This is a genomic window from Pseudomonas sp. S36 (genome assembly GCF_016647875.1).
Taxonomy (GTDB): Bacteria; Pseudomonadota; Gammaproteobacteria; order Pseudomonadales; family Pseudomonadaceae; genus Aquipseudomonas; species Aquipseudomonas parafulva.
In genome coordinates this window covers 110,975-166,222 of the sequence record NZ_JACVVG010000005.1, presented here as the reverse complement: position 1 = coordinate 166,222, position 55,248 = coordinate 110,975, and the positions used below count along the sequence as shown (strand labels likewise).

The following is a 55,248-nucleotide window of genomic DNA, read 5'->3' as shown; positions in this document are numbered from 1 at the left end:
ACCACCGAGTTGGGGATCAGGTCCATGAAGAAGGCGGTGGCACCATGGATGTGCTGACCGCGCTCCGCCAGGCTGCTGGCGTCGGCGCTGGACAGCTGGTCCAGATGAATGTTGGCACCGGTACCGATACCGCTGGTGAAGGCGAACACCAGGCCGATAACCAGGGCCAGTGTGGTCAACACCTCGAAATAGATCACCGATTTCAGGCCGATGCGGCCGACCTTCTTCAGGTCACCTGCGCCGGAGATGCCACTCACTACCACGCAGAAGACGATCAGGCCGATGAGCATCTTGATCAGCTTGATAAAGCCGTCACCCAAGGGTTTGAGTTGCAGGGAAAGGTCGGGGAAGCTGAGTCCGCAGACGACGCCGAGGGCGAGGCCTAACACGACTTGAAGAAAGATCGAACGCGAGCACCATTTGAGCATGGAAGTGATCTCTGATCGGTGTCCTTGCTTCGATGGCCGCACGGGGCGAAAGAGCGCAGGACTTAATTATTGTGGTCTTACCGGTTTGTTCAGCGCGTGGTCATAAAACCCCGAAATATCCTGCAATGCAAGGGTTTTTGGCCTTACCGGTCTGACCAGTTGTGGTGCACTTCAGTGGGCCGGGCTCTACTACGGTGCGTATAGCGGTTTTTGCCGAACCGCATGCCGGAGTGACTGCACAGTGCAACGTATCGGGTTGCAATCTGCTTGCCAGCTACCCGGCAGCTTGGCTGCTGCTCAAATGCAAGGCAAAAAAAACGGCACCTGCATGAGGTGCCGTCGTGGGTGGCCAACAGTATCAGCCGTGCAGCTCTTCTGCTGCATACAAGGTGTTTTCCAGCAGGCAGGCCCGGGTCATGGGCCCGACGCCGCCTGGCACCGGGGTGATCCAGCCGGCGCGGGGCAGGGCGGTCTCGTAGACCACATCGCCGACCAGCTTGCCGTCTTCCTGGCGGTTGATGCCCACATCAATCACGATGGCACCTTCCTTGATCCATTCACCCTTGACCAGCCCCGGCTTGCCGGCAGCCACGACCACCAGGTCAGCACGGCCAACGTGGCCAGCCAGGTCCTGGGTGAAGCGGTGGCAGACGGTCACGGTGCAGCCGCCAAGCAACAGCTCCATGGCCATCGGCCGGCCAACGATGTTGGAGGCGCCGACGATCACGGCATTCATGCCGTACAGGTCCTGACCGGTGCTCTCGAGCAGGGTCATGATGCCCTTGGGTGTGCACGGGCGCAGCAGCGGGATACGCTGGGCCAGGCGACCGATGTTGTAAGGGTGGAAACCGTCCACGTCCTTGTCCGGGCGAATGCGCTCGAGCAGCAGTGAGGCGTCCAGGTGCGCCGGCAGTGGCAACTGCAGCAGAATGCCATCGACGGCTGGGTCATCGTTGAGGCGGTCGATGAGTTCGGTCAGTGCTTGTTGGGTGGTCTGGCTAGGCAGGTCGAACGCCTGGGAGATAAAGCCGACTTCTTCGCAGTCCTTGCGCTTGTGCGAGACATAGACTTGGGAGGCAGGGTCGGTGCCGACCAGGATCACTGCCAGCCCCGGTGTACGCAGGCCCTGCTGGCGCCGCTCCACGACACGTTGAGCGATCTGCTGGCGCAGCTTGGCGGCGATCGCCTTGCCATCGATTAGGTGTGCAGTCATAGACGCGTGATTAACCATCGAGAAGGAAACAATAAAGAGGGCGCATTCTCGCACGACATCGGCCAAGGGCAAAGGCGGGTGGTCGGGCAAATGCCCTAACCCCTTCAATAATTTATATTTTTTTGAAAAAGGTGTTGACGACCTACAGGGTCGCCTATAAGATTCGCCGCACTTGTCGGGCACAGCCTAGCACTGGTTGGCGAAGTCGGGCAGAATGAGCCGTTTGGCAGCAGCCTGCAAAACTTCTCGTTCGGTTAGGCTTCATGCTTAAGCGCCCGTAGCTCAGCTGGATAGAGCATCCGCCTTCTAAGCGGATGGTCGCAGGTTCGAGTCCTGCCGGGTGCGCCACTTAGGCAGCTTTGGCAAGCAAGTAGGCTGTAATGCAATATGGTGGGCGTAGCTCAGTTGGTAGAGCGCTGGATTGTGATTCCAGTTGTCGTGGGTTCGATTCCCATCGTCCACCCCATATTCTTCAAAGGCGCCGCGATAGCATCTGGCGCCTTTGTTTTAAGCGTTACGCGGACGTGGTGAAATTGGTAGACACACTGGATTTAGGTTCCAGCGGCGCAAGCTGTAAGAGTTCGAGTCTCTTCGTCCGCACCATGCTTCTGTAAGGCAGTACCGCAACACCGCAACATGGTGGGCGTAGCTCAGTTGGTAGAGCGCTGGATTGTGATTCCAGTTGTCGTGGGTTCGATTCCCATCGTCCACCCCATTTTTCGAAAGGCGCCTTGGTCATGGACCAGGCGCCTTTTTTGTTGCGCGTCGCGCGCAGCCCATGGCAAGTATTTTCGGGGCAAATCACTGCCCGGCCCTTGCAATCCGCTGGTGAGGGCCCAATAAAAGCTGTTAGATTTCAGCCAGTTGAAATCCCGGCCCGTTGAGTCGGCAGAGGAGCAGCCCGATGATTGCAAAAGAAGCCCGTCAGGCCCTTGCGCTGCAGCGCTTTGCCCAGGCCCATCCACAACTGCTGGAAGAGGTCCGTCAGCTTGATGCGCATGAGCAGGCGCAGCAAATCGAGTGGGCGTTCGAAGATGCCGCTCATGAGCAAGGCCTTCAGCCTTGGGAGTTGGCGCTGCAGTTGATTGCCGAAAGCCCCGAGCAACTGCAGGCGATGCGCCTGGAAACCCACCGGGAGGTGGCAGAGGCGCTGGGCATGGGTTGGGAGGAGTACTGCCATTTCAACGAAATCGACCCTGTATAAAGGTAGCGATGTCGTTGAAGGTAGTTATTGAACAAGATATTTCGGCCGCAGACCGTCCTGGGCGTCCTGCGGCCCCTATTGAGACAGGTTCGGCGGCTTGCCGCCTGAGCCTTTAAAGCCAATCGACCGGCGTCGTCCAGGGGGCATCCCGGGTGGGGTGACTTCTGCTGCGTGACTCACTAGAATGCTTGCCCTTGATTCTGGAGTCGGGCAAACGCCGGCTAACGTCTGTGCAACGAGGAATATCCATGCAAGTTTCTGTTGAAAACACTTCCGCTCTCGAGCGCCGCATGACCATCGCCGTTCCGGCCGAGCGCGTCGAGAACGAAGTCAACAAGCGTCTGCAGCAGACTGCCAAGCGCGCCAAGGTTGCCGGTTTCCGTCCAGGCAAGGTGCCGATGAGCGTGATCCGCCAGCGTTTCGAAGCCGATGCCCGTCAAGAGGCGTTCGGTGACCTGGTCCAGGCTTCCTTCTATGAAGCGATCGTCGAGCAGAAGCTGAACCCGGCTGGCGCCCCTGCCGTCGAGCCCAAGTCCTTCGAAAAAGGCAAGGACCTGGAGTTCGTCGCTATCTTCGAAGTGTTCCCCGAGTTCACCGTAGCTGGCCTCGAAACCATCAAGGTCGAGCGCCTGAGCGCCGAAGTGGCTGATTCCGACCTGGACAGCATGCTGGAAGTGCTGCGCAAGCAGAACACGCGTTTCGAGGCCGTCGAGCGTGCCGCCCAGAACGACGACCAGGTCAACATCGACTTCGTAGGCAAGGTAGATGGTGAGGCCTTCCCAGGTGGTTCGGCCAAAGGCACCCCGCTGGTTCTGGGTTCGGGCCGCATGATCCCTGGCTTCGAAGAAGGCCTGGTAGGCGCCAAGGCGGGCGAAGAGCGCGTCGTGAACGTAACCTTCCCTGAGGACTATCAGAACCTGGACCTGGCTGGCAAAGCCGCCGAGTTCACCATCACCGTCAACAGCGTTGCGGCACCTGTGCTGCCAGAACTGAACGAAGAGTTCTTCGCTCAATTCGGCATCAAGGAATCGACCCTGGAAGGCTTCCGCACCGAAGTTCGCAAGAACATGGAGCGTGAACTGCGCCAGGCGATCAAGACCAAGGTCAAGAACCAGGTCATGGACGGTCTGTTGGCCGCCAACCCGATCGAAGTGCCAAAGGCGCTGCTGGAAAACGAAGTCAACCGTCTGCGCGTGCAGGCTGTTCAGCAGTTCGGTGGCAACATCAAGCCTGACCAACTGCCGGCCGAGCTGTTCGACGAGCAGGCCAAGCGCCGCGTCGTACTGGGCCTGATCGTGGCCGAAGTGGTCAAGCAGAACGAGCTGAAGCCAGACGAAGCCAAGGTTCGCGAGATGATCGAAGAAATGGCCTCGGCCTATCAGGAGCCTGAGCAGGTCATCGCCTGGTACTACAAGAACGACGAGCAGATGAACGAGGTTCGTTCGGTTGTGCTGGAAGAACAAGTTGTAGATACTGTTCTGCAGAAAGCGACTGTGACCGACAAGTCGGTCTCGTACGAAGAAGCCGTTAAACCTGCCGAGGCACCCGCCGAAGCCGAGTAACGGGCCCTTCTCGTAGGAAACCCCCACAAGCCAGCCTTCGCGCTGGCTTGTGCGTATTCAAGCCATGACTATTTGGGAGTGAGCGCAGGACATGTCCCGCAATTCTTTTATTCAGCAGAGCTCTGACATCCAGGCTGCAGGCGGCCTGGTCCCGATGGTTATCGAGCAGTCCGCCCGTGGCGAGCGTGCTTACGACATTTACTCGCGCCTGTTGAAGGAGCGTGTGATTTTCCTGGTTGGCCCGGTAGAAGACTACATGGCGAACCTGGTCGTTGCGCAAATGCTCTTCCTTGAGGCGGAAAACCCGGACAAGGATATCCATCTGTACATCAACTCGCCGGGCGGTTCGGTGACCGCAGGTATGTCAATCTACGACACCATGCAGTTCATCAAGCCGGACGTTTCCACCATCTGCATTGGCCAAGCCTGCAGCATGGGTGCGTTCCTGCTGGCTGCCGGTGCCAAGGGCAAGCGTCACTGCCTGCCTAACTCGCGCGTGATGATTCACCAGCCACTGGGCGGCTTCCAGGGCCAGGCTACCGATATCGAGATCCATGCCCAGGAAATCCTCAATATCAAGGCCCGCCTGAACGAGCTGCTGGCGTACCACACAGGCCAGGACCTGGAAACCATCAAGCGTGACACCGAGCGCGACAATTTCATGAGCGCCTCGCGCGCGGCCGAGTACGGCCTGATCGACTCGGTATACGACAAGCGGCAACTGGCTTCCTGACCCCGGCAGCCAGAGCAGGTGGGCGCACATGGCGCCTGCCTGCGGACTTGAAAAAGCCCGCAATTGCCTTCATCTTGTGTTGCAAGCCTACCGGATTGGATCGATCGAATGACTGACACCCGTAACGGCGAGGACAGCGGCAAATTGCTTTATTGCTCCTTCTGCGGCAAAAGCCAGCACGAAGTGCGCAAACTGATTGCCGGGCCCTCGGTATTTATCTGCGACGAGTGCGTCGACCTGTGCAACGACATCATCCGTGAGGAGGTGCAGGAAGCCCAGGCCGAGAGCAGCGCGCACAAATTGCCTTCGCCGAAAGAAATCAGCGGCATCCTTGACCAGTACGTCATTGGTCAGGAGCGCGCAAAAAAGGTGCTTGCCGTAGCGGTGTACAACCACTACAAACGCCTGAATCAGCGTGACAAAAAGGGCGACGAAGTCGAACTGGGCAAGAGCAACATTCTGCTCATCGGGCCTACCGGCTCGGGTAAGACATTGCTTGCAGAAACCCTCGCTCGCCTGTTGAACGTACCGTTCACCATTGCAGACGCCACCACCCTGACCGAAGCCGGTTATGTGGGTGAGGACGTCGAAAACATCATCCAGAAGCTGCTGCAGAAGTGTGACTACGACGTGGAGAAGGCCCAGATGGGCATTGTCTACATCGACGAAATCGACAAGATCTCGCGCAAGTCTGATAACCCGTCGATTACCCGTGATGTTTCGGGTGAAGGCGTGCAGCAGGCGCTGCTCAAGCTCATCGAGGGTACCGTTGCCTCGGTGCCGCCGCAGGGCGGCCGCAAGCATCCGCAGCAGGAATTTTTGCAGGTTGATACCCGCAATATCCTGTTCATTTGCGGTGGCGCGTTCTCCGGCCTGGAAAAGGTCATCCAGAACCGCTCTACCAAGGGTGGTATGGGCTTTGGCGCTGAAGTGCGCAGCAAGGAAGAAGGCAAGAAGGTTGGCGAGTCGCTGCGTGAAGTCGAACCGGATGACTTGGTCAAGTTTGGCCTGATTCCGGAATTTGTCGGCCGTCTGCCCGTATTGGCGACGCTTGACGAACTGGACGAAGCTGCACTGATCCAGATTCTGACCGAGCCGAAGAACGCCTTGACCAAGCAGTATGCCAAGCTGTTCGAAATGGAAAGCGTCGACCTTGAGTTCCGCTCTGATGCGCTCAAGGCCGTGGCACGCAAGGCCCTTGAGCGCAAAACGGGTGCTCGTGGTCTGCGCTCCATTCTCGAGGGCGTTCTGCTCGACACCATGTACGAGATCCCTTCCTCGAAGGATGTCAGCAAGGTGGTCATTGATGAGAGCGTCATCGAAGGCACTTCGCAGCCGCTGATGATCTACGAAAACAGCGAGCCGCAAGCCAAGGCCGCACCCGACGCCTGATACGGGCATGGTCGGTTGAAGTACCTGCATAAGGGGCCCACGGGCCCCTTTTTGCTTTTCCTGCGCTAGCGCTTGTAATTTCGCAGGCATGCCCCCACATTAGGTCCAAGCATAATTTCCAACGTTTTCCGGCCATAGGGCCGCTGTAGAGGCGAAATCATGAAGACCACCCTCGACTTGCCTCTTTTGCCATTGCGCGATGTCGTTGTTTACCCGCACATGGTCATCCCGCTGTTCGTGGGGCGTGAAAAGTCCATCGAAGCCCTAGAGGCGGCGATGACGGGCGAAAAGCAGATTCTACTGCTGGCCCAGAAAAACCCGGCCGATGACGATCCGGGCGAGGACGCGCTGTACCGCGTCGGCACCGTAGCCACTGTACTTCAACTGCTCAAGCTGCCGGATGGCACCGTCAAGGTGCTGGTCGAGGGTGAGCAGCGCGGTGCAGTCGAGCGTTTCAGCGAAGTCGATGGCCATGTGCGTGCCGAAGTGTCGTTGATCGATGAAACCGACGCTGCGGAGCGTGAGTCGGAAGTGTTCGTGCGCACGCTGCTTTCGCAATTCGAGCAGTACGTGCAGCTGGGCAAAAAAGTCCCCGCCGAAGTCCTGTCATCGCTTAACAGCATCGATGAGCCTGGCCGCCTGGTTGATACCATGGCTGCGCATATGGCGCTGAAAATCGAGCAGAAGCAGGAGATCCTGGAGATTGTCGACCTGTCGGCGCGTGTCGAACACGTACTGGCGCTGCTGGACGCCGAAATCGACCTGTTGCAGGTCGAGAAGCGCATCCGCGGTCGGGTCAAGAAGCAGATGGAGCGCAGCCAGCGCGAGTACTACCTGAATGAGCAGATGAAAGCCATTCAGAAAGAGCTCGGTGATGGTGACGAGGGCCACAACGAGGTCGAAGAGCTTAAAAAGCGCATCGAAGCCGCCGGCCTGCCGAAAGATGCCATGACCAAGGCTCAGGCCGAGCTGAACAAGCTCAAGCAGATGTCACCGATGTCGGCCGAGGCCACGGTGGTGCGCTCGTACCTCGACTGGCTTGTGCAGGTGCCGTGGAAGGCCCAGAGCAAGGTGCGCCTGGACTTGACCAAGGCCGAGGAAATCCTCGATGCCGACCACTATGGCCTTGAAGAGGTCAAAGAACGCATTCTTGAGTACCTTGCCGTACAGAAACGCGTCAAGAAAATCCGTGGCCCTGTACTGTGCCTGGTTGGCCCACCCGGCGTCGGCAAGACCTCGCTGGCAGAGTCCATCGCTGCAGCAACCAACCGCAAGTTCGTGCGCATGGCCCTTGGCGGCGTGCGTGACGAGGCAGAAATCCGCGGTCACCGCCGCACTTACATCGGCTCCATGCCGGGCCGTCTGATCCAGAAGATGACCAAGGTGGGCGTGCGCAACCCGCTGTTCCTGCTCGATGAAATCGACAAGATGGGCAGCGACATGCGTGGCGACCCGGCCTCGGCGCTGCTCGAGGTGCTTGACCCCGAGCAGAACCACAATTTCAACGACCATTACCTGGAGGTCGACTACGACCTTTCGGACGTGATGTTCCTGTGCACCTCCAACTCGATGAACATTCCGCCAGCGCTGCTGGACCGTATGGAGATCATCCGCCTGCCGGGTTACACCGAGGACGAAAAGATCAACATCGCGGTCAAGTACCTGGTACCCAAGCAGGTCAAGGCCAACGGGTTGAAGAAGGACGAGCTGGAGGTCGACGTATCGGCGATCCGTGACATCATCCGTTACTACACCCGCGAGGCTGGCGTGCGTGGCCTGGAGCGGCAGATTGCCAAGGTCTGCCGCAAGGTGGTCAAGGAACATACTGGCCAGAAGCAGGTAAAGGTCAAGGTGGCTGGCGAACAGCTTGAGCACCTGCTGGGTGTCCGCAAGTTCCGCTACGGGCTGGCGGAGCAGAAGGACCAGATCGGCCAGGTCACAGGCCTTGCCTGGACGCAGGTTGGCGGTGAACTGCTCACCATCGAAGCCGTGGTCATCCCTGGCAAGGGCCAGTTGATCAAGACCGGTTCGCTGGGTGACGTCATGGTCGAGTCGATCACGGCCGCGCAGACGGTTGTGCGTAGCCGGGCGCGTAGCCTGGGGATCGCTGCTGATTTCCATGAAAAGCATGACGTTCACATCCATATGCCCGAGGGTGCTACACCCAAGGATGGCCCGAGTGCTGGCATTGGCATGTGCACGGCGCTGGTATCGGCACTGACCCAGATACCCGTACGCGCCGACGTCGCCATGACCGGCGAAATTACCCTGCGCGGGCAGGTACTGGCGATCGGCGGCTTGAAGGAAAAACTGCTGGCGGCTCACCGTGGCGGCATCAAGACGGTGATCATCCCGGAGGAGAATGTGCGCGATTTGAAGGAGATTCCTGAAAACATCAAACAGGATCTTCAGATCAAACCGGTCAAATGGATTGACGAAGTCCTGCAAATTGCGCTGCAATACGCCCCGGAGCCCTTGCCAGATGTGGCTTCCGAGATTGTCGCCAAGGACGAAAAGCGCGACAGCGATGCTAAGGAAAGAATCAGCACGCACTAGCAGTTTTAGGCTGGGGGGCTTTTCTTGACAGTATTTTCGGGGCCTTGCTATAAAGCGGCACGCTATTGTCATCAGGCCACCCAGCGTACGTTTCAAACGTTTTTGATTACATACTTAGAAACATACTCATTAGAGAGATAAGGGGACTTAGAGTGAACAAGTCGGAACTGATTGACGCTATCGCCGCATCCGCTGACATCCCGAAAGCTGTTGCTGGTCGCGCCTTGGACGCAGTCATCGAGTCTGTGACCGGTGCCCTGAAAGCAGGCGACGATGTGGTACTGGTGGGCTTCGGTACTTTCACTGTAAAAGACCGCGCTGAGCGCACTGGCCGCAACCCGCAAACCGGCAAGGCGATCAAGATTGCCGCTGCCAAGGTGCCGGGCTTCAAGGCTGGCAAGGGTCTGAAAGACGCCGTTAACTAACAAGTCGTCTCTTTCAGCCGAACCTGGCAATGCCCGGTTCGAGCACGCCGAAGGCGAGGCGCAAACGTTCTCGCCTGACACGTTTGCTAAGAAAAGGCGCATCCTCGGATGCGCCTTTCTTTTATCAGGACTCTACCCACGCTCCGCGGTTGTCGACGCAGTGGTACAGCCGTCTCTGGGGGACGCATGCTGCAAAATATCAGGGACAATTCACAAGGTTGGATTGCCAAGACCATCATCGGCCTCATCGTCGTTCTGATGGCATTGACCGGTTTCGAAGCCATCTTCCAAGCCGCCACCCATAGCCAGGACGCCGCCAAGGTCAACGGCGAAACCATCAGCCAGAACGAACTGAGCCAGGCAGCCGACATGCAGCGCCGCCAGCTGGTGCAACAGCTGGGCAAGGACTTCGACCCTGCGCTGCTGGATGACAAGCTGCTGCGCGAAGAGGCACTCAAGGGCCTGATCGCCCGCAAGCTGCTGCTCGAGGGCGCCAAGGATGCCAAGTTCGCCTTCTCCGATGCTGCCCTCGACCAGGTAATCTTGCAGACGCCGGAATTTCAGGTCGATGGCAAGTTCAGTGCCGACCGCTTCGATCAGGTCATCCGCCAGATGGGCTATGGCCGCATGCAGTTCCGCGACATGCTCGGCGAAGAAATGCTCATCGGGCAACTGCGTACCGGCCTGGCCGGCAGCAGCTTCGTGACCGACCAGCAGGTAGATGCATTCGCCCGCCTGGAAAAGCAGACCCGCGATTTTGCCTCCCTCACCTTCAAGGTCGACCCGGCCTCGGTGAAGGTCAGCGATGAAGAGGTCAAGCAGCACTATGACCAGCACGCCAAGGAATTCATGTCACCCGACCAGGTGGTGATTGATTATGTCGAGCTGAAGAAGTCGGCATTCTTCGACCAGGCCAAGGTTACTGACGAGCAACTCAAGGCGCAGTACGAGAAGGAAATCGCCAACCTTGCCGAACAGCGTCGTGCCGCCCACATTCTGATCGAGGTCAACGACAAGGTCACCGACGCCCAGGCCAAGGCCCGCGCTGAAGAGATCGAGAAGCGCCTGGCCAAAGGTGAGGACTTCGCCGCGCTGGCCAAGGAGTATTCCCAGGACCCTGGCTCGGCCAGCAACGGCGGCGACCTCGGTTTCGCGGGCCCTGGGGTCTACGACCCGGCATTCGAGCAGGCGCTGTACAAGCTGCACGATGGCCAGGTCTCTACTCCGGTGCGTACCGAGTACGGCTACCACCTGATCAAGCTGCTGGGTGTGGAGGCGCCTGAGGTGCCGAGCTTCGCCAGCCTGAAAGACAAGCTGACCCGTGACCTGAAAACGCCAATGGTAGAGCAGCGTTACGTGGATGCCAGCAAGCAGTTGCAGGACGCGGCCTACGAGGCTTCCGACCTTGGGCAACCTGCCCAGGACCTGAACCTCAAGGTACATACCTCCGCGCCGTTCGGTCGTGAAGGCGGCGAGGGCATCACCGCCAACCGTTCCGTGGTGCAGGCTGCATTCTCCGAAGAAGTGCTGGAGGAGGGTGCCAACAGCACCGCCATCGAGCTGGACCCGGAAACCACCGTGGTGCTGCGCGTCAAGGAGCACCGCAAGCCTGAGCAATTGCCGCTGGAGGCAGTCGCCAAGAGTATCCGCGACCACCTGGCCAAGGAAAAGGCAACTGCCGAACTCAAAGCCAAGGCGGACAAGCTGATCGCCGGCCTGCGTGACGGTTCCATCGCTGCTGGCAGCGTGCACGAAGGCCAGGGCTGGAAGGCCTATGAGGCGGTGACCCGTGGCGAGGACGGGATCGACCCGGCTGAACTGCAGGCGCTCTTCCGTCTGGGCAAGCCTCAGGCCAAGGACAAGCCAGTCTATGGCAGCGTGGTGCTGCGTGACGGAAGCCTGGTGGTGCTGCAACTCAAGGGCGTGAACGAAGGCACTGCAGCGACTGACGAAGAGAAGCAGCAGATCCGCCGCTACCTTGCCTCCCGCGCCGGCCAGCAGGACTTCGCTGCGTACCGCAAGCAGCTGGAAGCCAACGCTGACATCACCCGCTACTGAGGTGATCACCTGGGGCTGCACAGCAGCCCCAGTATTCAATTCCCACCCCCCCGCCTTGCGCTAGCGCTTGGCCCCCTCGTAATTGTCCAGCGTGTCTCGCGCAATCTCCCGCCCCAGCGCAATCAGCTCTGGCGCTTTGTAGAACTCGAAGAACCGACAAACACGTTTGGGCACGTTGATCAGGACGTCTGGCGGATAACCGGCGATCTTGTACTGCGCCAGCGAGGTTTGCATCACCTCGAAGCTCTGGTTGATGAGGTCCAGCAGGGAAGCAGGGCCCACGTTATCGATGATGAACGAACCTGTTGCCGACTTCGGCGCCCCCTCGCGCTCGGGCGCGGCGGTGGGTTGCTGGGCCTGCGGGTTAGCTGCATCGGCCAGCCAGGGGTTTGGCGGCACCAGGCCCTCGGTACCCATGCCCTGAGCGATGCGCACTAGCTGCTCGGCTGGCTTACGGCGGAACGGCAAGTGTGAACCCAATGAATTCAACAGCGCGTCGAAACGCATCTTGAAAGCAGCCGGCCGCTCGATCACCGGCAGTTGGTAGTGCTTCTGGTTGGTGGCATTGAGGTTGACCGCAATAATCAGGTCGCAGTGGCTGGATACCACAGGCACGATCGGCAACGGGTTGAGGATGCCCCCATCGACCAGCATGCGGTTGCCCTGCATCACTGGGGTGAACAGGCTGGGGATGGCGGCCGAGGCGCGCATGGCCTGATGCAGGCAACCCTCCTGGAACCAGATTTCCTGCTGGTTGGTGAGGTCTGCGGCGACTGCCGTGTAGGGGATGCGCAACTGCTCGATGTTGATTTCGCCAACGATCTTGCGAATTTGGCCAAATACCTTGTCGCCTCGGATCGCGCCAAGGCGGAAGCTGACATCCACCAGGCGCAGCACATCCAGATAGTCCAGGCTTTCGATCCAGTGGCGGTACTCGCCCAGCTTGCCTGCAGCATAGATGCCGCCCACCACCGCCCCCATGGAGCAGCCGGCAACACAGGCGATCTCATAGCCGCGGCGTTCGATTTCCTCGATCACGCCGATGTGCGCATACCCCCGGGCGCCGCCCGATCCCAGTACCAGTGCCACGCGTTTGCTCATGTACAGTCCCCAGCCCGTGTAACCCTGCGCCTACAATGCACTGAACCCACCCCGGGCTTCAATGCGCATTGTGCGGGGCTACCCGCGTGGTGCAGCAAGCCGGGGCCAGGGGGCACTTTTCAGATGCCCGAGCGTCCAAACGCCACTGTTTTCCTATCTTCGAGGTCTTAACGATGAAAGCCTGGATCTGCCTTCCCCTGATTGCCCTCGCCCTTGGCGGCTGCGCAGGCAAAACCGCGTACCGCGACAGCTGTGCCACCCAACTGGATGCGGCCTGGAAAGAGCTGGACCTGGCCAAGGCTGAAGGCTTCGCAGGCGCAGTGAGTTACTCCAAGGCGCTGTCGCTGCTCACCGGTGCCAAGACCCAGCAACAGTTCGAAGGGTATGAGAGCTGCACCCGAAAAGCCGAAAAGGCCCGTTTCTACATTCGTGAGTCGCGTGCCGGTCGCTGACCAAGGAGCGCCACATGTCTGACATGCTCGATCATCTGGTCGCACAGGTACTCACCGTACAGGTACGGCTGTTGGCCTGCCGCGAGCGACTTGCTGCCGACACCGACAGCGAGGCCTTGCACGATCTGCGAACCACCTTGCGCCGCTTGCGCAGCCTGCTGCGGCCGCTGCGTGGGTTGCCCGGTGTCGAGCAGCTCGAAGAAGCTGCAAAGTCGCTGGGCACGCTGACGACACCGCTGCGCGACAATGAGGTACTGGCTGCAGAGCTGGTGACGCGGGGGCATGCGCAGCCCGGGCAAAAACGCCTGGAAGGCCGCGCCAGCAGCTACGCCAGCGTCGCCGCCAGCCCGCAGCTGACACGCGTGCTGGCCATTGTCGATGCGTGCCCGTTGTTCCTGCGGGCTGCCGGGCGCGAAGGCCTTACCAGGTCCCTGGACAAGCGCATTGACAAGGGCCTGATCAAGCAGTGGCGAAAACTCGAAGCTGCCCTGAAGGACCCTGCGCACGACCGCCACCGCCTGCGTCTGCTGATCAAGCGCGCACGTTACGGTGATGAGGCGTACCCGCAGCTCGACCACGCCGGCAAGCGCCTGCAGCAGGTGCTCAAGCGTGCACAAGGTGACCTTGGCGACTGGCATGACCGCCTGCAGTGGCTGCTGCAGGTGCGTGAACATCCAGACTTGCTGGTTTGCCAAGGTGGGTGGGAGCAGGAGCTGCATCAGGCTGAACGCAGGTCTGACAAGACGCTGGAGGCCCTGCGCAAGGCGTTGGTGCGTCGCAAGCCTGGACATTGACCGATATGAAGGCTGTGATGTGAGCAGTTGGTGGCTAGGATGGGCAGACACGTCGCTTGCGACCTGCTCAGGAATTGCTCGATGAATTTCACTCAGATGCTCGAGGCCGCCAGGGCCAACCCCGACAACATCACCGTGCCGGTCAGCTGGGGCCAGGGGCGGGCGGTGTTCGGGGGGCTGATGGCAGCGATGGTATTCGAGGCCATGCGCCAGCGGGTGGAGGGTGATCGCCCCGTGCGCTCGCTGGCTATCAGCTTTGTTGCGCCGGCGGCGCCCGAGGTACCGCTTCGGCTCGAAATCGAGGTATTGCGCGAGGGGAAGGGGGTCAGCACCTTGTTGGGCCGCGCCGTGCAGGACGGCCAGGTGGTCACGTTGGTCCAGGGCAACTTCGGTGCCTCGCGCGCTTCGGTGGTGCAGGTGCCTGCCTTGCCGCCAGAACCCATGAAAGCCCTGGGTGATTCAGCGGAGGAGTTGCCCTTCATGCCGGGGATTACGCCCGAGTTCATGCGCCACGTGGCCTTGCGCTGGGGTGTGGGTGACTTGCCGTTCACAGGCAGCAGCGCACGCAAGATGGGTGGCTGGGTGCGCCTGCTCGACATCGCGGTGCAGCCGCTCAGTGAAGCTCACCTGCTGGCATTGGTGGATGCCTGGCCGCCCAGCCTGCTTCCGTTCTTGAAGCATCCTGCTGCGGGCAGCACGTTGACCTGGACCATTGAGTTCGTCCAGCCGATGGCGCAGGCGTCTGCGACTGACTGGTACCGCTACTGCGTGGAAACCGAACATGCGCGTGACGGTTATGGCCATGCGGCGGCCGCGTTGTGGGCCGCCGACGGGGCTTTACTGGCATTGAGCCGGCAGACTGTCACCGTATTCGCCTGATCTAGCCCGGATGCCGATGGCTGTGTCGCTGCAGGCTCGCGCCTGCAACCAGGGCAATGGCGCCGACGGCGGTTTGCGTCAGGTCGATGCCAAACAGGCCTGACAGCACCAGTAATCCACCCAGTATGCACAGAGGCACGGCAATGAAGTGTGGCGCAGGGTTGCCCGAGTGGCGGTGATTGTGGGCGTGGCGTCGCCATTGCCAGGCGGGCAGGTGGGGCAGGTATTTGTTCATGGGCAGTTCCTCTCGGTCATGCCCAAAGCTTAGTGCGGCACCATGCAGTGGGCCAATCGAGGCTGGCTATGGCGACTATAGCTTCAGCTGGCCTATGGCCTTGTTCAGCGCGCCGGCCAGGGTGGCCAGCTCGGTGCTCGTATTGGCCGAGCCCACGGTCTGTTGCACCGTCTGCTCGGTGACATCGCGGATACTCACCACGGCGCGGTTCATCTCTTCGGCAACCTGGCTTTGCTGCTCGGCCGCCACGGCAATCTGGGTATTGCTTTCACGCATCTGCGCCACAGCCCCGGTGATTTCCGCCAGTGCGGCCCCGGCTTCCTGGGCCTGCCTGACGCAGTCGTCGGCCTTGTAGGAGCTTTCTTGCATGAAGTCCACAGCGTCGCGGGTGCCTGACTGCAAGGCGGACACCATGGTGGTGATCTCGTCGGTGGAGGTCTGCACGCGCTTTGCCAGGTTGCGCACTTCATCTGCCACCACTGCAAACCCACGGCCCAGGTCACCTGCACGCGCCGCCTCGATGGCGGCATTGAGTGCCAGCAGGTTGGTCTGCTCTGCGATGCTGTGAATCACGCTGACCACGCCATTGATCTTCTGGCTGTCTTCTGCCAGCTGGCGAATCATCTCGGCGGTCTGCTGCACGCCGCTGGACAAGCCCGAAATGGACGTCTGGACGCGGCTCACCACTTCCTTGCCACTGCCTGCCAGGGTGTCGGCCGTCTGCGACAGGTCACGGGTCGCCCCTGCGTGCTGGGCGATGTGGTGCACCGTGGCCGACATTTCATTGATGGCCGTGGCCGCCTGGTCAGTCTCACTCTGCTGGCCCAGCATGCCGTGACGCACGTCGCTCATGCTGGCAGCCAGGCGTACGGCGCCGGAGTCCAGTTGCGCTGCCGTGTGGGCGACGGTACTGACCACCCGGTGATAGGTTGCCTGCATGGCGTTGAACGCACCGGCCATCTGGCCAACCTCGTCACCGCAGGCCAGCGGTACCCGGGCGGCCAGGTCGCCGGTCTTTTCCACGTGCAGCATCACATCCTTCAGGGTGTTCAGCTGGCTGAGCAAGAAGCGGATCAGCAACTGCGAGGCACCTAGCATGGCCAGCATCAGGATCAATACGCACACCGCGTAGTTGGTGAACCGCTCCACGAACACCTGACGCAGGCTGGGCGCCTGTGCGATCACGGCGACCTGGCGGTCGCCCAGGCTCAGTACCTGCGCACCCTCGATGGGATCTTCACCCAGCAGGTGATCACCAGGCAGGTTTACCCAGCCTTGAGCGTTACGCAGATCGTCGAGGGGCTCGCCGGCAAAGGTTGGCGTTTGCCCGGCCGACCAGCTGACGATGGCGGCAGCGCGAGGCAGTGCCTGGCCTGCCGGCCAGGCCGCAAGCACTTCAGCCTGCGCCACGGCCTGGCGCTGCGCTGCCTCAGCGCGCGCACGCTGCTCCAGGTGCACGGCATACAGCACCAGCAGCAGGGTCGTGACAAAGGCCACCGCGTTGACAGCCCAGAACTTGTATTTCAGTGAAACATTGCTAAGCCAGGCACCCATGGGTAGGTCTTCTCTGAGTTGAGCGGAAACAGTATTGGCAAGGTGCCATCATTGTGCCGCTGGCTGCCAGCGAGGGTGTTGATATGTATCAAGAAACAACGGGCACTGAAGGCAGACCGAAGAAGGTACGTGCAGTGTCGGTGGTATGCGCAGCGGTTGTCTCGATACGCTCGGATCGGTGCAGCGCAACCTCCCTTAGCACCTCGCCCAGGTAGGCCGGTTCGTTGCGACCGCTTTTGGGCTTGGGCCGCAGGCTGCGCGGTAACAGGTAGGGCGCATCGGTTTCGAGCATCAGCCGGCCTGCAGGCACATTGCCCACCAGCGCATGCAGGTGAGTGCCGCGCCGTTCGTCGCAAATCCAACCCGTAATGCCTATATGCAGATCCAGGTCCAGGTACGCATACAGCGCCTCACGTTCACCGGTGAAGCAGTGCACCACTGCGCCTACCAGGTGGTCGCGGTACTCCTTGAGAATCGCGACCAGGCGCTCGCTGGCATCGCGTTCGTGCAGAAAAACCGGCATCTGCGTTTCCACCGCCAGCGCCAGTTGCGCATGCAGGGCGGCTTCCTGCTGTGGGCGAGGGGAAAAATCGCGGTTGAAGTCCAGCCCGCATTCACCCACTGCTCGCACCCGAGATTCTTTAAGCAACTGGCGTAAACGCTGCTCGCTCAAGCTGTCCCAGCCTTGGGCATCATGGGGGTGTACGCCCGCCGTGGCAAACAGGTGCGCGCCTGTTTCGTCAAGCTGATGACACAGCTCCAGCGCTTGTTCGCTGACGGGCAGGCTGGTGCCGGTCAGTACCAGTTGCGCCACATTCGCCTGCAGGGCGCGTTGGAGTACCTCGGCCTCTCGGCCCTGGAAACTGCTGTTGGTCAGGTTGACGCCGATATCGATCAGTTGCATGGTGCTACCTCGTGCCGCGGGGCGGCCAGCATAGCAAAAGCTTGCGTTTTACTGAAAATCCAAGAACTTCATGTGCTTGTAGAGGTCTTTTGCCGTCAAACCTCATGTGGCGATGGCCTGGTTGACCGGCCCCCACACCCCACGGATACGCTGCCCATGCCGCGATACTGGCTTGTTTTCCTGCTAACGCTCTGCCTGCCCATGGCTGCGCATGCACAGGCGCGGGCGCCAGGCCCGCAGCACATTCCTGCGGCCAAGGCCCGCGACCTGCAGCAGATACGCAGCAGCAAGGTGTTGCGCGTGCTGGTCAACCAGAGCCGCAACAGTTCGGGCGAAGTGAAAGGCGAACCGGTGGGCATCGAATATTACCGGCTACGGGCCCTGGAGCATTTTCTCAACGCGCGTGTCGAGGACGGCCAGCGGTTACAGCTCAAGCTGATCCCGCGGGCCAAGGAGCAGTTACTGGGCGCCCTGGCGCGGGGCGAGGGTGACCTGGCAGCACCGGGCGAACTGTTCGACCCTGGGGTAGTGCGTGGCGTCACGGCCACTGCGCCCATACGCGACCACGTAGCGCTGACGCTGGTCGGGCGCAAGGGTGAGCGCGGCTTCACCCAGGTGGAGCAGTTGTCTGGGCGTACCATCGCCCTGACCAGTGCCAGTGCCGCCGGCCCGCTCATCCAGCAGGTCAACCAGCGGCTGGCCTTGCGCAAGCGGCCACCCATCAAGGTGGAATGGGTGGATTCAACGCTGGCGGTGGAGGATGTACTGGAAATGGTGCAGGCCGGCATCTATCACCTCACGGTGGTCGAGCAGCCGATTGCCCAGCGTTGGTCCAGGGTAATGCCACGCCTGCGCCTCAACCCGGGCGTGCACCTTGGGCCGCCGCAGGCCATGCGCTGGTATGTGGGGCGCGATACGCCCGAGCTGCAGGCCGCGGTCGACCGGTTTCTTCAGGGCTACCGTGCACCGGGCAACCAGGACGCTGCTTTCGAGCGTATCTACCGCCGCCAGTACCGTGTGCATGACCCCCTGGCAAGCAAGGCCCGCCAGCGCCTGGCCTCCGTGCGCTCGGTCTTGCAGAAGCATGGTGATGCGCAGCAGATCGACTGGCTGAACCTGGCGGCGCTGGCGTTCAAGGAATCGACCCTGAACCCGGCGGCGCGCGGCGCGGGTGGGGCGCATGGGTTGATGCAGATCACCCCTTCGGCGGCTCAACGGGTAGGGGTGAGCAATACGTCAACGGTGGATGGCAATGTGCAAGCGAGTGCCCGCTACCTGGCGCTGATCCGCCGCAAGTTCTTCTCCAGCCCGCGCATCAACGAGCGTGAGCGCATGGCCTTCGTTCTGGCGGCCTACAATCTGGGCCCGGAGCGGGTGCAGGCCATGCGCGCAGAAGCCCGCAAACGCGGCCTCAACGGTAACCAGTGGTTTTTCCAGACCGAACGGATTGCCATGGAGCAGGTGGGCATGGGGCCGGTCAACTTCGTCAACAGTGTGAACAAGTACTACGTGGCGTTCAACCGCCAGCGTGGGCTGCTCGAGCGCGTGGTGAAGCGCTGAGCGGCCGGGCTGGCGGGGGCTGTAGCCGAGCCGCTTGCAAGTTGTGGCACATCGCTCTAGCATACCGCTTGCGCCGATTTAAACAGCTACTTGCGGGGCGCAAAAACGCCCCAGGGGTGTTTTCAAATACCGCTAAAGCGCTGGTTCGGTGATGCCTCCCACCGCTGCCCAGCGGGATTTGCGAGGCAGAGAAAGCGCCATGAGTTGCCCACGTACCAGTGTCTGTTTAAGCCCATTGCCTGCCAGCCAGGCGGCCCGTACACCGCGCATTCTGCTCGGTGGTCAGCATCAGCCCACCCTGTTGCGCCATCTCGAAGGCCTGTCTCGCCGCCGAGGCCAGGCGCGCGCCTTTCTGATCCAGTTTGCCGAAACGGGGCAGCACCTTGCCCAGTACGCCAATGATCGCTTTGACCTGGCGGTTATCCAGGCGCCCGCGCCGGAAGACGCTGCCGACATCATCGGCAACCTGGTGCGCATTGCCCGCCAAGGCCTGATCACCGGCCGCTGAGGAGCGCTCAGTTGAGTACCAACATCATCACTGTTCAGGGCCATGAGGCGCTGAAGAAAGAGCTGGATCATCTCTGGCGGGTCTATCGCCCGGAGATCACCCAGAAAGTGACCTGGGCGGCATCGTTGGGTGATCGCAGTGAAAATGCCGATTACCAGTACAACAAGAAACTTCTGCGCGAAATCGACCGGCGGGTGCGCTACCTGCGCAAACGCCTGGAGGACGTGAAAGTGGTGAGCTATGCGCCCGAGCAGGAAGGCCGTGTGTTCTTCGGCGCCTGGGTGGAAATCGAGAATGACGACGGCGCATCGCTGCGCTTTCGCATCGTTGGTTACGACGAAATCCATGGGCGCAATGATTACATCTCGATCGATTCACCCATGGCGCGTGCCTTGCTGAAAAAACAGCAGGGCGATGAGGTGGTGGTGCACACCCCTACCGGCGAGGCAAGCTGGTACATCAACACCATCAGTTACACCCAGTAGGCGCACAGCTTTCCTGTGGCGCCTTAGCCATCGCGCAGCACGGCCAGTGGGCTTGCATTCAGCGCCCTGCGGGTGCCCAACACGCCGGCGCCGCCCACCAGCAGTGCGCCAGCCACCGGCATCACCAACAGCCAGGGGTGCGGCCCCCAGGGCAGGTCGAACGCGTAGCGGTACAGTACCCAGGTGATCAGCTCGCAGCCCGCGGCTGCCAGCAACCCGCTGACTGCGCCCAGCAGGCCAAACTCGATACGGCGTGCTTTTACCAACAACGGTCGCGCCGCCCCCAGCGCCCGCAGCAGTGCCCCTTGGCGGATACGCTCATCCAGCGTGGCTTGCAGGCCTGCGAACAGCACGGCCAGCCCCGCACCCAGCACAAACAACAGGACGTACTCCACAGCCAGCGTCACCTGCGCGAGGATGCTGCGCAGTTGATCCAGCAGGGCGTCAACCTGCAACAGCGTCACCGCAGGGAAGGCACGCGACAGCGCGACGACGTCCAGGTCATGCCCCGCCGCCAGGTAAAAGCTGGTCAGGTAGGTGGTAGGCAGGCCCTGCAACGTGCCAGGCTGGAAGATCATGTAGAAGTTGGGTTGAAAGCTGTCCCAGTGCACGCTGCGCAAGTTGATCACCCGGGCCTGACGTTGCTGCCCGCCGATATCGAACGCCAGCAGGTCACCCAACTTCAACCCCAGGCTGACAGCGAGTTCCGCCTCTACCGACACGCCGGGCACTTCGTCGCCTGCCGGCAGGCCCTGCCACCAGCGGCCCGCAGTCAGGGCGTTGCCCGTAGGCAGGTCCTGAGCCCAGGTCAGGCTCAGGTCACGTTGCACGGCGCGCTCGCCCGCCGAGTCCTTGCTGACGATCTGCTGCACCGGCTCGCCGTTCACTTGCACCAGCCGGCCCGGGGTGACCGGGTACAGCGGGGCTGCGGCTGCATTGATCTGTTTCAGGTGCGCCGCGAAGGGTTCGCGATCGTCTGGCAGAATGTTGAGTGCAAAGTAATTCGGGGCATCCTTGGGCAGTTGCGCCTGCCAGGTGTCCAGCAGTTCTGCGCGCAGCAGGGCGACAAGGCCCATCGCCAGGAGAATCAGGCCAAATGCCAGTGCTTGCCCCGCCGCCGCCATGGGGGCGCGCAGCAGCTGGCCGAGCCCCAGGCGCCAGGCCAGGGGCGCGTTCGCCAGCAAGCGCCTCAGGCTGCGCAGGCTCAGCAACAGCAGGCCGGCAAGTGCCAGCGCTGCCACCAGGCCGCCGGCCAGTAATGCGAAGGTCAGCAGCAGGTCCAGGCTCAGGCGCCACATGATCAGGCCAAGCGCGAGCAAGGCCGCGCCGTACACGAACCAGCTGCCTGGCGGCACGGGAAGCAGGTCGCGGCGCAGCACCCGCAGCGGCGGTACCCGGCCAAGGGCTGCGATGGGCGGGAGGGCAAAACCGGCCAGGGCCACCAACCCGGTGGCGACCCCCGCGAGGGCGGGGGCGGCGTCACCCGCTGGCACGGTGCTGGGCAGCAGGCCTTGCAGCAGCCGGAACAGGCCCAACTGGGCAAGCCAGCCAAGCACGGCACCGGCGGCTGCCGCTGCGATGCCCAGCATGGCCAACTGCAGGCTGTAGAGGGTCAGCGCCTGGCGGCGCGATAGCCCCAGGCAGCGCAGTAGCGCGCTGGCATCCAGCCGCCGGGAGGCATAGCGGCTCGCCGACATGGCGACGGCAACGCCCGCCAGCAGCACCGCCACCAGGCTCGCCATGTTCAGGTAGCGCTCGGCTTTACCCAGCGCGCCGCCAATCTGCTGGTTGCCATCACGGGTATCGCGCAGGCGCTGGCTGGCTGCCAGGTGCGGCTCTACAGCCTGGCGGTACTGCGCCAGCCCCTCGGGAGTGCCGCTCCACAGTTCGCGATAGGTAACCCGGCTGCCTGGCTGGACCACGCCTGTGGCGGGCAAGTCCGCCAGGTTCATCAGTACCCGCGGCGTTAGGCTATAGAAGTTGTTGGCGCGGTCTGGCTCATACGTCAGCACCCGGCTCAGGCGCAGGGTTTTCATGCCCACGTCGATACTGTCACCTACCTTCAGCCCCAGTGCCGCCAGCAGTCGGGGCTCCACCCACGCCTCGCCGGGGGCGGGGAGGCCGCCAGGGGTTTCTTCGGCATAGGGCTGGGCGGCGCTGCGCAGTTGCCCGCGCAGTGGGTAAGCGTTGTCGGCGGCCTTGACGCTGGACAGCTCGATGCCGCTGTCGCCGCCCACCACGCTGGTGAACTCCACCACTTGTGCGTGGCGCAAACCCTGGGCGGTCCCCGCGGTGATCTGCGGTTCAGCAGCCGGCGCGCTCCCTTGCAGCACCAGGTCGGCCCCCAGGAACTCGCTGGCACGCAATTGCATGGCGCCGTTCAGGCGGGCGCCGAAATAGCCGATGGCAGTGCTTGCCGCCACCGCCACCAGCAACGAGAAGAACAACACGCGCACTTCGCTGGCGCGCAAGTCCCTTAGCAGCTGGCGCGCAGCCAGCCCCAGCAGCCGTGCCAGTGGCATCCGTGTCATCCTGCCTCCAATGGCGCAACCAGGTGGCCGGCATCCAGGCGGATCTGCCGGCGGCAGCGGCGCGCCAGGCGTTCGTCATGGGTGACCAGCACCAGGGTGGTGCCCCGTTCCTGGTTCAGTTCGAACAACAGGTCACTGATGCGCTCGCCGGTGTGGCTGTCGAGGTTGCCGGTGGGTTCGTCGGCGAACAGCACGGCGGGTTGTGCGGCGAATGCGCGTGCGATGGCCACCCGCTGCTGCTCGCCACCGGACAACTGCCTGGGTGTGTGGCTCAACCGCTGGCCCAGGCCAACGCGTTCCAGCAGGGTGCGGGCATGTTCCCTGGCATCGCGGCGGCCATCCAGCTCCAGGGGCAGCATGACATTTTCCAGGGCGTTGAGGCTGTCGAGCAGTTGAAACGACTGGAATACGAAACCCACGTGTTCGGCGCGCACCCTGGCGCGCTGGTCTTCATCCAGCGGGCCGAGGTCGTGGCCTGCCAGCAGCACGCGACCGGCGCTGGGTTGGTCAAGGCCTGCCAGCAGGCCGAGGAGGGTGGATTTGCCGGAGCCGGAGGCGCCGACGATTGCCAGCGAATCGCCGGCGGCAAGATCCAGTGACAACGCGTGCAGAATCACCAGTTCGCCTTCCGCGCTGGGGACCACTTTGCTAAGGTTCTGCGCAACGAGAATGCTGGGGCCCATGGAGAATCCAATGCGAAGAAGGTGGTTGAGTGCCGTGCTGGTCCTGTGTTGCCTGGCCCAGAGCGCCACGGCGGGGACACTGCTGATCGTTGGCGATAGTATCAGCGCCGGTTTCGGGCTGGATACCCGCCAGGGTTGGGTCTCCCTGTTGCAGACCCGCCTTCAGCAGGAAGGTTTCGACGACAAGGTGGTCAATGCCTCGATCAGCGGTGACACCAGCGCGGGGGGCCAGGCGCGGCTGCCGGCGCTGCTTGCGGCGCACAAGCCTGGGGTGGTAGTGCTGGAACTGGGGGGCAATGACGGGCTTCGTGGGCAGCCGCCCGGGCAATTGCAACAAAATCTTGCTTCGATGATCGAGCAGTCGCACAAGGCCGGCGCCAAGGTGCTGTTGCTGGGCATGCGACTGCCGCCAAATTATGGCGTGCGTTACACCGAGGCATTTGCACAGGTCTACCAGCAATTGGCAGCGGACAAACACGTCGCGTTGGTGCCGTTCTTCCTCGACGGGGTAGGGGGTGTGCCGGAATTGATGCAGGCCGATGGTATCCACCCTGCGCAAGGTGCTCAGCAACGCCTGCTGGAAAATGCCTGGCCGGCGCTAAAACCGTTGCTATGACGCTTTAAACGGGGCCGGCTTTCGGCTAATGTTGCGCCCCCCGTTTCGAGTGCCCCCGATGCCGCGCCCCGCCTGGTCCCTGTATGCCTATCAACTGATCGAGCCCGACGAGCAGCTTGACCTGTTCGCCTGCCAGGAGGTGCGTGTCCACCTGGTCGCCCGCCAGCTCGAGTTGGGCGTGCCGGTCGACAGGACATTGTGCGGGGGGTTGCTGCCGGCTCACCCTCGCTGGTCCGGGGTGCCGCAGTCGATCTATCGCGATGGCCGCCTGTGTGACCTGTGCCGTGCCATACTCGATGCACAACGGCGTGGCATGCGGCCCATCTGGCCCGAGCTGCAGGCCAGTTGAAGCCGGGCCCTTTCATCATCTGCAAAGGCTTGCAACGCGCCAATGCCTCCCGCTGGCCCGGGGGCGGGTGTACAATCGAACCTCTTGACTCACCTTTCGAAGGATTTACCGGATGTTGCCGCGCTTTCCTGCCGTCACCCGTAGCCTGTCCCTGGCCGCCCTGCTGGTAGCGGGCCCCGCCGCCGCGCTGGAGCTGCCGCTGCCACCGCCCGGTGATGACCTGGTCGGTCAGGTGCACGTCATCAAGGCAAAGTACGAGGACACCTTCGCCGACATCGGCACCGCCAACGACCTGGGCTACCTTGAAATGATCGCGGCCAACCCCGGTGTCGATCCCTGGCTGCCTGGCGCCGGTACGGAAATCATCCTGCCTACGCGCTACATCCTGCCGCCGGGCCCGCGTGAAGGCATCGTCATCAACCTGGCGGAGTACCGGTTGTACTACTACCCCAAGGGGCAGAATGTGGTGCACACCTTCCCGCTGGGTATCGGTCGCGAGGGGTGGGGGTCGCCGGTCGCCAACACCAAGATCACTGCCAAAACGCCGAACCCCACCTGGACCCCGCCTGCTTCCATTCGTGCCGAGCATGCTGCGGACGGTGACATCCTGCCGGCCGTCGTCCCTGCAGGGCCCGACAACCCGTTGGGGCCCTTCAAGTTCACGCTGGGTGTGCCTGGTTACCTGATCCACGGCTCCAACAAAAAGTTCGGTATCGGTATGCGCACCAGTCACGGTTGCTTCCGCATGCTCAACAACAATGTGCTGGAGCTCTCGGGTATGGTGCCGGTGGGCACGCCGGTACGCATCATCAACGAGCCCTACAAGTTCGGGGTCAGTCAGGGCAAGGTATACCTGGAGGCCCACACGCCGCTGGATGACCAAGGCAACCCTTCGGTCGTGGACAAGCATACGGCTGTTATCAACGCCCTGCTCAAGCGCGAAGACCTGGCCAATAACGTGCGCATGAACTGGGACATGGTGCGTGACGTGGTGGCTGCCGAGGATGGCATGCCGGTCGAAATTGCCGTGCCGGCCAATGGCCCTGGCGATGCGCCGATGGCATCCACTATTCCGGCTGAGCTGCAGTAGCCTCGCCTACTGTGTGACAGGGCCTGCCATCGTGCAGGCCTTTTTGTATGAGCTCGACTGCTTTATTGCGGGCAACAAAAAAGCCGACCCACAGGTGGATCGGCTCGATAACAATCCGTGAGGATTATTACTTGCGGCTGGCTTTGTCCAGCATACGCAGTGCGCGCTCGTTGGCTTCGTCAGCGGTCTGCTGAGCCTTCTGAGCGGCTGCCAGTGCGTCGTCAGCCTTACGGTAGGCTTCATCGGCACGAGCTTGAGCACGAGCTGCTGCGTCTTCAGTCGCAGTCAGACGAGCTTCGGTTTCTTTGGAGACGCTGCTGCAACCGGTAGCCAGAACTGCGGCCAGAGCCAGAGCAGAGAATTTCAGAACGTTGTTCATCGTGTTCCCCTTCAAGGACTTTCTATTAAATAGCCATCTCTCAGAAAAGAGAAACTGGCCGGCGTACATAGTACCCATTACTTGTAGTAAGTAAACTGACAGAGCGCAAGAACTGCAAAAAAAAACAGCCCGCTGCTGCGCGCTAGAAAGAGGCGCAAGGTAGGCGTGAAACAAAAAGGTGCAGTAATCGCAAGCGGTTGTAGTACCTGTACTTTTTTGTGGAACCAATAGTGACTTGCACTGTCATGGGACGTCTTAGTCCTACAACATCCGACAGCAATTGCTTGCAGCCACCCACAGTTGCGACAGCAGAGTTTGCCCTTTCATGGCTGCGCACCTTGAGCAACCCCTAGTAGGGCGCCTACTATCTTGTGAGTGCTACAGATCCGAACGAACGCACTGCTGTGCGGATCGGTCGAAAGCCAAGAGGCGGCGTACTGCATAGTGCGCCGGATGAACCACCCGCTGTAAGGCGAAAAGGTCTGCCAGGAAGACCTGCGAGGAGTAGTGATGAGTGAAGCGCTGACCATCCACCATGACCAGGCCGGTCATCAGTTCGAGACCAGTGTGGACGGTCATCGTGCCTACCTGACGTACATGGACCTGGGCAAGCAGACCCTCGACATCTACCGCACCTTTGTGCCCAACGCTCTGCGGGGCCGGGGTATCGCTGCAGCCTTGACCGAGCAGGCCCTGGCGTACGCCGAGCAGATGGGGTACACGGTCATCCCGTCCTGCTCGTATGTAGAGCGGTACATGGAACGCCAGCAGCGTCATTCCAGCAAAGCCTGACATTCATACCGACCTGTCAGGCTGAGCGAGGTGCTGATCAGCCGCGCTTGCGCTGTGGCAGCACATCCTTGAGCTTGGCGCGCATGCTGCGCAGTGTTTTCTCGGTTGCCGACCAGTCGATGCAGGCGTCGGTGACCGACACCCCGTATTGCAACTGGGCCAGATTCTTCGGAATGGACTGGCAGCCCCAGTTCAAATGGCTTTCAACCATCAGCCCGATGATGGACTGGTTGCCCTCGAGAATCTGGTTGGCCACGTTCTCCATCACCAGCGGTTGCAGTGCCGGGTCTTTGTTGGAGTTGGCGTGGCTGCAATCAACCATGATGTTGGGCTTGATCTTGGCCTTGGCCAGGTCCTGTTCGCAAAGCGCGACGCTGACCGAATCATAGTTGGGCTTGCCGTTACCGCCCCGCAGCACCACATGACCGTACGGGTTCCCCTTGGTGGTGACGATGGACACGCCGCCTTCCTGGTTGATGCCAAGAAAGCGGTGAGGCTTGGACACCGATTGCAAGGCATTGATGGCCACGGTAAGGCCGCCATCGGTACCGTTCTTGAAGCCAACGGCCGAGGACAGGCCCGACGCCATTTCACGGTGGGTTTGAGATTCCGTGGTGCGGGCGCCGATGGCGGACCAGCTGATCAGGTCTTGCAGGTACTGCGGCGAAATCGGGTCCAGTGCCTCGGTAGCGGTAGGCAGCCCCATCTCCGCCAGGTCCAGCAGCAATTTGCGACCAATGTGCAGGCCATCCTGAATCTTGAATGAGTCATCCAGGTAGGGGTCGTTGATCAGGCCTTTCCAGCCGACCGTTGTGCGCGGCTTCTCGAAATACACACGCATGACCAGGTACAGCGTGTCGGACACTTCCTCGGCCAGCACCTTGAGGCGCTCGGCGTATTCGTGGGCTGCCTTGATGTCGTGAATGGAGCACGGCCCAACCACAACGAACAGGCGGTGGTCCTTGCCATCCAGAATATTGCGCACCACTTCGCGACCTGCTGTAACGGTCTGCAGGGCCTTGGTGCTGAGGGGGATTTCCTTCTTGAGCTGATCAGGGGTGATCAGCGTGTCGTTGGAGGCAACGTTCAAGTCATCGATTGGTAAATCAGCCATCGTGTTACTCGTCAGGTCACGGGTGCCGGCCGCCAACAGTCCCCGTGCGGCCCAGCAGCAAGAATAATCGCAGCGGGGAGCCGAACCTTAGCGCGTTAGCGTTGGCGCCACAATGGGGATTACCCCACCTGAATGGGTCAATCCGGTGTACAAAGTAGCCTCACATCCACAAGGAGGGCGGCATGCGCACAACCAACCCACGCATCGGCATCATCGGCAGTGGCGCGATTGGCGGCTTTTACGGGCTGATGCTGGCCCGGGCAGGCTTTGATGTGCACTTCCTGCTGCGCAGCGAGTACGAGGCGGTGCGCGAGCGCGGGCTTGCCGTGGAAAGCGCCGTTCACGGTGCCTTGCATCTGAACGCCCAATGCTATGCCTCGGTCACCCAGATGCCTGCGTGCGACTGGTTGCTGATTGGCGCCAAGGCTACCAGCAACCACCAACTGGCACCGTTGATCGTGCAGGCCGCAGTGCCAGGCGCAAAGGTCGTGCTGCTGCAGAACGGCCTGGGGGTCGAGGAGCAACTGCGCCCGGCATTACGCCCCGACATGCACCTGCTGGGCGGGCTGTGCTTCATCTGCGTGAATCGCCAGGCGCCCGGGGTGATTTGCCATCAGGCGCTGGGTACCGTCAACCTCGGTTATCACAGCGGCCCGGCCGCCGACGGCGGGGCGCAACTGGTCGAGCAGGGCGCGGGTTTGTTCAGGGCTGCAGGCGTGGCCTCGCAGGCCATGCCCGACCTGGCGCAAGCGCGTTGGCAGAAACTGGTGTGGAACGTGCCCTACAACGGGCTTTCCGTGCTGCTGGGTGCCAGTACCGGGTTGTTGATGGCCGACAGTAGCAGCCGTGCGCTGGTGTGGGCGCTGATGGATGAGGTGGTGCAGGGCGCGGCGGCCTGTGGCCATGTGCTGCCTGAAGGCTACGCCCAGCAGTTGTTCGAAGTGACGGAAGGCATGCCCGATTACTGGCCCAGCATGTACCACGACCACACCCACGGCCGCCCCCTCGAACTGCAGGCCATCTATGCCGAGCCCCTGGCCCGCGCTCAAGCGGCCGGCTGCAGCTTGCCCCGCATGCAGACGCTCCACCAGGCGCTGGCCTTCCTGGGTGCCCGCGCCAGCCGCTGAGGCCTGGGCGGATGCGGGCGCGTCGGATGGCCAGGCGGGTGTGCGGCGCGCTGCTAAGCTCTAGCTTGCTCTGCCGCCGCGGCAGTCGAGGAGGTCGAATGATCCGTTCCATGCTGTATGCCACCGACCTCGGTGTTTATGCGCCTTTCGTGATGCAGCATGCGCTGGCCCTGGCGCGCACATTTTCGGCCGAGTTGTATGTGATACACGCCGTCGAGCCCATGGGCCAGTTCGCCGAATCCCTGTTGCAGAGCTACCTGGACGAGCAGACTCTCGATCAATTGCACAGTCAGGGGGTAAGCACGGTGATGGCCAACATCGAACAGCGTGTGCTGGAAAACCTGCGTGATGAGCTGGGTGAAGACGCCGACCTTGCCGTGCTCAAGGCGGTGCGCGTTCGCCAGGGGGACCCTGCGCAGGTCATCCTCGACCAGGCGCAGCGGCTTAGCGTCGACCTGCTGATATTTGGCAGCCATAGCGCCGGCGCGGGGGTTGACGTGCCCCTGGGCAGAACAGCGGTGAGGCTGTTGCAGCTGTCCCCGGTGCCGGTCTACATGGTGCCGCTGTCGCAGCATCTAGGTCGTAGGAAAGCGTGAAGCTGTGTGTAAGGCGCTTCCCTCGGCATGTAACAAAATAGTTCTAGATTTATTTCAATAACCACTAATATAGTTATATATCGTCGCTGCCCGCTGCCGCTGACTCATCGCTGAACCGAGGGAAACCTATGAAGCTTCAACAACTGCGCTACATCTGGGAAGTGGCGCACCATGACCTCAACGTCTCCGCGACAGCCCAGAGCCTGTACACCTCCCAGCCAGGTATCAGCAAGCAGATCCGCCTGCTCGAAGATGAGCTGGGCGTCGAAGTGTTCGCACGCAGCGGCAAGCACCTTACCCGCGTCACCCCTGCAGGTGAGCGCATCATCAACACCGCCGGGGAGATCCTGCGCAAGGTTGAAAGCATCAAGCAGATTGCCCAGGAATTCTCCAACGAGAAGAAGGGCACGCTGTCTATCGCCACCACCCACACTCAGGCCCGCTATGCGTTGCCGCCCGTAATCAGCAGCTTCATCAAGCAATACCCGGAAGTTTCGCTGCACATGCACCAGGGCTCGCCGATGCAGATTGCCGAAATGGCGGCTGACGGCACGGTCGATTTTGCCATCGCCACCGAAGCGTTGGAGCTGTTCGGCGACCTGATCATGATGCCGTGCTACAAGTGGAACCGCTGTGTAGTGGTGCCCCAGGGCCACCCGTTGGCCAAGCTGCCTAAGCTCACCCTAGAGGCCGTGGCCGAGTACCCGATCGTTACCTACGTGTTCGGCTTCACTGGGCGTTCCAAGCTGGACGAGGCCTTCAACCACCGCGGCCTCACCCCGAAAGTGGTTTTCACCGCGGCGGATGCCGACGTGATAAAGACCTATGTGCGCCTTGGCCTGGGTGTGGGCATCGTCGCCGGCATGGCGGTGGACGCCAAGCTCGACAGTGACCTGGTCGCCCTGGATGCCAGTGAGCTGTTCGAAGCTAGCATCACCAAGATCGGCTTCCGCCGAGGCACGTTCCTGCGCGGCTTCATGTGCGATTTCATCGAGAAATTCGCCCCGCACCTCACCCGTGAAGTGATGGCCAAGGCTATTCAGTGCCACAACAAGCAGGAGCTCGAAGCCCTGTTCGAAGGCGTCGAACTGCCTGTGCACTGAGTGCCACGGGTAGCGGCCAGCTGCCGGCCAGCGCCGTGCAGCTGGCCGTGATGGGTTTCAGGCCTTGGTGATCAGATTGCCAGCGTGCAGGCCGCATTCCTTCTGGGTGGACTCCTCCCACCACCAGCGCCCTTCGCGCTCATGCTGGTTAGGCAGCACCGGGCGTGTGCAGGGCTCGCAGCCGATGCTGATGAAGCCGCGCTCGTGCAAGCTGTTGTAGGGCAGTTCCAGCATGCGGATGTAGCCCCACACTTCCTCGCTGGTCATCTGCGCCAGTGGGTTGAATTTGTACAGGGTGCGTTCCGGGGTCGAAAAGCCGCTGTCGATTTCCAGGGCTGCCACCTGGCTGCGGGTGCCGGGGCTCTGGTCACGTCGCTGGCCAGTGGCCCAGGCGCTGACCGTGGCCAGCTTGCGGCGCAGCGGCTCGATCTTGCGGATGCCGCAGCACTCACCGTGCCCGTCGCGGTAGAAGCTGAACAGGCCTTTGTCTTTGACGAAAGGGTCGAGCGTGTTGCGGTCCGGGCTGAGGATTTCGATCGGCAGCTTGTACTGCTCGCGCACCTGGTCGATAAAGCGGTAGGTTTCCGGGTGCAGGCGGCCGGTGTCCAGGCTGAACACCCTGACCTGCTTGTTCAGCTTCCAGGCCATGTCTACCAGCACCACGTCCTCGGCGCCGCTGAACGAAATCCACAGGTCATCACCGAAATGCTCGAAGGCAAGCTTGAGGATGTCCTGCGGGGACTTGTTGGCATAGGCCGCGGCCAGGGCAGCGACGTCGAAGGGTTGGCTCATCAGGCGGTTTCCATCTTGGCTGTGGCGCTGTGCGCTCGTAATGGGGTGATGGTAACAAAAAAATACGGGGCAGACGGCTCTACAGCGCCTGCAAGGCCTGCATCAGCACGCGTACCTTGGCGATCGACTCTTCGTATTCAGCTTGCCATTGCGAATCGGCGACCACGGCACCGCCGCCCCAGCAGCTGACGTGCCCGTCCTTGACCAGCAGGCTGCGGATGGCGATGGAGCTGTCCATTTCGCCGCGCACATCTACATACAGCAAAGACCCGCAGTACAGGGCGCGGCGGGTGGGCTCCAGCTCGTCGATGATCTGCATGGCGCGGATTTTGGGTGCGCCGGTAATGGACCCGCCCGGGAAGCTGTCGCCGATCAGGTCCAGTGCATCCCTGCCGTCAGCCAGTGTGCCGATGACGCTGCTGACCAGGTGATGCACGTTCGGGTAGCTTTCCAGGCTGAACAGCTCCGGCACGCTGACCGAGCCGATCTGGCAGGTGCGCCCGAGGTCATTGCGCAGCAGGTCGACGATCATCAGGTTCTCGGAGCGGTCCTTGAGGCTGTGCAGCAGTTCTTCGGCATTGCGCGCGTCTTCTGCCGGGTTGCTGCCGCGTGGCCGGGTGCCCTTGATGGGCCGGGTTTCTACCTGGCCCTGGCTGACCCGGACGAACCGCTCTGGCGAAAAGCTCAGCAGGGCACTGCCGTCGGCCAGTTGCTGGTAGCCGGAAAACGGTGTGGGGCAGGCCCGACGCAGTGCCTGGTAGGCGTGCCAGGGGTCGCCCTGGCAAGGTGCGCGAAAGCGTTGGGTGAGGTTGATCTGGTAGCAGTCACCGGCCTGAATGTAGCGCTGCACCTGGTCGAATGCGGCCTGGTACTGTGCCGGCTGCAGGTCGCCGGCCATGGGCGCGAGCAGTTTGAAAGGGCCTGATGCACCAGGCGCTGAGCTGCTGAACAGGCTCACCAGGCGGTCACGCTCGTCAGCAGCCAGGCTTGGGTGAAACACCAACTGGGTGGTGCCCTGCACATGGTCGGTGACCATTGCCCAGGCATACAGCCCCAACTGTGCATCCGGCAGGCCGAGGTCATCCACCGCCTGGCTGGGCAGTTGCTCCAGCCGGCGACCGAAGTCGTAGCTCAGGTAGCCGATCAGGCCGCCGGCGAACGGCAGCTCGCTGCCTGCTGGCAACTGTGCAGTGCCAAGCTGCGCCAGGCTGTCGCGCAAACGGTGCAGAAACGCGCGGCCGTCTTCGCCAGGCCGTGCGTGAAGCTGCTGCACAGGCCAGGCGCTGAGCAGGTCGAACCGGCCACGGTCGGCGGCAGGGCGTGCGCTGTCCAGCAGAATCGCCCCGGGCGCCTGGCGCAGGCGGGCAAAAAAAGTGGCGGGGTCGGCTTGGTAGGGCAGGGGGTAAAGCGTACAGGTCGGCATCAGTGTGGACGGCGATGTAAAAGCGAGGGGGCAATTGTAGACCGCTGCAGGAACTGCGCCTAGCACCGGGCTTTACATTCCCCCGCACCCAATGCCACGTGAAGGAAGGGGCTGCAGGGCAGCCCCACCCGATCAATGGCCGGGCACGTGCCCGAACAGCCCCTGTGCGACCCGGACGCGTTGCTCGGCATCTTCAGTGATACCTTCCTTGGCCAGCGCTTCCAGGTGGGCTTCGATGGCATGGGTACGCTGGGTCAGGCCGCAGTCGTTGGCGATCTGGATGTTCAGCCCCGGGCGGGCGTTCAGTTCCAGAATCAGCGGCCCCTTTTCCTGGTCCAGCACCATGTCCACGCCGATGTAGCCCAGCCCGCACAGCTCGTAGCAGCCTGCTGCAAGCTTCATGAAGCCGTCCCAGGTGGGCAGTTGCACGCCATCCACCGAGTTGGTGGTGTCCGGGTGCTTGCTGATGATGTTGTTCAACCAGGTACCGCGCAGGGTCACGCCGGTGGCCAGGTCTACACCCACGCCGATGGCGCCTTGGTGCAGGTTGGCCTTGCCGCCCGACTGGCGGGTGGGCAGGCGCAACATGGCCATGACCGGGTAGCCCATCAGCACGATGATGCGGATGTCCGGTACACCTTCGTAGCTGATGCTTTTGAAGATCTGGTCGGGCGTGACCCGGTATTCGATCAGTGCCCGGTCACGGTGCCCGCCCAGCGAGTACAGGCCGGTGAGGATGCTGGAAATCTGGTGTTCGATTTCCTCGTGGCTGATGATCTTGCCCGACACTGTGCGGTAGCGGTCCTCGAAGCGGTCGGCGATCACCATGATGCCGTCACCGCCAGCGCCTTGCGCCGGCTTGATGACGAAGTCATTGCGCCCGCCAATGATCTGGTCGAGCTTTTCGATCTCTTTTTCCGTCTCGATCACGCCGTACATTTCCGGCACATGAATGCCGGCAGCCAGTGCGCGCTCCTTGGTGATGATCTTGTCGTCGACGATCGGGTACAGGTGGCGCTTGTTGTACTTCAACACGTAGTCCGCGTTGCGCCGGTTGATACCCATGATGCCCCGGGCCTCCAGGGCTTTCCACGTCTTGATCAGGCCAAACATCAGGCGTCAGCCTTCTTCAAAAATGCCTTGAAGCGCACCAGCTCGGTCAGGCGGTAGCCGCGGTAGCGGCCCATCGCGAGCATGAAGCCCACCAGAATCAGCAGCACTGCCGGGAAGGTGAAGACGAAGTACACCAGCTCCGGCACCATCATCAGCAGGTGTGCGAGGGAGGCTGCGAACAGCGTGCCGATGGCCACCTTCATGGCATGGCCGCCCCCACGTTCCTCCCAGGTGATGGACAGGCGCTCGATGGTCATGGTCAGGATCACCATGGGGAACAGTGCTACCGACAGGCCACGCTCCAGGCCCAGCTTGTGGCTGAACAGGCTGATGGCGGCAATCAGTACCACCACGAAGGTAAGCACCACCGACAACCGCGGCAGCATCTGCAGCTTCAGGTGTTCCAGGTAGGAGCGCAGTGACAGGCCAAGCGCGGTAATCACCGTGAACAGCACGATACCGAAGCCCAGCTGGGTCTCGCGGAAGGCCAGGGCGATCAGCACGGGGGTGAAGGTGCCCAGGGTCTGGATGCCGATCAGGTTGCGCAGGATCAGGATCACCAGCACGCCAATCGGGATCATCACCATGATCATGAAGGTTTGCTGGGTCTGCAGCGGCAAGCCGTACAGCGAGTACTCGAGGAAGTCGGCGTCGGTGTTCTCGTCGGTCAGCTTGGCCAGGCGGATGGCGTTCATCTCGCTGTTGTTCATGCTGAAGGTGACGTTGGCTTTCTTGCCGCCATCGACGGTGATCAGGTTGTCGTCACCGGTCCACCACAGCAGGCGGTCGCTTGGCAGGCCCTGTTCGCCGGTATCGGGGTTGAAGTACAGCCAGTCGTTGCCATTGAAGCTGCGCAGCCACAGCTCAGGGGTTTGCGGGGTGTCTGCCACCAGGCGGATGGTGTGCACTCTTTCCATCGGCACGTGGGCGATGGACAGCAGCAGGTCGATCACCTGGGCCTTTTTCAGGGACGAGGTATCGCCGGCCAGCAGCAGCTTGACGTTGTCGTCGTTGAGGTTGTTGACCCGCTTGATGGTCTCGCCGACAAAGGTTTCCACATCGGCCGAATGCTGGCGAATCGGCGCCATCAGCGCTTCTGCGGCGATCTTCTCGGGGCCGTCCACCGCCAGGCTGTCACGGAAGGTCGGGCCCTTGATCTTGGCTTTTTCGGTGCTGTAGCGCTTGGTCAGCACCAGGCGGTAGTACAGTGTCTGGTTGCCGCTGGCGCGGCGGGCCGACCAGGTGACCTTGCGGTTACCGTCGGCGCGGTTGACGCTGACCCCATAGTTGTTGGAGATGAAGCTCTCGTTGAGGCTAACGTAGTCGCGGTTCAGTGGCGGTACGAACATCTGCACCTTGACCGGGTCCTTGGTGCTGGCGACGAATTCGATCTTGGCGTCGATGTTCCACAGGTCGTCGGTTTCATCCTCGGTGACCGGGATGCCGAGCACCAGGATCTGATAGGCCGTGACGGCTACGCCCAGAAGCACCAGTACGGTGATCAGGACTTTCAGGTGGAGGGTAAGAGAGCGCATCGGGGTTACTCTGCTTTGGGAGCGTCGGTGGCACAGGCAGGTTTGCCGGCCGCATATTTAAGGCTGGGGTCGACCAGTGCGTCGAAGTGTTTCAGTGCTTCAGAGCCGATCAGCAGCGGGAACTGGAAGGCGCTGCGGTCAGTGAGGTTGACTTCGATGGTGCGCCGGGCCTGGCCCATGCAGATATCGAGCTCGATGACCGGCCGCGCGGTATAGGCCTTGCCGGAGTCAGCGTCGTAGTCGCTGGCACGGCGCTTGATCTTGCTCACCCGCGCCAACGGGCGTTCGATGGGGTGAGAGTGGGCGGCGTCGATGGCCAGGTAGAAGCGCACCCAGCTTTCGCCGTTGCGTTTGAAGCGTTTGATGTCGCGGGCGCTGAGCGAGGCGGTCTTGGCACCGGTGTCGAGCTTGGCCGCCACCTCCAGGTCAAGGTCACCCAGGCGTGCGTACTCATTGAGCCCATACACGGTCTTGCCCGCCGCCTGGCCAAGGGCCGGCAGCAGGGTGAGGCAAAGCAGTAATAAAGCAGGTGTAAGTCTCATAGTCCTGGCGCGGTATTGTGCAAGTTTCGGGGTAAGGCGACTGGCAACTGCTGCACAAGCTTCCTCGTTTAACTGTCAACACGCGTACGGCGTTGGCAGTCAGGCTATCCATACTCCATCGGAGGCGCGGCATTCTATCACGCCGACGTATTGACGCCAGCGGTGCGCGATCTGACAGCAACAGGGCAGGAGAAGTTCTGGTCAGCATAATTGTCAACAATCCATATTTAGCCTTTGACTGAACATGCCTTTTTGGCTAATTTCATCGTATGGATTAAACAAGGTGTCGACAATATGCAGGACCTCTCCGCCGTTGGCCCGGCCCTAATGGACGAATCGGAAACCCTGTCCGAGCATGTGTTTCGGCGCATACAGGCAGCCATCGTCAAAGGCGACATTGCCCCTGGCAGCAAGATTTCCGAGCCTGAGCTGGCCCGCACCTATGGCATCAGCCGTGGGCCCCTGCGCGAGGCCATCCACCGCCTCGAGGGGCAGCGCCTGCTGGTGCGCATACCCCATGTGGGCGCGCGGGTGGTGTCGCTCAACCATGCCGAACTGATCGAGCTGTACGAGATCCGTGAGTCGCTCGAAGGCATGGCGTGCCGGCTGGCGGCGGAGCGCATGAGTGTGGCCGACATCGAAGAACTGCGCCGGGTGCTGGACACCCATGAGCGAGATGCAGCCTTCCAGGCGGGTGTGGGGTATTACCAGCAGGAGGGTGATTACGATTTCCACTACCGAATCATTCAGGGCAGCGGCAACCAGACCTTGGTCAAGATGCTGTGTGGCGAGCTGTACCAGCTGGTGCGCATGTACCGCATCCAGTTCTCCGCCACGCCTAACCGCCCGCGCCAGGCATTTGCCGAGCACCACCGTATTCTCGATGCCATTGCCGAGCGTGATGGCGAGCTGGCCGAACTCCTGATGCGCCGCCACATCGGCGCCTCCAAGCGCAACATCGAGCGCCACTACCTGGACGCCCGCACTGACAGCCCAAGAGGTGAGAAATGACCGTGAAGAGCACACCCGGCCAGCGTTTCCGCGAAGCCGTTGCCGCCGAGCAGCCGCTGCAGGTGGTCGGCACCATAAATGCCAACCACGCACTGCTGGCCAAACGCGCCGGTTTCAAGGCCATCTACCTGTCCGGTGGTGGCGTGGCTGCCGGGTCGCTCGGCCTGCCGGACCTGGGCATCAGCAACCTCGATGACGTGCTCACGGATGTACGCCGCATCACCGACGTGTGCGACCTGCCCTTGCTGGTAGACGTGGACACCGGGTTCGGCGCATCGGCCTTCAATGTGGCCCGCACCGTGCGCTCGATGAGCAAGTTTGGCGCTGCCGCCATTCACATCGAAGACCAGGTGGGTGCCAAGCGCTGCGGGCATCGGCCCAACAAGGAAATCGTCAGCCAGCAGGAAATGGTCGACCGCATCAAGGCGGCCGTCGATGCCCGCACCGATGACAGTTTTGTGATCATGGCGCGCACCGACGCGCTGGCTGTCGAGGGCCTGAACGCCGCGCTGGACCGGGCTGCCGCCTGTGTCGAAGCCGGCGCCGACATGGTGTTCCCCGAGGCCATCACCGAGTTGTCGATGTACCGGACGTTCGCCGACCGGGTAAAGGCGCCGATCCTGGCCAACATCACCGAATTCGGCGCCACGCCGTTGTACACCACCGATGAACTGGGTTCGGTCGGCGTGTCGCTGGTGCTCTACCCGCTGTCGGCATTCCGCGCCATGAACAAGGCGGCTGAAAACGTCTACACGGCCCTGCGCCGCGACGGCACGCAAAAGAACGTGGTCGACACCATGCAGACCCGCATGGAGCTTTACGATGCCATCGGCTACCACGCGTTCGAGCAAAGCCTGGACGCCCTGTTTGCCCAGAAAAAGGCCTGACCCCCCGTCCTTGTAGGAGCGAGCAAAGCTCGCGATAAAGGCCTCAGCCAAACCCATTAGCCAAACAGCATTCCCATAACAAATTCAAGAAAGGAGAAACACCATGGCCGAAGCAAAAGTACTCAGTGGCGCTGGCCTGCGCGGGCAGGTGGCCGGCCAGACCGCGCTGTCGACCGTGGGCCAGGCCGGTGCCGGGCTGACCTACCGTGGGTACGACGTGCGCGAACTGGCTGCCGGTGCCGAGTTCGAGGAAGTTGCCTACCTGCTGCTGTACGGCGAGCTGCCCAGCCAGGCCGAACTTGCCGACTACAAGCACAAGCTGAAAGGGCTGCGTGAGCTGCCCCAGGTCTTGAAGGAGGTGCTCGAGCGCATCCCGCGTGACACTCACCCCATGGATGTGATGCGTACGGGCTGTTCGATGCTCGGCACGCTGGAGCCCGAGCTCACCTTCGACGCCCAGGTCGAGAAGACCGACCGCCTGCTGGCGCTGTTCCCTGCGGTGATGTGCTACTGGTACCGCTACAGCCACCATGGCGTGCGCATCGACTGCCACAGTGACGAAGACACCCTGGGTGGCCATTTCCTGCACCTGCTGCACGGCAAGAAACCCAGTGCGCTGCATGTGAAGGTGATGAACGTTTCACTCATCCTTTACGCGGAACACGAGTTCAACGCCTCCACCTTCACCGCCCGGGTATGCGCCTCGACGCTGTCCGACCTGTATTCGTGCATCACGGCCGCCATCGGCGCATTGCGCGGCCCGCTGCACGGTGGTGCCAACGAGGCGGCCATGGAGCTCATCGAGCGCTTCCAGAGCCCGCAGGAGGCCACGACCGAGTTGCTGCGCATGCTTGAGCGCAAGGACAAGATCATGGGCTTTGGCCATGCCATCTACAAGGAGTCCGACCCGCGCAACGAGGTGATCAAGGGCTGGGCGAAGCAGCTGGCCGATGAAGTGGGGGATACGGTGCTGTACCCGGTTTCCGAGGCCATCGACAAGACCATGTGGGAGCAGAAGCGCCTGTTCCCCAACGCCGACTTTTACCATGCGTCGGCGTACCACTTCATGGGCATTCCGACCAAGCTGTTCACGCCCATCTTCGTCTGCTCACGCCTCACAGGTTGGGCCGCGCATGTATTCGAGCAGCGCGCCAACAACCGCATCATCCGCCCAAGCGCCGAGTACGTGGGCGTGGAGCAGCGGCCATTTATGGCGATTGAGCAGCGGTGATGGAGCCTGGCCTGTAGAGCCGCACATAACCTGTTGATTCAGCAGGGGCCTGTGGGAGCGGCTTCAGCCGCGAACACCGGCGAAGCCGGTGCCATCACCGGGTTGCCTGCTTCGCGGGTGAACCTGCTCCCACAAGGAGCGTGGGTTGCTTGCACAATCAGTTTGAACGCTATCCGTGAGCGAGCCTGATAACGATATGAACACTGCCTACCGCAAAGCCCTGCCAGGTACCGACCTGGATTATTTCGATGCCCGCGCAGCCGTCGAGGCGATCAAGCCCGGCGCCTACGACGGCCTGCCCTATACCTCCCGCGTGCTGGCCGAAAACCTGGTGCGCCGCTGTGACCCTGCCCACCTGGACGCCTCGCTGGGGCAGCTGATCGAGCGTCAGCGCGACCTGGATTTCCCGTGGTTCCCCGCACGCGTGGTGTGCCACGACATCCTCGGCCAGACGGCGCTGGTCGACCTGGCCGGCCTGCGCGACGCCATTGCCGACAAAGGCGGCGACCCGGCGCAGGTCAACCCGGTGGTGCCGGTGCAACTGATCGTCGACCACTCCCTGGCCGTGGAGTGCGGCGGCTACGACCCCCAGGCCTTCGACAAGAACCGCGCCATCGAGGACCGGCGCAACGAGGACCGCTTCCATTTCATCAACTGGACCAAGAAAGCGTTCAAGAACGTAGACGTTATCCAGCCCGGCAACGGCATCATGCACCAGATCAACCTGGAGAAGATGTCGCCGGTGGTACACAGTGACCATGGCGTCGCCTACCCGGATACCTGCGTCGGTACCGACAGCCACACCCCCCATGTCGACGCCTTGGGTGTGATCGCCATCGGTGTGGGTGGCCTCGAGGCGGAAAACGTGATGCTGGGCCGCGCCTCGTGGATGCGCCTGCCGGAGATCGTGGGTGTGCAGCTCACCGGCAAGCTGGCCCCGGGCATTACCGCCACTGACCTGGTGCTGGCCCTGACCGAGTTTCTGCGCAAGCAGAAAGTAGTAGGTGCCTACCTCGAATTTCACGGGGAGGGCGCCAGCGCCCTGACATTGGGCGACCGCGCCACCATCTCCAACATGGCCCCCGAATACGGCGCCACGGCGGCGATGTTTGCCATTGACCAGCAGACCATCGACTACCTGCGCCTGACCGGGCGGGACGACCAGCAGGTTCGCCTGGTGGAAACCTACGCCAAGGTCACCGGCCTATGGGCAGACAGGCTGGCAGGGGCCGAGTATGAGCGTACGTTGACCTTCGACTTGTCCAGCGTGGAGCGCAACATGGCCGGCCCTTCCAACCCCCATGCCAGGGTCGCTACCCGCGATCTCGCGGCCAAGGGTATCGCGGGCGCGTGGGAGCAGGTGCCGGGGCAGATGCCTGATGGCGCTGTGATTATCGCGGCCATTACCAGCTGCACCAACACCAGCAACCCGCGCAACGTGATCGCTGCCGGCCTGCTGGCGCGCAATGCCAACAGGCTGGGCCTGTCTCGCAAGCCGTGGGTCAAGTCCTCGCTCGCACCGGGCTCCAAGGCTGTGCAGTTGTACCTGGAGGAGGCTGGGTTGGAGAAGGAGCTGGAGCAGCTCGGCTTTGGCATCGTGGCGTTTGCCTGCACCACCTGCAACGGCATGTCTGGCGCGCTGGACCCGGTGATCCAGCAAGAGATCATCGACCGCGATCTGTACGCCACTGCCGTGCTGTCGGGTAACCGCAACTTCGACGGGCGCATCCACCCCTATGCCAAACAGGCGTTTCTGGCGTCGCCGCCGCTGGTGGTGGCCTACGCCATTGCCGGTACCATCCGCTTCGACATCGAAAAGGATGTACTCGGCGTGGTCGACGGGCAAGAGATCCGCCTCAAGGACATCTGGCCAAGCGATGAAGAAATCGATGCCGTGGTCCGCGCTGCGGTCAAGCCAGAGCAGTTCCGCAAGGTCTACATTCCGATGTTCGCCATCGAGGAGGATCGCGGGCCGAAGGTGGCGCCGCTGTATGAATGGCGCCCGATGAGCACCTACATCCGCCGCCCCCCCTACTGGGAAGGCGCCCTGGCGGGTGAGCGGACCCTGCGGGGCATGCGCCCGCTGGCTGTGCTGCCGGACAACATCACCACCGATCACCTGTCGCCCTCCAACGCCATCATGCTGGACAGCGCAGCAGGCGAGTACCTGGCCAAAATGGGCCTGCCGGAAGAGGACTTCAACTCCTACGCCACCCACCGTGGTGACCACCTGACAGCCCAGCGTGCCACGTTCGCCAACCCCAAACTGTTCAACGAGATGGTGCGCAACGACGATGGCAGCGTAAGGCAGGGCTCGCTGGCGCGGCTGGAGCCGGAAGGCAAAGTGACCCGCATGTGGGAGGCCATCGAGGCCTACATGCAGCGCAAGCAGCCGCTGATCATCGTCGCCGGTGCCGATTACGGGCAGGGCTCTTCCCGTGACTGGGCCGCCAAGGGCGTGCGCCTGGCCGGCGTCGAGGCGATCGCCGCCGAAGGCTTCGAGCGCATCCACCGCACCAACCTGGTGGGCATGGGGGTACTGCCGCTGGAATTCAAACCAGGCACCGACCGCAACACCCTGGGCCTGGATGGCAGCGAAACCTACGACGTCGTGGGGGCACGTACACCGCGGGCCACGCTGACGCTGGTGATCACTCGCGCCAACGGCGAGCGCCTGGAGGTGCCTGTCACCTGCCGCCTGGACACTGCGGAGGAAGTGTCGATCTACGAGGCAGGCGGGGTGCTTCAGCGTTTTGCCCAGGACTTCCTCGAAGCCACCGCCTGAATGAAACGGGGCCGCCTGGCGGCCCTTGGACCCGAATCACCAGGATGCCTCAGACCATGGCACACGCTCCCCAGATCAAGATACCGGCTACCTATATGCGTGGCGGCACCAGCAAAGGCGTGTTCTTCCGCCTGCAAGACCTGCCCGAACGGGCGCAGGCCCCGGGCCCTGCCCGTGACGCGTTTCTGCTGCGGGTGATCGGCAGCCCAGACCCCTACGCCAAGCAGATCGACGGCATGGGCGGCGCGACGTCGAGCACCAGCAAGGCCGTTATTGTCTCGCCGAGCACCCGGCCCGCGCACGACGTGGACTACCTGTTCGGCCAGGTCAGTATCGATAGACCCTTCGTCGACTGGAGCGGCAACTGCGGCAACCTGTCGGCTGCGGTCGGCTCGTTCGCCATCGCAAGCGGCCTGGTCGACCCGAGCCGTATCCCGCGCAGCGGCGTTGCCACAGTGCGCATCTGGCAGGCCAACATCGGCAAGACCATCATCGCCCACGTGCCGATCAGCGAGGGTGAGGTGCAGGAAACCGGCGACTTCGAACTGGACGGGGTTACCTTCCCTGCCGCCGAAGTGCAACTGGAGTTCCTGGACCCGGCGGCCGACGAGGAGGGCGCAGGCGGCGCCATGTTTCCCACCGGTAACCTGGTGGACGACCTCGATGTACCGGGTGTTGGCACGTTCAAGGCTACCTTGATCAACGCGGGCATCCCGACCATTTTCCTTGAGGCTGGCGAAATCGGTTACACCGGCACCGAGTTGCAGGACGCGATCAATGGCGACCCCCACGCCTTGCAACGTTTCGAAACCATCCGTGCCTGGGGCGCTGTGCGCATGGGGCTGATCGAGCACGTTGACCAGGCGGCCGGGCGCCAACACACCCCCAAGGTGGCGTTCGTGGCCCCGTCAGCCTCTTACACGGCGTCCAGCGGCAAGGTGGTCGGTGCCGCGGACATCGACGTGCTGGTGCGGGCCTTGTCGATGGGCAAGCTGCACCACGCCATGATGGGCACCGCCGCCGTGGCCATCGGTACGGCGGCCGCCATCCCCGGCACGTTGGTCAACCTGGCTGCAGGCGGCGGCGAGCGCACCGCTGTACGCTTCGGACACCCCTCCGGTACCCTGCGGGTGGGCGCTGAAGCACGCCAGGTGGATGGGCAGTGGACGGTGACCAAGGCCATCATGAGCCGCAGTGCGCGTATTCTGATGGAGGGCAGTGTGCGGGTGCCGGCAGACAGCTTCTAACTTCGCAGAACCGACCTGTCGCACACAAAAAAGCCCCGGCATTTCTGCCGGGGCTCTCTTATACAGCAAGCGGCCTATGGCAGGCCGCTGGCTATTGGCCTTATGCCTGGACCACCGGGATCTTGGCGTTGGCGGCCGCTTCACGGAACTCGGCGATCTGGTCGAAGCTCAGGTAGCGGTAGACGTCGGCAGACATGCTGTCGATGTCCTTCGCGTACTGCATGTATTCTTCGACGGTCGGCAGCTTGCCGATGATCGAAGCCACAGCAGCCAGCTCGGCCGATGCCAGGTACACGTTGGTCGCGTCGCCCAGGCGGTTCGGGAAGTTACGGGTCGAGGTGGACACCACGGTCGAACCGGTCTGCACGCGTGCCTGGTTACCCATGCACAGCGAGCAGCCTGGCATTTCCATGCGCGCGCCAGCTTTGCCGTAGATGCCGTAGTAGCCTTCTTCGGTCAGCTGGTGGGCGTCCATCTTGGTTGGCGGGGCCAGCCACAGACGGGTAGGGATGCCACCCTTGACCTTCTCCAGCAGCTTGCCGGCGGCGCGGAAGTGGCCGATGTTGGTCATGCACGAACCGATGAACACTTCGTCGATCTTCTCGCCCTGAACCTGCGACAGCAGGCGGGCATCGTCCGGGTCGTTTGGTGCGCAGAGCACAGGCTCTTTCACGTCGGCCAGGTCGATTTCGATGATTTCGGCGTACTCGGCATCGGCGTCGGCCGACAGCAGGTCAGGCTTGGCCAGCCACGCTTCCATGGCCTGGGCACGACGCTCCAGGGTACGGGCATCGCCGTAGCCTTCGCCGATCATCCAGCGCAGCAGGGTGATGTTGGACTGCAGGTATTCGGCGATGGCCTTTTCCGGCAGCTTGATGGTGCAGCCCGCAGCGGAGCGCTCGGCCGAGGCGTCGGACAGCTCGAACGCCTGTTCGACGGTCAGTTCGTCCAGGCCTTCGATTTCCAGGATGCGGCCGGAGAAGGCGTTTTTCTTGCCTTTCTTCTCGACGGTCAGCAGGCCCTTCTGGATGGCGTAGTAAGGGATGGCATGCACCAGGTCACGCAGGGTGATGCCCGGTTGCAGTTTGCCCTTGAAGCGCACCAGGATCGACTCTGGCATGTCCAGCGGCATCACGCCGGTGGCGGCAGCAAACGCCACCAGGCCAGAACCGGCCGGGAACGAAATGCCGATCGGGAAGCGGGTGTGCGAGTCACCACCGGTGCCGACGGTGTCCGGCATCAGCATGCGGTTCAGCCAGCTGTGGATGATGCCGTCACCTGGGCGCAGCGACACGCCGCCACGCGTGCGGATGAAGTCGGGCAGGGTGTGGTGGGTGGTGACGTCGATCGGCTTCGGATACGCCGCGGTGTGGCAGAACGACTGCATCACCAGGTCAGCGGAGAAGCCCAGGCACGCCAGGTCTTTCAGCTCGTCGCGGGTCATCGGGCCCGTGGTGTCCTGGGAACCGACGGTGGTCATCTTCGGCTCGCAGTAGGCGCCTGGGCGCACGCCCTGGCCTTCTGGCAGGCCACAGGCACGGCCGACCATTTTCTGCGCCAGGGTGAAGCCTTTGCCGGAATCGGCAGGCTGCTCAGGCTTCTTGAACAGGTCCGAAGCCCCCAGGCCCAATTCGGCGCGGGCTTTCTCGGTCAGGCCACGGCCGACGATCAGCGGGATACGGCCCCCAGCGCGGACTTCATCCAGCAGCACTTCGGTTTTCAGTGCGAAACTGGTGACCAGTTCATCGCTGTCGTGGCGGCGCACTTCACCTTTGTACGGGTACACGTCGATGACGTCGCCCATGCCCAGGTTGGTGCAGTCGAATTCGATCGGCAGGGCGCCGGCGTCTTCCATGGTGTTGTAGAAGATCGGGGCGATCTTGGTGCCGAAGCAGAAGCCACCGGCGCGCTTGTTCGGCACGTACGGGATGTCGTCGCCGAAGAACCACAGCACCGAGTTGGTGGCGGATTTACGCGACGAGCCGGTACCGACCACGTCACCCACGTAGGCGACCGGGAAGCCTTTGGCACGTACCGCTTCGATCTGCTTCAGCGGGCCGACCGAACCGGGTTGCTCTGGCTCGATGCCGTCACGGGCCATTTTCAGCATGGCCAGGGCGTGCAGCGGGATGTCAGGGCGCGACCAGGCATCAGGTGCTGGGGACAGGTCGTCGGTGTTGGTTTCGCCAGGCACCTTGAACACGGTCAGGGTGTACTTGTCGGCGATGGCAGGGCGCGAGGTGAACCACTCGCCAGCAGCCCAGGATTCAAGCACGGCCTTGGCGTGAACGTTGCCCGCCTTGGCTTTTTCGGCCACGTCGTGGAAGGCATCGAACATCAGCAAGGTGTGCTTGAGCTTTTCGGCCGCGACGGCGCCCAGTTCGGCGTCATCCAGCAGCGCGACCAGCGTTTCGATGTTGTAGCCGCCCTGCATGGTGCCCAGCAGCTCGGTGGCGAGCTTGCGGTCGATCAGCGGGGACTTGGCTTCGCCCTTGGCCACGGCGGAGAGGAAAGCGGCCTTGACGTAGGCAGCTTCGTCTACCCCTGGCGGTACGCGGTTGGTGATCAGGTCTACGAGGAAGGCTTCTTCGCCGGCCGGCGGGTTTTTCAGCAGCTCAACCAGGCCTGCAGTTTGTTCGGCGTTCAGCGGCTGGGGCACGATACCCAGAGCGGCGCGCTCTTCGATGTGTTTGCGGTAGGCTTCAAGCACAGTTATTTCCCTCATCAGTGGTCCCTAAAGGGGGTCCGGGACGCTCATCCAGCATTCCGTGCACCCGTGCGCAATGACGGCTTCTTGGGCCGCCCAGCCAGGGTCGCAAGGAATCCTTACAGAAGCTGCTTTCAAAGTTTTACGCCTGCAGAACGGGAAACTGATGAGGGCTGGCCAGGGGCTGCTGAGGGTGCAGGGCCCGGGCCAACGCCGTTCTGCCGGATCAACTGTGCTCGTGACGCTTTGAAAACAGCTTCCAACGGACATTGTTGCCTTCGAAAAGGCCGAATGATTCTACGGTAAAAAATGCCCGAAGGTAAGGCGGCGAACATGACTTTAACGGGTGACCCCGGTTAGACAAAGGGCTAACATGGCCCGGTATTCCTCCTTCAAGCCGTTGTTTTTCATGTCCAACAAGTCCATCAAGACCCCTTGCGTCGGCCTGTGTTCCACGGTGTATGGAGACACCGTCTGCCGTGGCTGCAAGCGCTTCCATCACGAGGTCATCAACTGGAACGGTTATGACGACGAGCAAAAGCGCGCCGTGTGGCTGCGGCTGGAGCAACTGCTGGTTCAGGTGATGATGGCCAAACTGGAGGTGTTCGACAAAGCATTGCTGCGCCAGCAACTGGAGCAGCGCGCCATCCGTTTTGTCGAGCAGCAGTCGGAGTACTGCTGGGCTTACCAGCTGATCGCCCGGGGGGCGCGCATGATCCGGGATGTTGAGGCCTACGGCATGGCCCTGCTGCCCGAGTTCAGGGACTGGGAGTTGCCACAGCTGCGTGACGCCATCGACCGTGAGTTCTTCCTGCTGTCCGAAGCGCATTACCAGCGCTACATCGCCCCGGCATTTCTTGCCGACGCCTTGAAGTAGGCTATTTCCATCTGCCGAAGCGGGCAGTGCTGCGGCACGCTTCCGGGCTTTGATGCCTGGGATGAACCGACATGAGCTACTACCAGTTCCAACCTTACCTGTGTTTCAACGCGCGCTGCTGGTGGCACCCGGCGCGGGTGGCTGCGGCGGCGCAGGTCGACCCTGATACGTCGAAAACCTTCGTTCCGGTGTGGACCACCGTGGACAGCGGCGACCGTGATGACGGGTGGGTCAGGTGCGGGCGCCTGCCGGCATACCCCGAAGCTGACGGCGTGCTGTGTGAGCGGTTCTGGTTTGGGGTGTATCGTATCGGCGAGCAGTACGTCTACGACATCCGCCCGGCGTATTCCGGCAGAACCCTGGGTTTATGGCCGCAGCTTGAACGCGTTCTTGACAGCAACATCGATGGCTACCTGGGGCTGTACGGCGTGCCCGCAGACCCTTACCCCTGGGATCAGCCCACCGCGCCGTTGTGGCAACTGGACGGGCTGGACCCTGAGCGCCTGGCCCCTGGGCTGCGCCGCTTCAACCTCACCCTGTGCAACCCTTCCGGCAAGACCGTGAGGCGGATCGAGGATTTCACCCGAGCCTACCTCAACGACTGGAAAGGCGTCAGGGGCCTGGTGACCCTGGAGATAACGGAAGTGCCGGTGCCCCCGCATCCCCGCCCGCAGGCCTGACGTCAGTCGCCGGTATATTCGCAGCCACTGGTGCAGGTTTCGTGAATGCGCACCTTGGACAGCTCCGGGAGCAGGGGCTTGACCTGCTCCCAGATCCACTTGGCGATCACCTCACTGGTGGGGTTTTCCAGGCCAGGGATGTCGTTGAGGTAGTTGTGGTCCAGCCGGTCATAAATAGGCTTGAAGATCGCCTTGACCTCGGCGAAGTCGCGGATCCAGCCGGTGTGCGGGTCGAGCGGGCCCGTCAGGTGCAGCCCAACCTTGAATGAATGCCCGTGCAGGCGGCCGCATTTGTGGCCTTCGGGAACATGGGGCAGGCGGTGAGCCGATTCGAATGTGAACTCTTTGAAAATTTCCACGGGTGGACCTGTAAAGCTGGTGGTGAGGCGTATATTACCCTGTTTTGCAGCGCCAACCTGCCTGATTCTGCGAAGGCGGGTAGCACGGGCGTTGCAGTTGGCCTTGTCGACGGGAGATACGCATGAGCATTGATTGGACCCACTTCACGCCCTGGTCATCGCTGGGCGGGGGCGCGTTGATCGGCCTGGCTGTAGCGGTGTTCATGCTCGGTAATGGCCGTATCGCAGGTATCAGCGGGGTATTGGCCAGCGTCATGAACCCTCGCAGCGAAGGCTGGAGCGAAAAGGCGCTGTTCCTGTTGGGGCTGCTGGTTGCGCCGCTGCTCTGGGGTGCATTCGCCGTACTGCCAGCAATCGACGTACAGGCCCACTGGCCGGCCCTGGTAATGGCGGGTCTGCTGGTGGGGATCGGGACCCGCTACGGCTCGGGGTGTACCAGCGGCCATGGCGTCTGCGGGTTATCCCGGCTGTCCCCGCGCTCAATCGTGGCGACGCTGTGTTTCATGGTGGCGGGCATGGCGACGGTGTACCTCATTCGTCATGTGTGGGGCGTGTGAAAATGATCAAGCTAAGCGCATTCGTTGCCGGCCTGGTGTTCGGCCTGGGCCTGCTGCTGGCGGGGATGGCCAACCCCGCCAAGGTACTGGCGTTTCTCGATGTGACCGGTGCGTGGGACCCCTCGCTCGCGCTGGTGATGGTGGGTGCCATCGCGGTGGCGGCCGCGCCGCTGAACTGGGCGCGTACACGCCGGCAGTCGCTGCTGGGGGCTGCAGTGCAACTGCCGACCAAGCGGGGGCTGGATACGCGTTTGATCGTGGGCAGCTTGTTGTTCGGCGCCGGTTGGGGTATTGCCGGTATCTGCCCCGGCCCGGCGGTGGCGGTGCTGTTGACGGGGCACTGGCAAATTGTGGTGTTCTTCATCGCGGTGCTGGCGGGGATGTACGCGTTTACCCGGTTGGAGTCCTGGCGCGGGCAGTGAGTGTGTTGCCTGGTTGGCAAGGCTGTTACAGGGCCTGCAGTCGCTCATGCACTCGCCCTGTGGCAACCAGTTCGAGCAGTTCATCGCCCAACCGCTCACTCTCTGCAATGGCCTTGTACCAATAGCGCTTGCGTGAGGGGGCGTCGCCCATGAAGCGCTTGAAGTCGTTGCGGTCAGGCAGCTTGCCGTAGGGCAGGGCTGCCAGGTACTGCGGGGACGGTGTGAGCAGTACCACGTTCTGCAGGCGCGTGGGGTCACCCTTGCGCCAGGGCAAGGCCTTGTCGAACCAGCCGGGGACCACTTTGTCGGTAAAGTGCGGGTACAACACCAGATCGTCACCTTGGTAAGGCAGGTCGAGGTGGTAGTCGAGCAGGCCGCCATCGCGGTAGGTGCCTGCGCCAGCACCGGGGATGTCCTTCACACCTTCCATCACCATGGGGATGGAGCCCGAAGCCAGCAGGGCGTGGCGCAGGTTCGCCAGGTCCAGCGGCAAGTAGCGGGAAGGGAAGTCTGTCAGTTCGTTCAGGGGTGGGGGCGAGCGCCGGTCGTGCAGGATGACGCGTTCGAAGTGGCGCCCCAGCCGGGCGCGGCCCAGCAGGTTGCTGGCGACCACCGAACCCAGGCCGATACCCAGGCGGCCCCGATGGTCGTGGGCAAGCTGGCCATGGCTTTTGACCACCAGAATGTTCAGGCGGTAGTCCGGGTTGGCAAGCACCTCACCGTCGCGGGCTTGCAGCAGGTCGTCGAGCATGCGCTGGCAACTGCGGCTGATGTCGGTGGGGGTTACGCCCTTGGCGAAGTCCTGCTCGGTATACAGCTCGCCCAGGCGGCGCAGGCCGGCGACCGGGTCTTGCAGGCAGGCGCTGGCGAAGCGCCAGGCACCGATCGATGCCCCGATGAGGGCGCGAGGGCGCGGGGCCGCTGGCAGCCACTCGCCGAACAGCGCCAGGTCCAGGCCCTGGATGCCCAGCGGTTTAGGCCCGCCGGCAGCCCCGGGCAATATGCCCACATCCGCCGCCTGCAGCCCGCGTTCACGCACCTGGCCCAGTGCGCGCCGCCCGGCTTTGAAGGTGAGGGCGGGGTATTTGATGTGGATGGCGCTCATGGCTGGGGTCCTGGGCAGAGAGTGTCGCGTTATAGGGCGAGGCAGGGGCTGAAGGGGTTGATCGTGAAGCGTGCAGCGCCTGCGCTATCATGTCGCCAGCTTTTTCAGGTTCAATTAAGGACGGCTGGGTAATGTTGATTGCGTAGACAACTTGTACAGCTTCCAGGAGAAACCTACGATGAAAACCTTGACTGCCCTGTTCACCGCCGCCGCCCTTGCCCTGGGTGCCAACGCCGTCTTCGCCAAGGACGTACAGCCCGACGAAGTGGTCAAGCTGGTGAACGCCAAGACCATCAAGTCGCTGGACGAACTCAAGGCCGCCGCCATCGCCAAACACCCGGGTTCCACCGTTACCGACTCGGAGCTTGAGAACGAATACGGCCGCTACATTTACAAGGTGGAGCTGCGCGATGCCCAGAACGTCGAGTGGGACGTGGCCCTCGATGCCAAGACCGGTGAAGTCGTGAAGGACGAGCGGGACAGCTGATGAGTCAGCCACCACGGGCGGTAGGCTACCTGGCCCTGGCGTTACTGGCAGTGTGCTCTTTGGCCGCTGCCCGTGACCTGGACCAGGACGAGGCCCTGGCGTTGCGCCAGAAGGGTGTCATCCTGCCCCTCGAGCACCTGCTGCAAACCGCCCTGGGGCGTCACCCCGGGGCGCGTCTGCTCGAGGCCGAACTCGAAGAAGAACACGACCGCTATGAATACGAAGTCGAGCTGTTGACGGCGGAGGGTGTGGTGCGCGAAATCAAGCTCGACGCCAGTACCGGCGCCCTGCTCAAAGACGAGGAAGATGACTGAATGCGCCTGTTGCTTGTCGAGGACAACGTGCCGCTGGCCGATGAACTGACAGCCACCCTGCAACGCCAGGGCTACGCGGTCGATTGGCTGGCCGATGGCCGCGATGCGGCCTACCAGGGCCAGTGCGAGCCCTACGACCTGATTATCCTCGACCTCGGCCTGCCGGGGCTGCCGGGGCTCGACGTGCTGGCCCAGTGGCGGGCAGCCGGCCTGGCTACGCCTGTGCTCATCCTCACGGCGCGAGGCTCGTGGGCCGAACGTATCGAGGGGTTGAAGGCTGGTGCCGACGACTACCTCAGCAAACCCTTCCACCCCGAAGAACTGCAATTGCGTATCCAGGCGCTGCTGCGCCGCGCCCGTGGCCTGGCCAACCAGCCAACGCTGGAGGCGGCGGGCCTGCACCTCGACGAGCGCCGCCAGTGCGTGAGCCGCGAGGGTGTGGACATCCAGTTGACGGCTGCCGAATTCCGCCTGCTGCGCTACTTCATGCTGCACCCGCAGCAGATCCTCTCCAAGACCCACCTGGCCGAGCACCTGTACGACGGTGAAACCGAGCGCGACTCCAATGTACTCGAAGTCCATGTCAACCACCTGCGCCGCAAGCTGGGGCGCAGCGTGATCGAAACCCGCCGCGGTCAGGGTTACCTTTACGCCGGTAGCGCTGCATGAAGTCGATCCAGGCACGCCTGAGCCTGGGCCTGGTGGCTGTGCTGGTGGTGGTGGGGGTGGTGCTGGCACAGCTTACCCTGTGGTTGTTCGAAGCTGGCCTGCAGCGCTACCTGGAAAACGGCCTGCGCAACGAAAGTGAAACCCTGCTGGTGGCGCTGGTGCGAGGGCCCTCCGGGCTGCAACTGGACGAGCGGCGTATCTCGGCCGCCTACCAACGGCCGTTTTCTGGCCACTACTTTCGCATTGATTTCGACCAGGGCACCTGGCGGTCGCGCTCGTTGTGGGACATGAACATGCCCAAACCTTCCGCGCCTGGCCTGTCCGACCGGCACGAGCTGGGCCCCGAGGGCCAGGAATTGCTGACCCTGCGCGCCGACTACCGGCGCCTGGGCCAGGATATCTCGATCAGTGTCGCGCAAGATTACTCGCCGGTGCGCGAGGGGTTCCGCCGCCTGCAGCAGATCGGCCTGGGCATGGGGCTGGTGGCGCTGGCCTTGGTACTGGTGCTGCAGCGCATCACCGTTACCCGGTCGCTGCGGCCGCTGGAGCGTGCCCGGCAGCAGATTGCGCAGTTGCAGCAAGGGCAGCGCTCGCAGCTGGACGACGAGGTGCCCAGCGAACTGGCACCGCTGGTGGGGCAGATCAACCACCTGCTCAATCATACCGAAGACAGCCTGCGCCGCTCGCGCAATGCCCTAGGCAACCTGGGCCATGCGTTGAAAACACCGTTGGCGGTGTTGCTGAGCCTGGCGTCCAGCGACCGGCTGCACGGGGTGCCTGGGTTCAGCGGGCAGATGCGTGAGCAGTTGGAGCAGATCCAGCAGCGCCTGGCGCGCGAACTCAACCGTGCGCGCCTGGCCGGCGATGCCTTGCCCGGCGCCCAGTTCGATTGTGACTCCGAGCTGCCGGGGCTGCTTGGCACACTCGGCATGATTCACGGTGAGGGCCTGCGGTTGGAAAGTGACGTGCCCGCCGGGCTGTTGCTGCCCTGGGACCGGGAAGACAGCCTTGAGCTGCTGGGCAACCTGCTGGATAACGCCTGCAAGTGGGCGGACAGTGAAGTGCGCCTGGGGATCACTTGCACGGCGGTCGGGTACCAACTGTGGGTGGACGACGATGGCCCTGGTATCCCGGAAAGCCGCCGGCAGCAGGTGCTTGAGCGCGGTTCGCGTCTGGACGAACAGGTCGACGGCCACGGCCTGGGGTTGGGTATCGTGCGCGATATCTGTGACGCCTGGGGTGGAACCCTGTCGCTCGCGCAGAGCCCCCTGGGTGGCTTGCGAGTCACACTCAACCTGCCGCGCAAGGGGGCTTGAAACGGGGCTGCCATCCTCAACGTCTGGCTTCGCGGTGCAAGAAAATTGCACCTCAAGCGCATTTTTTTGAATTGGTTCGGTGGCGTTGGCCCGTGCAGAATCCCGCCCTTGAGCGAACCCGTTGCTCGATGACGGGGCGCTGTGTGGTTGCCCATTCCCTGCACAAGATAGATCCAATACCTGATGCCCGCCTCACGATCCCCGAATCGCCTGCACCGATGGCTGCCAGCGCCCCTGAATACGCCGCCGAAAGAATGGCTGCGTGCAGGTGTTGGCGCACTCCTGGGTTTATTCCTCGCCGGCTGGGTGACCAGCTTGGTATTCGGCCCCGCCATTGCCTTGCATCTGCTAGGCCCTCTGGCCGCCTCGGCGGTGCTGGTGTTCGCCGTGCATTCCGGCCCGTTGGCCCAGCCTTGGCCCGTGGTGGGCAGCTACGCATTGGCTGGCATCATCGGGCTGGTCATGCGGCAATACTTCGGGCCTGAGCTGTGGGTGGCGGCCAGCGCCCTGGGCGTTTCGATACTGGTGATGTGCCTGATGCGCTGCCTGCACCCGCCCGGTGGCGGTGTTGCGGTAAGCGTGGTGCTTGCCGACCCAGGGCTCACCGCCATGGGCGAGCACCTGCTGGAGCCGGTGCTGTTGAACGCAGGGGTGCTGGTAGCCGTGGCCATCCTCTACAACCGTTGCACGGGCGCGGCTTACCCAAAAGGTCCGGCCTCGCGCAAGGACCTGCACCACACCCAGGACCCGCCCCCCCGCGAACGTGTGGGCGTACGGGGTGAAGACCTGGACCAGGCCCTGGAGGCCCTCGGTGAGTTCGTCGACGTCAGCCGTGCTGAACTGGAGCAGATCATCCTGGCGACCGAGCAGCAGGCGCTGCGGCGCAGCCTGGGCGGTTTGACCGCAGCCTCGGTAATGTCCCGTGACGTGCAGTTCGCCACCCCTGACATGCCGCTGGCGCAAGCCTCCAAGCGCCTGGCCGGCCATCACGTAAAGGCGCTGCCGGTGCTGGCCAACGGTGAACTGGTGGGCATTGTCACCGTCAGCGACCTGCTCGGCCCGGCCATGCGACCGCAGCGGCAAGGCTGGCGTCGGCTGTTGGGCGGTGAAGTGCTGCGCCTGGAGCAGGTGATGAGCCGCCAGGTCGTGAGTGTCGACAGCAAGGCCCCGCTGGATACCCTGCTGCCCTTGTTGTGTGAACGAGGCTTGCATTGCCTGCCGGTACTGGAGGCCGGGCGCCTGGTTGGCGTCATCACCCAGACCGATGTCATCGCGGGCCTGCAGCGCCAGGTGCTCAGCCAGCCAAAGGCGTCAGATAGCCGGGTCCCAACGCTGTGACCAGTCGCTTTGGTCTGCGGCCACCAGGCGTCTTAACGTGGCGCACGCCTGTTGCAGTGCTGCGCTGTCGCGCTCGCGTGAATACACCAGGTAGGTCGGGTAGGTGAACTCGGGTGCTTGCGGCACCCGCTCGAACACGCCACTGTCCAGGTAAGCCTGCACCACCCGCGTGCGGAAATAGCCACTGCCGCCCTGGTCGAGGATGAACTGCAACGCCAGCGGGCCAAGGTTGAAGCTCAGTGCTGCCTGCGCGCACTCCGGCAGCGCCGCGTCGTGCTGCCTTCGAAAGGCATCCCCCCAGTCGATGTACACGTAGGGCTCAGGCCGATCCACCCGGCGGATGCGGATGAGTTTTTCTTCCATCAACTGCTCCACCTGCAACCCCGGGCCGTAGCTGGGCTGGTACACCAGCGCGGCATCCAGCAGGCCCATTTCCACCTTGCGCAGCAGCGCGTCGCCGTCGCTGACCTCACTGCGTATGGCGTAGCCGTGCAGCTCGCGGTGCAGGGCACTGACCCAGCCCAGCATCATCGGGTTGCCAAGGCTTACTTCCCCACCCACGTGCAGCATCTGCTGGCAGCCCCGAGGCAGCGGCAGCTCGCGGCGCGCGGCCTCCCAGGTCTGCACCAGCTGGTTGGCGTAGCTGACGAACGCCTCGCCATCAGGGGTCAGGCTGGCGCCGCTGCGGCCACGGACGAACAGCTGGCAGCCCAGTTGTTGCTCCAGGCGCTGTACCCGCGCAGTGACGGCCGTTTGCGAGACGAACAGGCGTTCGGCAGCGGCCACCAGGCTGCCGCTGCGGACGATTTCCAGAAAGGTACGGGCCTGATCGATGTCCATGGGGCAGCCTCGGCAAGGGAGGGTCCATTCTAGTGGAAAGGCACTGAGCGGGGTAAAGGCAGGCCGTGTTAGGTGCTTGCACCTGATCCCTGCAAATTTGCAGGTCTGTTAGGCCTTTAGCCGCCTGGCGCGCCGGGTCAGCCCGGCCATACTCAGCATTCGCCCTTCAATAACAACAACGATCGGGTTCATTGCACATGAGCTACCAGCAAAGCTACGCACACTCCATCGCCGACCCGGCTGCCTTCTGGGCTGAACAGGCCCGGTCGATCGCCTGGTATCGCGCCCCTGCCATTACCCTGCAGGACAATGCCGACGGGACGCATCGCTGGTTCGCCGATGGCCGTCTGAACAGCTGTTACCTCGCCCTGGATCACCAGATCGAACAGGGCAGGGGGCAACAACTGGCGTTGGTCTACGACTCTCCTGTCACCGGGGCGCAGCAAGCCTATACCTACCTTGAGCTGCGCGATGAGGTAGCCCGCCTGGCTGGATTGCTGAGCCAGCTGGGGGTGAAGAAGGGCGACGGGGTGATCATCTACATGCCGATGGTGCCCCAGGCCGCTATGGCCATGCTCGCCTGCGCCC

General features: G+C 62.6%; 53 protein-coding genes, 4 tRNA genes and 1 pseudogene (2 of these 58 only partly in view). 39 read left to right on the top strand and 19 right to left on the bottom strand.

The genetic code is table 11. The features are described 5' to 3' along the window. A protein-coding gene (locus IAE36_RS04615; protein WP_028634547.1) for a C4-dicarboxylate transporter DctA crosses the window boundary here: on the bottom strand, positions 1 to 428 show its start. It extends 883 nt beyond the left edge of the window; only the first 428 of its 1,311 coding nucleotides appear in the window; the start codon lies at positions 426 to 428; its stop codon lies off the left edge, out of view. A 358-nt stretch (positions 429 to 786) separates the two neighbouring features. Then, positions 787 to 1,641, bottom strand: a complete 855-nt coding sequence (gene folD / locus IAE36_RS04610; protein ID WP_028634546.1) for a bifunctional methylenetetrahydrofolate dehydrogenase/methenyltetrahydrofolate cyclohydrolase FolD — start codon at positions 1,639 to 1,641, stop codon at positions 787 to 789. Between the two features lie 271 nt (positions 1,642 to 1,912). On the opposite strand from folD, the gene IAE36_RS04605 reads away from it, so the two are divergent. From IAE36_RS04605 to IAE36_RS04555, 11 genes are all read left to right on the top strand, one after another. Further along, positions 1,913 to 1,989, top strand: a tRNA-Arg gene (locus IAE36_RS04605). 42 nt (positions 1,990 to 2,031) lie between these two features. Then, a tRNA-His gene (locus IAE36_RS04600) sits at positions 2,032 to 2,107 on the top strand. Between the two features lie 52 nt (positions 2,108 to 2,159). Further along, a tRNA-Leu gene (locus tag IAE36_RS04595) sits at positions 2,160 to 2,244 on the top strand. Positions 2,245 to 2,280: 36 nt separating this feature from the next. Then, positions 2,281 to 2,356: transfer RNA gene (locus IAE36_RS04590), tRNA-His, on the top strand. Between the two features lie 189 nt (positions 2,357 to 2,545). Beyond that, entirely contained in the window at positions 2,546 to 2,845 is a 300-nt protein-coding gene (locus tag IAE36_RS04585; RefSeq protein WP_201210573.1) for a DUF6388 family protein, read from the top strand. A 248-nt stretch (positions 2,846 to 3,093) separates the two neighbouring features. Next, the gene (gene tig / locus IAE36_RS04580) at positions 3,094 to 4,407 is read left to right on the top strand and encodes a trigger factor (RefSeq protein WP_201210571.1); all 1,314 of its coding nucleotides are present in this window, start codon (positions 3,094 to 3,096) and stop codon (positions 4,405 to 4,407) included. 91 nt (positions 4,408 to 4,498) lie between these two features. Continuing rightward, positions 4,499 to 5,140, top strand: a complete 642-nt coding sequence (gene clpP / locus IAE36_RS04575; RefSeq protein WP_023536171.1) for an ATP-dependent Clp endopeptidase proteolytic subunit ClpP — start codon at positions 4,499 to 4,501, stop codon at positions 5,138 to 5,140. Between the two features lie 108 nt (positions 5,141 to 5,248). Continuing rightward, entirely contained in the window at positions 5,249 to 6,532 is a 1,284-nt protein-coding gene (gene clpX / locus IAE36_RS04570) for an ATP-dependent Clp protease ATP-binding subunit ClpX (protein ID WP_028634543.1), read from the top strand. 159 nt (positions 6,533 to 6,691) lie between these two features. Continuing rightward, a complete protein-coding gene (gene lon, locus IAE36_RS04565) occupies positions 6,692 to 9,088 on the top strand; it encodes an endopeptidase La (protein ID WP_060481158.1) in 2,397 nt (798 codons plus the stop codon). A 152-nt stretch (positions 9,089 to 9,240) separates the two neighbouring features. Further along, the gene (locus tag IAE36_RS04560; protein WP_028634541.1) at positions 9,241 to 9,513 is read left to right on the top strand and encodes an HU family DNA-binding protein; all 273 of its coding nucleotides are present in this window, start codon (positions 9,241 to 9,243) and stop codon (positions 9,511 to 9,513) included. Between the two features lie 186 nt (positions 9,514 to 9,699). After that, on the top strand, positions 9,700 to 11,571 hold the full coding sequence (locus IAE36_RS04555; protein WP_201210569.1) for a SurA N-terminal domain-containing protein: 1,872 nt from the start codon (positions 9,700 to 9,702) through the stop codon (positions 11,569 to 11,571). Between the two features lie 60 nt (positions 11,572 to 11,631). Here the strand turns inward: IAE36_RS04555 and IAE36_RS04550 are convergent, their stop codons facing one another. Continuing rightward, positions 11,632 to 12,672 (bottom strand): patatin-like phospholipase family protein, encoded by a 1,041-nt coding sequence (locus tag IAE36_RS04550; RefSeq protein ID WP_060481160.1) that lies wholly within the window; start codon positions 12,670 to 12,672, stop codon positions 11,632 to 11,634. Between the two features lie 173 nt (positions 12,673 to 12,845). Between IAE36_RS04550 and IAE36_RS04545 the strand changes: the two genes are divergently transcribed. From IAE36_RS04545 to IAE36_RS04535, 3 genes are all read left to right on the top strand, one after another. Continuing rightward, positions 12,846 to 13,124: a hypothetical protein gene (locus IAE36_RS04545; protein WP_201210567.1), complete on the top strand. Its 279-nt coding sequence runs from the start codon at positions 12,846 to 12,848 to the stop codon at positions 13,122 to 13,124. Positions 13,125 to 13,138: 14 nt separating this feature from the next. Continuing rightward, positions 13,139 to 13,918: a CHAD domain-containing protein gene (locus tag IAE36_RS04540; protein WP_201210565.1), complete on the top strand. Its 780-nt coding sequence runs from the start codon at positions 13,139 to 13,141 to the stop codon at positions 13,916 to 13,918. Positions 13,919 to 13,999: 81 nt separating this feature from the next. After that, entirely contained in the window at positions 14,000 to 14,797 is a 798-nt protein-coding gene (locus IAE36_RS04535) for an acyl-CoA thioesterase (RefSeq protein WP_201210563.1), read from the top strand. Positions 14,798 to 14,810: 13 nt separating this feature from the next. On the opposite strand, the pseudogene IAE36_RS04530 reads toward IAE36_RS04535, so the two are convergent. From IAE36_RS04530 to IAE36_RS04520, 3 genes and pseudogenes are all read right to left on the bottom strand, one after another. Then, positions 14,811 to 15,032 (bottom strand): annotated as a pseudogene (locus tag IAE36_RS04530) (terminase); the annotation flags it as partial. 75 nt (positions 15,033 to 15,107) lie between these two features. Further along, positions 15,108 to 16,586 carry a methyl-accepting chemotaxis protein gene (locus IAE36_RS04525; RefSeq protein WP_201210561.1) on the bottom strand — a complete coding sequence of 493 codons (1,479 nt, stop codon included), beginning with the start codon at positions 16,584 to 16,586 and terminating at the stop codon, positions 15,108 to 15,110. 88 nt (positions 16,587 to 16,674) lie between these two features. Continuing rightward, complete coding sequence (locus IAE36_RS04520) at positions 16,675 to 17,490, bottom strand: TatD family hydrolase (protein WP_201210559.1); 816 nt, start codon at positions 17,488 to 17,490, stop codon at positions 16,675 to 16,677. Between the two features lie 156 nt (positions 17,491 to 17,646). Between IAE36_RS04520 and IAE36_RS04515 the strand changes: the two genes are divergently transcribed. From IAE36_RS04515 to greB, 3 genes are all read left to right on the top strand, one after another. Then, on the top strand, positions 17,647 to 19,050 hold the full coding sequence (locus tag IAE36_RS04515; protein WP_201210557.1) for a transglycosylase SLT domain-containing protein: 1,404 nt from the start codon (positions 17,647 to 17,649) through the stop codon (positions 19,048 to 19,050). A 199-nt stretch (positions 19,051 to 19,249) separates the two neighbouring features. Further along, positions 19,250 to 19,558, top strand: a complete 309-nt coding sequence (locus IAE36_RS04510) for a hypothetical protein (protein ID WP_201210550.1) — start codon at positions 19,250 to 19,252, stop codon at positions 19,556 to 19,558. A gap of 11 nt (positions 19,559 to 19,569) precedes the next feature. Further along, positions 19,570 to 20,043 (top strand): transcription elongation factor GreB, encoded by a 474-nt coding sequence (greB, locus tag IAE36_RS04505; RefSeq protein WP_060481165.1) that lies wholly within the window; start codon positions 19,570 to 19,572, stop codon positions 20,041 to 20,043. 23 nt (positions 20,044 to 20,066) lie between these two features. Here greB and IAE36_RS04500 read toward each other — a convergent pair whose 3' ends face one another. After that, complete coding sequence (locus tag IAE36_RS04500) at positions 20,067 to 22,574, bottom strand: ABC transporter permease (protein ID WP_201210548.1); 2,508 nt, start codon at positions 22,572 to 22,574, stop codon at positions 20,067 to 20,069. After that, entirely contained in the window at positions 22,571 to 23,257 is a 687-nt protein-coding gene (locus IAE36_RS04495) for an ABC transporter ATP-binding protein (RefSeq protein WP_028634529.1), read from the bottom strand. Before IAE36_RS04495 ends, IAE36_RS04500 begins: the two co-directional genes overlap by 4 nt. Before the next feature lie 10 nt (positions 23,258 to 23,267). Here IAE36_RS04495 and IAE36_RS04490 point away from each other — a divergent pair, with 10 nt between their 5' ends. The 3 genes from IAE36_RS04490 to IAE36_RS04480 all read left to right on the top strand — a co-directional run bounded on the left by IAE36_RS04490 (position 23,268) and on the right by IAE36_RS04480 (position 25,312). After that, on the top strand, positions 23,268 to 23,873 hold the full coding sequence (locus IAE36_RS04490; RefSeq protein WP_060481168.1) for an arylesterase: 606 nt from the start codon (positions 23,268 to 23,270) through the stop codon (positions 23,871 to 23,873). Positions 23,874 to 23,931: 58 nt separating this feature from the next. Then, a complete protein-coding gene (locus IAE36_RS04485; RefSeq protein WP_028634527.1) occupies positions 23,932 to 24,222 on the top strand; it encodes a hypothetical protein in 291 nt (96 codons plus the stop codon). A 112-nt stretch (positions 24,223 to 24,334) separates the two neighbouring features. Next, on the top strand, positions 24,335 to 25,312 hold the full coding sequence (locus tag IAE36_RS04480; RefSeq protein ID WP_201210546.1) for a L,D-transpeptidase family protein: 978 nt from the start codon (positions 24,335 to 24,337) through the stop codon (positions 25,310 to 25,312). A gap of 127 nt (positions 25,313 to 25,439) precedes the next feature. Here IAE36_RS04480 and oprI read toward each other — a convergent pair whose 3' ends face one another. Continuing rightward, positions 25,440 to 25,691, bottom strand: a complete 252-nt coding sequence (gene oprI, locus IAE36_RS04475; protein ID WP_003259780.1) for an outer membrane lipoprotei OprI — start codon at positions 25,689 to 25,691, stop codon at positions 25,440 to 25,442. A gap of 510 nt (positions 25,692 to 26,201) precedes the next feature. On the opposite strand from oprI, the gene IAE36_RS04470 reads away from it, so the two are divergent. Then, a complete protein-coding gene (locus tag IAE36_RS04470) occupies positions 26,202 to 26,483 on the top strand; it encodes a GNAT family N-acetyltransferase (RefSeq protein WP_028634525.1) in 282 nt (93 codons plus the stop codon). Positions 26,484 to 26,520: 37 nt separating this feature from the next. On the opposite strand, the gene IAE36_RS04465 is transcribed toward IAE36_RS04470, so the two are convergent. Then, positions 26,521 to 27,597 (bottom strand): 3-deoxy-7-phosphoheptulonate synthase, encoded by a 1,077-nt coding sequence (locus IAE36_RS04465; protein WP_201210544.1) that lies wholly within the window; start codon positions 27,595 to 27,597, stop codon positions 26,521 to 26,523. Positions 27,598 to 27,779: 182 nt separating this feature from the next. On the opposite strand from IAE36_RS04465, the gene IAE36_RS04460 reads away from it, so the two are divergent. The 3 genes from IAE36_RS04460 (at position 27,780) to cysB (ending at position 30,423) form a co-directional block, all read left to right on the top strand. Next, positions 27,780 to 28,724 carry a putative 2-dehydropantoate 2-reductase gene (locus IAE36_RS04460; RefSeq protein ID WP_201210536.1) on the top strand — a complete coding sequence of 315 codons (945 nt, stop codon included), beginning with the start codon at positions 27,780 to 27,782 and terminating at the stop codon, positions 28,722 to 28,724. A 98-nt stretch (positions 28,725 to 28,822) separates the two neighbouring features. Continuing rightward, positions 28,823 to 29,320, top strand: coding sequence for a universal stress protein (locus tag IAE36_RS04455; protein ID WP_028634522.1), 498 nt, complete (start codon positions 28,823 to 28,825; stop codon positions 29,318 to 29,320). A gap of 128 nt (positions 29,321 to 29,448) precedes the next feature. Next, on the top strand, positions 29,449 to 30,423 hold the full coding sequence (gene cysB, locus IAE36_RS04450) for an HTH-type transcriptional regulator CysB (protein WP_003250297.1): 975 nt from the start codon (positions 29,449 to 29,451) through the stop codon (positions 30,421 to 30,423). A gap of 57 nt (positions 30,424 to 30,480) precedes the next feature. On the opposite strand, the gene IAE36_RS04445 is transcribed toward cysB, so the two are convergent. The 5 genes from IAE36_RS04445 to rloA form a co-directional block, all read right to left on the bottom strand. Beyond that, positions 30,481 to 31,215 carry a phosphoadenylyl-sulfate reductase gene (locus tag IAE36_RS04445; RefSeq protein ID WP_060481169.1) on the bottom strand — a complete coding sequence of 245 codons (735 nt, stop codon included), beginning with the start codon at positions 31,213 to 31,215 and terminating at the stop codon, positions 30,481 to 30,483. A gap of 79 nt (positions 31,216 to 31,294) precedes the next feature. Continuing rightward, a complete protein-coding gene (gene pabB / locus IAE36_RS04440) occupies positions 31,295 to 32,638 on the bottom strand; it encodes an aminodeoxychorismate synthase component I (RefSeq protein WP_201210534.1) in 1,344 nt (447 codons plus the stop codon). A 132-nt stretch (positions 32,639 to 32,770) separates the two neighbouring features. After that, a complete protein-coding gene (locus IAE36_RS04435; RefSeq protein ID WP_028634519.1) occupies positions 32,771 to 33,751 on the bottom strand; it encodes an alpha-L-glutamate ligase-like protein in 981 nt (326 codons plus the stop codon). Beyond that, positions 33,751 to 35,286, bottom strand: a complete 1,536-nt coding sequence (gene rloB / locus IAE36_RS04430) for an osmotic stress tolerance membrane protein RloB (protein WP_028634518.1) — start codon at positions 35,284 to 35,286, stop codon at positions 33,751 to 33,753. The genes IAE36_RS04435 and rloB overlap by 1 nt, the downstream gene beginning before the upstream one ends. A gap of 5 nt (positions 35,287 to 35,291) precedes the next feature. Next, positions 35,292 to 35,828, bottom strand: a complete 537-nt coding sequence (gene rloA, locus IAE36_RS04425) for a retropepsin-like aspartic peptidase RloA (RefSeq protein ID WP_028634517.1) — start codon at positions 35,826 to 35,828, stop codon at positions 35,292 to 35,294. Between the two features lie 294 nt (positions 35,829 to 36,122). Between rloA and IAE36_RS04420 the strand changes: the two genes are divergently transcribed. The 5 genes from IAE36_RS04420 to prpF all read left to right on the top strand — a co-directional run bounded on the left by IAE36_RS04420 (position 36,123) and on the right by prpF (position 42,989). After that, positions 36,123 to 36,839, top strand: a complete 717-nt coding sequence (locus tag IAE36_RS04420; protein ID WP_028634516.1) for a GntR family transcriptional regulator — start codon at positions 36,123 to 36,125, stop codon at positions 36,837 to 36,839. Beyond that, complete coding sequence (prpB, locus tag IAE36_RS04415; RefSeq protein WP_060481171.1) at positions 36,836 to 37,726, top strand: methylisocitrate lyase; 891 nt, start codon at positions 36,836 to 36,838, stop codon at positions 37,724 to 37,726. Before IAE36_RS04420 ends, prpB begins: the two co-directional genes overlap by 4 nt. 103 nt (positions 37,727 to 37,829) lie before the next feature. Further along, complete coding sequence (gene prpC / locus IAE36_RS04410; protein ID WP_201210532.1) at positions 37,830 to 38,957, top strand: bifunctional 2-methylcitrate synthase/citrate synthase; 1,128 nt, start codon at positions 37,830 to 37,832, stop codon at positions 38,955 to 38,957. Between the two features lie 196 nt (positions 38,958 to 39,153). Then, a complete protein-coding gene (acnD, locus tag IAE36_RS04405; protein WP_201210530.1) occupies positions 39,154 to 41,742 on the top strand; it encodes a Fe/S-dependent 2-methylisocitrate dehydratase AcnD in 2,589 nt (862 codons plus the stop codon). Between the two features lie 56 nt (positions 41,743 to 41,798). Continuing rightward, positions 41,799 to 42,989 (top strand): 2-methylaconitate cis-trans isomerase PrpF, encoded by a 1,191-nt coding sequence (gene prpF, locus IAE36_RS04400; protein WP_201210528.1) that lies wholly within the window; start codon positions 41,799 to 41,801, stop codon positions 42,987 to 42,989. A gap of 100 nt (positions 42,990 to 43,089) precedes the next feature. Here the strand turns inward: prpF and acnB are convergent, their stop codons facing one another. After that, positions 43,090 to 45,699 carry a bifunctional aconitate hydratase 2/2-methylisocitrate dehydratase gene (acnB, locus tag IAE36_RS04395; RefSeq protein WP_201210598.1) on the bottom strand — a complete coding sequence of 870 codons (2,610 nt, stop codon included), beginning with the start codon at positions 45,697 to 45,699 and terminating at the stop codon, positions 43,090 to 43,092. A gap of 406 nt (positions 45,700 to 46,105) precedes the next feature. Here acnB and IAE36_RS04390 point away from each other — a divergent pair, with 406 nt between their 5' ends. Together IAE36_RS04390 and IAE36_RS04385 are read left to right on the top strand one after the other, a co-directional pair. Continuing rightward, the gene (locus IAE36_RS04390; RefSeq protein WP_154660089.1) at positions 46,106 to 46,573 is read left to right on the top strand and encodes a DUF1289 domain-containing protein; all 468 of its coding nucleotides are present in this window, start codon (positions 46,106 to 46,108) and stop codon (positions 46,571 to 46,573) included. 71 nt (positions 46,574 to 46,644) lie between these two features. Beyond that, the gene (locus IAE36_RS04385; RefSeq protein ID WP_201210526.1) at positions 46,645 to 47,253 is read left to right on the top strand and encodes a hypothetical protein; all 609 of its coding nucleotides are present in this window, start codon (positions 46,645 to 46,647) and stop codon (positions 47,251 to 47,253) included. Positions 47,254 to 47,255: 2 nt separating this feature from the next. Here the strand turns inward: IAE36_RS04385 and queD are convergent, their stop codons facing one another. Beyond that, positions 47,256 to 47,612, bottom strand: a complete 357-nt coding sequence (gene queD, locus IAE36_RS04380) for a 6-carboxytetrahydropterin synthase QueD (protein WP_201210524.1) — start codon at positions 47,610 to 47,612, stop codon at positions 47,256 to 47,258. Between the two features lie 122 nt (positions 47,613 to 47,734). Here queD and IAE36_RS04375 point away from each other — a divergent pair, with 122 nt between their 5' ends. After that, positions 47,735 to 48,169 carry a YeeE/YedE family protein gene (locus IAE36_RS04375; RefSeq protein WP_201210521.1) on the top strand — a complete coding sequence of 145 codons (435 nt, stop codon included), beginning with the start codon at positions 47,735 to 47,737 and terminating at the stop codon, positions 48,167 to 48,169. 2 nt (positions 48,170 to 48,171) lie between these two features. Then, positions 48,172 to 48,591: a DUF6691 family protein gene (locus IAE36_RS04370; protein WP_201210519.1), complete on the top strand. Its 420-nt coding sequence runs from the start codon at positions 48,172 to 48,174 to the stop codon at positions 48,589 to 48,591. Between the two features lie 25 nt (positions 48,592 to 48,616). Here IAE36_RS04370 and IAE36_RS04365 read toward each other — a convergent pair whose 3' ends face one another. Next, entirely contained in the window at positions 48,617 to 49,696 is a 1,080-nt protein-coding gene (locus tag IAE36_RS04365) for a patatin-like phospholipase family protein (RefSeq protein WP_201210517.1), read from the bottom strand. A 178-nt stretch (positions 49,697 to 49,874) separates the two neighbouring features. Here IAE36_RS04365 and IAE36_RS04360 point away from each other — a divergent pair, with 178 nt between their 5' ends. The 5 genes from IAE36_RS04360 (at position 49,875) to IAE36_RS04340 (ending at position 53,820) form a co-directional block, all read left to right on the top strand. After that, positions 49,875 to 50,183: a PepSY domain-containing protein gene (locus tag IAE36_RS04360; RefSeq protein ID WP_201210515.1), complete on the top strand. Its 309-nt coding sequence runs from the start codon at positions 49,875 to 49,877 to the stop codon at positions 50,181 to 50,183. Then, positions 50,183 to 50,497, top strand: coding sequence for a PepSY domain-containing protein (locus IAE36_RS04355; RefSeq protein ID WP_028634503.1), 315 nt, complete (start codon positions 50,183 to 50,185; stop codon positions 50,495 to 50,497). The genes IAE36_RS04360 and IAE36_RS04355 overlap by 1 nt, the downstream gene beginning before the upstream one ends. Beyond that, positions 50,498 to 51,166 (top strand): response regulator transcription factor, encoded by a 669-nt coding sequence (locus tag IAE36_RS04350; protein WP_028634502.1) that lies wholly within the window; start codon positions 50,498 to 50,500, stop codon positions 51,164 to 51,166. It begins immediately after the preceding gene. Then, on the top strand, positions 51,163 to 52,482 hold the full coding sequence (locus tag IAE36_RS04345; RefSeq protein ID WP_201210507.1) for an ATP-binding protein: 1,320 nt from the start codon (positions 51,163 to 51,165) through the stop codon (positions 52,480 to 52,482). Before IAE36_RS04350 ends, IAE36_RS04345 begins: the two co-directional genes overlap by 4 nt. 183 nt (positions 52,483 to 52,665) lie before the next feature. Beyond that, a complete protein-coding gene (locus IAE36_RS04340; RefSeq protein WP_201210504.1) occupies positions 52,666 to 53,820 on the top strand; it encodes an HPP family protein in 1,155 nt (384 codons plus the stop codon). Here IAE36_RS04340 and IAE36_RS04335 read toward each other — a convergent pair. Continuing rightward, positions 53,794 to 54,660 carry a LysR family transcriptional regulator gene (locus IAE36_RS04335; RefSeq protein WP_028634499.1) on the bottom strand — a complete coding sequence of 289 codons (867 nt, stop codon included), beginning with the start codon at positions 54,658 to 54,660 and terminating at the stop codon, positions 53,794 to 53,796. The genes IAE36_RS04340 and IAE36_RS04335 overlap by 27 nt on opposite strands. Positions 54,661 to 54,857: 197 nt before the next feature. Here IAE36_RS04335 and IAE36_RS04330 point away from each other — a divergent pair, with 197 nt between their 5' ends. Further along, a protein-coding gene (locus IAE36_RS04330; RefSeq protein WP_201210502.1) for an AMP-binding protein crosses the window boundary here: on the top strand, positions 54,858 to 55,248 show its 5' portion. 1,499 nt of this gene lie beyond the right edge of the window; the window shows 391 of its 1,890 coding nt (coding positions 1-391); it begins with the start codon at positions 54,858 to 54,860; its stop codon lies beyond the right edge, outside the window.

Bases quoted from the DNA above. Each gene is read 5' to 3' on its own strand.
- folD (WP_028634546.1), bottom strand. From the start codon at position 1,641: ATGACTGCACACCTAATCGATGGCAAGGCGATCGCCGCCAAGCTGCGC.
- IAE36_RS04585 (WP_201210573.1), top strand. From the start codon at position 2,546: ATGATTGCAAAAGAAGCCCGTCAGGCCCTTGCGCTGCAGCGCTTTGCC.
- tig (WP_201210571.1), top strand. From the start codon at position 3,094: ATGCAAGTTTCTGTTGAAAACACTTCCGCTCTCGAGCGCCGCATGACC.
- clpP (WP_023536171.1), top strand. From the start codon at position 4,499: ATGTCCCGCAATTCTTTTATTCAGCAGAGCTCTGACATCCAGGCTGCA.
- clpX (WP_028634543.1), top strand. From the start codon at position 5,249: ATGACTGACACCCGTAACGGCGAGGACAGCGGCAAATTGCTTTATTGC.
- lon (WP_060481158.1), top strand. From the start codon at position 6,692: ATGAAGACCACCCTCGACTTGCCTCTTTTGCCATTGCGCGATGTCGTT.
- IAE36_RS04555 (WP_201210569.1), top strand. From the start codon at position 9,700: ATGCTGCAAAATATCAGGGACAATTCACAAGGTTGGATTGCCAAGACC.
- IAE36_RS04550 (WP_060481160.1), bottom strand. From the start codon at position 12,672: ATGAGCAAACGCGTGGCACTGGTACTGGGATCGGGCGGCGCCCGGGGG.
- IAE36_RS04545 (WP_201210567.1), top strand. From the start codon at position 12,846: ATGAAAGCCTGGATCTGCCTTCCCCTGATTGCCCTCGCCCTTGGCGGC.
- IAE36_RS04540 (WP_201210565.1), top strand. From the start codon at position 13,139: ATGTCTGACATGCTCGATCATCTGGTCGCACAGGTACTCACCGTACAG.
- IAE36_RS04535 (WP_201210563.1), top strand. From the start codon at position 14,000: ATGAATTTCACTCAGATGCTCGAGGCCGCCAGGGCCAACCCCGACAAC.
- IAE36_RS04525 (WP_201210561.1), bottom strand. From the start codon at position 16,586: ATGGGTGCCTGGCTTAGCAATGTTTCACTGAAATACAAGTTCTGGGCT.
- IAE36_RS04520 (WP_201210559.1), bottom strand. From the start codon at position 17,490: ATGCAACTGATCGATATCGGCGTCAACCTGACCAACAGCAGTTTCCAG.
- IAE36_RS04515 (WP_201210557.1), top strand. From the start codon at position 17,647: ATGCCGCGATACTGGCTTGTTTTCCTGCTAACGCTCTGCCTGCCCATG.
- IAE36_RS04510 (WP_201210550.1), top strand. From the start codon at position 19,250: ATGAGTTGCCCACGTACCAGTGTCTGTTTAAGCCCATTGCCTGCCAGC.
- IAE36_RS04500 (WP_201210548.1), bottom strand. From the start codon at position 22,574: ATGACACGGATGCCACTGGCACGGCTGCTGGGGCTGGCTGCGCGCCAG.
- IAE36_RS04495 (WP_028634529.1), bottom strand. From the start codon at position 23,257: ATGGGCCCCAGCATTCTCGTTGCGCAGAACCTTAGCAAAGTGGTCCCC.
- IAE36_RS04490 (WP_060481168.1), top strand. From the start codon at position 23,268: ATGCGAAGAAGGTGGTTGAGTGCCGTGCTGGTCCTGTGTTGCCTGGCC.
- IAE36_RS04485 (WP_028634527.1), top strand. From the start codon at position 23,932: ATGCCGCGCCCCGCCTGGTCCCTGTATGCCTATCAACTGATCGAGCCC.
- IAE36_RS04480 (WP_201210546.1), top strand. From the start codon at position 24,335: ATGTTGCCGCGCTTTCCTGCCGTCACCCGTAGCCTGTCCCTGGCCGCC.
- oprI (WP_003259780.1), bottom strand. From the start codon at position 25,691: ATGAACAACGTTCTGAAATTCTCTGCTCTGGCTCTGGCCGCAGTTCTG.
- IAE36_RS04470 (WP_028634525.1), top strand. From the start codon at position 26,202: ATGAGTGAAGCGCTGACCATCCACCATGACCAGGCCGGTCATCAGTTC.
- IAE36_RS04465 (WP_201210544.1), bottom strand. From the start codon at position 27,597: ATGGCTGATTTACCAATCGATGACTTGAACGTTGCCTCCAACGACACG.
- IAE36_RS04460 (WP_201210536.1), top strand. From the start codon at position 27,780: ATGCGCACAACCAACCCACGCATCGGCATCATCGGCAGTGGCGCGATT.
- IAE36_RS04455 (WP_028634522.1), top strand. From the start codon at position 28,823: ATGATCCGTTCCATGCTGTATGCCACCGACCTCGGTGTTTATGCGCCT.
- cysB (WP_003250297.1), top strand. From the start codon at position 29,449: ATGAAGCTTCAACAACTGCGCTACATCTGGGAAGTGGCGCACCATGAC.
- IAE36_RS04445 (WP_060481169.1), bottom strand. From the start codon at position 31,215: ATGAGCCAACCCTTCGACGTCGCTGCCCTGGCCGCGGCCTATGCCAAC.
- pabB (WP_201210534.1), bottom strand. From the start codon at position 32,638: ATGCCGACCTGTACGCTTTACCCCCTGCCCTACCAAGCCGACCCCGCC.
- IAE36_RS04435 (WP_028634519.1), bottom strand. From the start codon at position 33,751: ATGTTTGGCCTGATCAAGACGTGGAAAGCCCTGGAGGCCCGGGGCATC.
- rloB (WP_028634518.1), bottom strand. From the start codon at position 35,286: ATGCGCTCTCTTACCCTCCACCTGAAAGTCCTGATCACCGTACTGGTG.
- rloA (WP_028634517.1), bottom strand. From the start codon at position 35,828: ATGAGACTTACACCTGCTTTATTACTGCTTTGCCTCACCCTGCTGCCG.
- IAE36_RS04420 (WP_028634516.1), top strand. From the start codon at position 36,123: ATGCAGGACCTCTCCGCCGTTGGCCCGGCCCTAATGGACGAATCGGAA.
- prpB (WP_060481171.1), top strand. From the start codon at position 36,836: ATGACCGTGAAGAGCACACCCGGCCAGCGTTTCCGCGAAGCCGTTGCC.
- prpC (WP_201210532.1), top strand. From the start codon at position 37,830: ATGGCCGAAGCAAAAGTACTCAGTGGCGCTGGCCTGCGCGGGCAGGTG.
- acnD (WP_201210530.1), top strand. From the start codon at position 39,154: ATGAACACTGCCTACCGCAAAGCCCTGCCAGGTACCGACCTGGATTAT.
- prpF (WP_201210528.1), top strand. From the start codon at position 41,799: ATGGCACACGCTCCCCAGATCAAGATACCGGCTACCTATATGCGTGGC.
- IAE36_RS04390 (WP_154660089.1), top strand. From the start codon at position 46,106: ATGTCCAACAAGTCCATCAAGACCCCTTGCGTCGGCCTGTGTTCCACG.
- IAE36_RS04385 (WP_201210526.1), top strand. From the start codon at position 46,645: ATGAGCTACTACCAGTTCCAACCTTACCTGTGTTTCAACGCGCGCTGC.
- IAE36_RS04375 (WP_201210521.1), top strand. From the start codon at position 47,735: ATGAGCATTGATTGGACCCACTTCACGCCCTGGTCATCGCTGGGCGGG.
- IAE36_RS04370 (WP_201210519.1), top strand. From the start codon at position 48,172: ATGATCAAGCTAAGCGCATTCGTTGCCGGCCTGGTGTTCGGCCTGGGC.
- IAE36_RS04365 (WP_201210517.1), bottom strand. From the start codon at position 49,696: ATGAGCGCCATCCACATCAAATACCCCGCCCTCACCTTCAAAGCCGGG.
- IAE36_RS04360 (WP_201210515.1), top strand. From the start codon at position 49,875: ATGAAAACCTTGACTGCCCTGTTCACCGCCGCCGCCCTTGCCCTGGGT.
- IAE36_RS04355 (WP_028634503.1), top strand. From the start codon at position 50,183: ATGAGTCAGCCACCACGGGCGGTAGGCTACCTGGCCCTGGCGTTACTG.
- IAE36_RS04350 (WP_028634502.1), top strand. From the start codon at position 50,498: ATGCGCCTGTTGCTTGTCGAGGACAACGTGCCGCTGGCCGATGAACTG.
- IAE36_RS04345 (WP_201210507.1), top strand. From the start codon at position 51,163: ATGAAGTCGATCCAGGCACGCCTGAGCCTGGGCCTGGTGGCTGTGCTG.
- IAE36_RS04340 (WP_201210504.1), top strand. From the start codon at position 52,666: ATGCCCGCCTCACGATCCCCGAATCGCCTGCACCGATGGCTGCCAGCG.
- IAE36_RS04335 (WP_028634499.1), bottom strand. From the start codon at position 54,660: ATGGACATCGATCAGGCCCGTACCTTTCTGGAAATCGTCCGCAGCGGC.